This window comes from Streptosporangium sp. NPDC023963 (genome assembly GCF_040639135.1).
GTDB lineage: Bacteria > Actinomycetota > Actinomycetes > Streptosporangiales > Streptosporangiaceae > Streptosporangium.
Map to the genome: position 1 here is coordinate 56,530 of NZ_JBEZZK010000010.1, position 51,682 is coordinate 108,211.

Here is a 51,682-nt window from a genome sequence, read left to right on the forward strand (position 1 = left end):
CTCGACCCGCGACTACTATCGCGAGATGTCCCTGGCCAGGACCAGGATGGTCGAGCAGGGCTTCAACGTGCAGCTCTGGGCCAACGTCGAGGCCTTCGAGCCGACCGGCGAGGAGCGGTGCGCCGCGGGGTCCGACCGGGGACGCACCGACAAGGAGCGGCTCGACACGGCCGTGGCGCAGGTCGGACGCTACGTCTCCAAGATCGTCTCCTACATGTGGAGCGACTTCTACACCTGCGGCTCCCCGTCCCTCGCCGAGGAGATCGCCCGCGACCACGACCGGCCCATCGCGGCCGACGCGATCCGCATGCAGCGCGACATCCAGGACGGCGTGGAGATCCGCGGCTACAACATCCCCATGGGTTCCAAGGTCACGCTCACCTGGAAGGGCCAGAAGGAGCCCCACGTCGTCGACGTGGCCGGGGTGAACCTGACCGAGCCGCCGCCGGACCTGCCGGTGCGGATGAGCACGGCGTGGATCCCGTTCGACTGGTCCAAGGTGCCGGACGACACCTGGGTCCAGGTCTCGGTCGCGGGTGCCGACGGACGCGCCGCCACCGAGCCGCTGCACGTCCGCGTGCGGGTCTGACCGGTGTAACGTGCCTGCCATGGTGCCGCGCATTCCCGTCAGCGTGGACCTTGTCGTCCTCACGGTGCGCCGCCAGGTGCTGAGCGCGCTCGTCTGGCGGCGCGACAATCCGCCGTACGAGGGACGCTGGGCCCTGTCAGGCGGCTTCATCCAGCTCGACGAGGACCTGCCCGCGGCCGCGGCCCGGGTCCTCGCGGAACGGGCGGGCCTGCCGGGCGCCGCCGTGCACCTGGAGCAGCTCCAGACCTACGGCTACCCCGACCGCGACCCGCGCCAGCGCGTGCTGAGCGTGGCCTACCTCGGTCTCGCCCCGCACCTGCCGACCTCCACCGAGGCGCACATGAGCTGGCAGCCGGTCTCCGCGCTGCTGCGCGAGATGGCCTTCGACCACCGGCGCATCATGGTCGACGGGATCGAGCGGGCCCGCGCCAAGCTGGAGTACACCCCGCTGGGCGCGGCCTTCTGCCCGCCGGAGTTCACCGTCGCCGAGCTGCGCCGGGTCTACGAGATCGTCTGGGGCCGCCCTCTCGACCCGCGCAACTTCCACCGCAAGGTCACCAAGGCCGAGGGTTTCCTGGTGCCCACCGGCGGCACCACCACCCGCGACGGCGGCCGCCCCGCCAAGCTCTACCGCCGCGGCCCCGCCGTGGCGCTGCACCCCCCGATGCTCCGCTCCCTGAAGGAGTAGCCGGAGCCCCCGCCGTTGCCGAGTCCCGCTGTCGTGAGCCGTGGGGCCGCGCCGCCGATCAGAGGTCGTCTCAGAGGTCGTCGATCTCCGTCAGGTCGACGTCGACGTCGAACGGAACGCTGAGCTTCAGCCGGTCGTGGTGGATCCCCATGAGCGCGTAGGCCTTGGTCGCGGGGTCCAGCTCGTAGACGTAGACGACCGGGCGGTCGTCCTTCTCCTCGATCCGCCAGAAGTGGTCGATGCCCGCCTGGGCGTACAGGACGGGCTTGCGCTCCCGGTCGCGGACCTCCGACTCGGCGGAGACGACCTCGACGGCGAGGACGACGTCGGCCGGTTGGTAGGTGGTCTGCTTCATCCCCAGGTCGCCGGCGGCCCGGATCACCACGAGATCGGGCTCGGGGCGCTGGCGATTGCCGAGCGTCACCGTCATCTCCCTGCGAACGCGCAGGCCGGCCGGAAGGGCTCGGCGCAGCGTGGTCTCCAGGAGAAACATGATGAGTGAGTGGAAACGGGTCTGGGGGCTCACGAAGACGAGAGTGCCATCGATGAGTTCCGTGTGCGGAGGGATCCCTCGAAGTCGGTCGAGGTCCTCGGCCGAGAAGCCCTCTTTGGGGGGAAACACCCAACTGGGCAGCGGCTCCAGCTCGAGCGACTCCGTATCGTCCGCCTCGGCGTTCGGCGCCTCAGCGCTCGGCCTCTCGGCCAGCGGTGCGATGCTCATGTCGTCCTTCCGGTCGGGCACGCCTCTCACCTCCAGTGTTACAGGATGCCCCATCCGCCCGCTGCTCATAAGGTAAGGCCATGCCTCGTTTCCGCGCGATCCTGGACACGATGCCCGCCTACCGGGCGGGCAAGGCCGTGGTGTCCGCCGACGGCCGGTCCTACAAGCTCTCCTCGAACGAATCTCCCTACGAGCCGCTGCCCTCGGTGGTCGAGGCGGTCGCCAGGGCGGCGACCCAGATGCACCGTTATCCCGACCCGGCGGCCACGGAGCTGACCGGGGCGATCGCCGAGAGATACGGCGTCCCGGCCGAGCACGTCGCCCTCGGCGCGGGCTCGGTGACGGTGGCCCAGCAGCTCTTCGAGACCGTGAGCGAGCCGGGCACCGAGGTGATCTACGCCTGGCGCTCCTTCGAGGCGTACCCGCTCCTGGCCGACCTGGCCGGGGCGACCTCGGTGCGGGTCCCGCTGCTGGGGGAGACGCACCACCTGGAGGCGATGGCCGACGCGATCACCCCGCACACCCGCATGATCTTCGTCTGCAACCCGAACAACCCCACCGGCACGGTCGTCCACGCGGCCGAGCTGGAGGCCTTCCTCGACCGGGTGCCGGAGAGCGTGCTCGTCGTGCTCGACGAGGCCTACCGCGAGTACGTCAGGGACGCCGGGGTCACCGACGGGCTCACCGTCTACCGCGACCGGCCGAACGTGGCCGTGCTGCGGACCTTCTCCAAGGCGTACGGCCTGGCCGGGCTCCGGGTGGGTTACCTGATCGCCAACGAGCCGGTGGCGTCCGCCGTCCGCAAGACGATCGTGCCGTTCGCGGTCAACCACCTCGCCCAGGCCGCCGCGGTCGCCTCGCTGGCCGCCGAGGACGAGCTGATGGAGCGGGTCGACGCCGTGGTCAAGGAGCGCGACCGGGTCCGCGAGGCGCTGATCGCCCAGGGCTGGGAGGTGCCGGTGAGCGAGGCCAACTTCGTCTGGCTCCGGCTGGGGGAGCGCACGCTCGACTTCGCCGGGGCGTGCGCGACCGAGGGCGTCGCGGTGCGGCCCTTCGCCGGGGAGGGCGCCCGCGTCTCCATCGGCGACCCGGAGGCCAACGACACCTTCCTGGCCGCCGCGTCGGCCTTCCGGAGCGCCTGACCCGGCTGAACCGCCTGACCTGTCCGGCCCGGCCGCGGGCTACACGGCCGCGGGCTCCGGCTTCGCCTCCGGTGCGGGCTCTGGCTTCCCGCGTCGTTCGGTGGAGACCACCAGGGCCACGCCGATGACGATCACCACGCCGGCGGCGACCATCGAGCCGGTGACCGGCTCGCTCAGCACGAGGGCGCCCAGCACGACGGCCACGACCGGGTTGACGTAGGCGTAGGTGGAGATCAGCGAGATCGGCGCGTTGCCCAGCAGCCACACGTACGCCGTGAAGGCGACCAGCGACCCGATCACGATCAGGTAGGCCAGCGCGGTCCACGACCGCGCGGAGACGGCGGCGACGTCGAGGCGCTCGCCCATCACGGCGGCGGTGAGGGCGAGCCCGGCGCCGCCCGCCGCCATCTCCACGGCGCTCGCGGTGAAGGGGTTCGCGGGCATCGGGATGCGGGACGCCAGGAACGAGCCGGCCGCCCACGACAGCGACGCCAGCAGGATGATCACGATTCCGGCGCCGTCGGCTGCGTTGCTCCCGCCGCCCAGCGAGAGCACCGCCACGCCGCCGAACCCGATGAGCACCCCGACGAGCGTCAGCGCCCGCGGCCGGTCCCTGAACAGGACCCTGAAGATGACCAGCCAGAGCGGCGTCGAGGCCACCAGCAGCGCCGCCAGGCCGCTGGAGATGTGCTGCTCGGCCACGGCGACCATGCCGTTGCCGCCGTTCAGCAGCAGCAGGCCGACCAGGGCCGCCCCGCCCGCCTGCTTCCAGGTCATCCGGAAGGCGTCCCGGCCCTTCAGCAGGTACACCGCGACGCCGAGGACGAGCGCGGCCGTGACGAAGCGGACAGCCCCGCTGAGCAGCGGCGGGATCGTCTCGATCGTGATCATGATCGCCAGGTATGTGGAACCCCACACCACGTACACGATCGCCAGCGCCCCCCAGACGAGGAGCGCCTTGCGGCTGTCAGCACTGTCTTGACCCATAGCTCATGACAATAGCGGCTGAAACCGACAATCCGCTCGCGGGTTTCGGACCTCGGGATCCGGCGGGGCGGACCGGGACCGGCCGGGTTCGGCGACACCTTGGGCGACACCGCGTCCGGCCGGATCCGGCCGGACGCGTTCCGGGGGGTCGCGGCCCGGGGAGCCTCGCCGTACCGGACCGGGCGAGCCGTAACGGCCTGGCCGGAATGAACGGATCCTGTGAACAGGACCGGTGAACAGACCAAAATAAACAGGCCGGAATGAACAAACCGCGGTGAACACGCCGGGCCGGGCGGGCCGTGGTGAACAGCCCGCGATGAGACGCGCCGCGAGCCGGCGGGTCACGCCACGCCGGGACCGGCGCGCCGTGACCTGGGAGGTTCCGCCGTCCGGGTGCGGCGGAAGCCTCCAGGTCGGTGCGGGCCGCGCGCGGGGCTCAGCGGGTGCCGAGCTTCTCCACGATCAGCCGGTACAGCTGCCGGGGGCGCCCAGGTTGCGGCGTCCGGTTCGGCGGGAGCGGCCACGCGAGTCCCTCGTCTACCAGCGTGCGCAGCAACCGCCGTGCCGTGCGCGGGGTGACGCCGAGCATCTTGCCCGCGCCCTCCGCGTCCACCACCGTGTCCCCGCCCTCCAGCTTGGCCGCCAGCCGGGCCAGGACCTCCACGCCCTTCGGCTTCAGCGGTCCGGCGCCCTGAGGGGGCATCCTGGGCGCCGGGATCAGCGCCCTGCCCTCGCGGTCGACCGCGAAGCCCTGGGCCTGCTTGCCCGCCTGGGTGCGCGCCAGCGCGGCCCTGGCGTGCGACTCGGCGTCGTGGGTGGTGCGGCCCATGCCGACGCCCACCTCGACCGCCAGGCCCAGCTCGTCGCGGACCCGCGCGGCGAACGGCAGGACCCGGAAGCCCTCGGTGGCCGCGGCGACCGAACCGCGGGTCGCGGTGACCATGTAGCTGTGGTCGTCGACCGCGGTGACCGACGCGTTGATCCGGTTGGCCTCCTGCACCAGCAACCGGTGCAGGGACAGCCGGAGCTCGTCGCGCCAGTAGCGCGGCGCGGCCCGGCGGACCGGCTCGCGCAGCGTGGGCACCTCCACCAGGACCACGGTGAGCTGCGACTCCTCCAGCCTGTGGTGCGCGCCCAGCAGGGCCGCCGTGTGCAGCGCCGTGCGCACCGCGGCGGAGGTGGGGCGGATCCTGACCACGGGCACCCCCGCGGTCTGGAGGCGGTCGGCGACCGCGGGCAGGCAGGTGAGCGCCCCGCTCGTGCTGCCCTGGCGGGCGAGGCGTTCATGGAAGGCCGCGATCGTACCGGTGGCGCCCGGTTCGTCGCGGCTCTGCACATCCCCTGAGGGAAGGCTCAGATCGTTGTACGCCTCCTCGACCTCCGCTCTGCCCAGGACGTCGATGCTGACCCTGCGCGGGTCTATCCGCTCGTCCAGCGCGGCCCTCGCCAGCGCGGCGATCAGCGCGGCGCCGCCGAGCTGGACATACGTCGCGGGCATCGTCAGCACCCCCGATCGCCGGGCCAGGTCGTAGGGGACCGGGCTGGCGAACAGACATGCGTCGACCCCGGCTCCCAGCCGGGTGACCTTGTCGGCTGCTTCTTGCTCGTCACGGTATGCCGCCGCCACCAGGCGGCAGGGTAACGGGGCAGCCGCATGCCCCATCAACATCACCCGTTCGACGAGGTCATGGGGGCCCACCACACCGATAGTGAGGTCCGGTGTCATGGCACCCGGGCGTGACACTCGTGGCGCTTCTTCGGCCCGCTCGACCAATGTTCGTCCCATCATGCCGTCCGTTTGTTTTCGGCTCTCTTTTGGAACGATCGCTCGCGAGGGCCGTAATGTCACGCCCGATTTGCGGCCAATTCCGGAAGCAACTTCCGGGTTAAAGCCATGACTGGCATCGTTTACACAGGTCAGAGCGGTTTTTGAGCGTCTCAAACCTGCTGATTATGAAGCTGAAATCTCTCGCCGCACATCGGCCCCCAGGGACTGCATACGCTCGGCCAGATAAGAGTGCCCGCGGTCGATGAGATATCCGGATTCGATCACGGTCTCCCCCTCGGCGGCCAGGCCCGCGAGCACGAGCGCGATTCCGGAACGCAGATCGTGCGCGGTCACCTGTGTCCCGGTGAGCGGAGTGGCGCCGCGAACGACAGCACTGTTCTCTTTCACTTCAATATCGGCGCCCATCTTGTTCAGCTCTGAGGCCAGAGCGAAACGCCCATCGAAGATGCGTTCATGAATGTAACTGGCACCGTCGGCGAGACAGGCGACCGTCATGATCGGCGACTGCAGATCCGTGGCGAAACCGGGGTAGGTGTCGGTGATCACGTTGATCGGGCGCAGCGGGCGGTCCCTGCGTACGTGGAGCACCGCGCCGTGGTCGGCGAACTCCACTCCCATCTGCTCCAGCTTGTAGCGGACCACGCCGAGGTGGTCCAGGTCGGCGCCGACCAGGTTGACCTCGCCGCCGGTGACGGCGGCGGCCATGGCGAACACGCCCGCGTCGAGGCGGTCGGGCATCACGGTGTGCTCGACGGCCTGGAGCTCCTCCACGCCCTCCACGGTGATGAAGCCCGTGCCGCCGCCGCTGATCTTCGCGCCCATCCGGGTCAGCATCTCGATCACGTCGAGGACCTCGGGCTCCAGCGCCGCGTTCTCGATCACGGTGGTGCCGCGCCCGAGGGCGGCGGCCATGATCAGGTTCTCGGTGCCGGTGTGCGAGGGGGTGTCCAGGTACAGGGTGGCGCCGGTGAGGCCCGCCGACTTGACGTGGATGACCGAGTCGCCCTCGTCCACGAGCGCGCCCAGGCGCTTGTAGCCCAGGTAGTGGAAGTCGAGGTTGCGGCTGCCCAGGTTGCAGCCGCCCACGCCCTCGATGATCGCCTCACCGAGGCGGTGCAGCAGGGCGGGCACGAACAGCACGGAACCGCGGAAGCGGCGGGCGATCTCGGCGGGCAGGACCGGGCTGCTGAGCGTCGAGGCGTCGATCACCAGTGTGCGCTCCGCCTCGTGGAGCTCGACCGTGGCACCGACCGTCTCGGCCAGCTCGACCGCGCGGCGGACGTCCTCGATGATGGGGACGTTGCGCAGGACCGTCCGGCCTCTGGACGCCAGCAGCGCCGCGCCGATCATGGGAAGCACGGCGTTCTTGGCACCCTGGATGAAGGCGGTTCCACGAAGTGGGTTGCCACCGCGCACGCGGTAACGGACCATGCGTCATGCTCCTTGAAGTGGTTCGGGTGATTCATGTGGCGCGGGGCGGCAGCCGAGGTTTATCCGGCCAACAGTAGCCGTTGGATGCCCCTGAAACGGCCACTTCAGGGGGGAACTACCCCTCGGATCGCCGGTAATCATCGGCCCTCGCGGCGGCGGGCGCCGGCGGCCCGCCCGCCCGTGCTCCCCGGTGTCCCCGCGCCCCGTCGACCATGTCCCCCGCACCGCTCGCGGCCGTGCCGCGCAGAAGATCATCTCATGGTCCGCCGGCCGTGGGACATGGAGGGGCGCCGTCCTGGCGGGCGGGCGTCATCTGTCCTTCGCGCCGCCCGCGGCGGTGAGCGGTGAGGCGGCCGACAGGAGGTTGTCGGCCCTCTGGTCCACGAAGCGGGTGACGACCTGCTGGCCGTACCCGAACGCCATCGCCCAGACCAGGATCGCGGGCTGCGAGCCCAGCCCCGCGAAACCGGGCACGAAGCCCGAGTTCAGGATCAGCAGCCCGAGCACCGAGGTGGCCACCCCCGCGGGCGCCTTGAGAAGGTTCTGGACGACCGCCAGCGAGTAGCGGGTGGACAGCTCCGAGCGGGTCGACAGCGAGGCCGCGGTGGCCAGCGCCGCGCCCAGCATGCCGATCAGGGCCACGAGCGGCACGTCGCCGTGGCCGGGCTGCAGGCCGCCCGTCGGGCAGATCTGGGCGGGCATCAGCCCCTGGGTGCGGATCACCGACTGGTTGCCGCACATCGGGATGACGTTCGGCCAGATCGCGCCGATGACCACCACGCCCAGCACGATCAGGGTCAGCATGACCACCCCGCCGAGCAGCAGGTTGCGGAAGCTGCGGACCCGCCCGGTCTCCATGGCCTGCGCGGTGTACGCGGCCCGCAGCACCGACTGCATCAGCGGCCTGTCGTTCTCCCCCAGGTCCCCCGCCGCGAGCCTGGCCTGGAGGTGGACCAGCCGGGGGTCGTCGCCGGGCAGGTAGGCCCGGCCGATCGCCGCCACCTCCGGGCCCCGCCCGCACAGCTCCGCCGTCGGCAGCACGCCGTACAGCATCACGGTCGCGCTGTTGACGTTGGACCAGGCGCCCTCGACGGCCTGGCCGGTCAGCCAGCGCCGCACGCCGTGCCTGCTGCGCGCGTACGTCTCCGCGCGGGCCAGGTGCGTGCCGATGCCCTCGCCCACCGAGACCAGCTGGCCCGCCTCGTCGCGCATCGTGAGGGCCCGCTCGGCGTCGGCCCTGATCTCCTCGCTCCGGGTGGCCACGTACACCCGCCAGGTGCCGGGCCAGCGCAGCACGCCGGTGTCGCCGATCCGCTCGGGGGGCATCGCGGGGTCAAGCGACATCGTTCCTCCGGGGGGAGCGGCCTGGGACGGTCATGCCGGGGCACTGCCGACTGCCCCAGGCTTACCGCGACATGCCGATCAGGCGCTACGCCTATCCGGAAAACCGGGGCTCAGGCGCCGCGGCCCGCGATGTCGGTGCGGTGGTGCGAGCCGCGCATCCGGATGCGCTCCACGGCCTCGTAGGCCGCCGCCCGGGCCGCGGGGACGTCGGGCCCGGTGCCGACCACGCTGAGCACCCGGCCCCCGTTGGAGACGATCCGGTCGCCGTCGAGGGCGGTGCCCGAGTGCAGCACGTAGGCGTCCTCGACCGGGTCGGACAGCCCCTCGATCACGTCGCCCTTCACCGGCTCCGCCGGGTAGTTCTCCGCGGCGATCACCACGGTCACCGCGGCGCCGTCGCGGTAGGAGAGCGGCCCGAACCGGTCGAGCGTCCCGTTCGCGCAGGCGAGCAGCAGGCCCGCGAGGGGCGTCTCCAGCCGGTCGAGCACGACCTGGGTCTCCGGGTCGCCGAACCTGGCGTTGAACTCGATCACCTTCGGGCCCTTGGACGTGAGGGCCAGCCCCACGTACAGCACCCCCGTGTACGGTGTGCCGCGCCTGGCCAGCTCGGTCACGGTCGGCATGACGGTCTCGGCCATCACCTGGTCGGCGAGGTCGTCCGGCGCCCACGGCAGCGGGGTATAGGCGCCCATCCCGCCGGTGTTGGGGCCCTGGTCGTCGTCGTAGGCGCGCTTGTGGTCCTGGGCGGGCTGGAGCGGCACGGCGGTGGAGCCGTCGCAGAGCGCGAACAGCGACACCTCGGGGCCGTCGAGGAACTCCTCGATCACGACCCGCCCGCAGGCGGCGGCGTGCCGGAGCGCCTCGTCGCGGTCGCCGGTGACCACCACGCCCTTGCCGGCGGCCAGACCGTCGTCCTTGACCACGTACGGTGTGCCGAACTCGTCGAGCGCGGCGGCGACCTCCTCGGGCGTGACGCAGGTGTGCGACCGCCCGGTGGGAACGCCCGCCGCGACCATGACGTCCTTGGCGAAGGCCTTGGACCCCTCGATCAGCGCCGCCTCGCGCGAGGGCCCGAAGCAGGGGATCCCGGCCTCCCTGACGGCGTCGGCGACCCCGGCGACCAGGGGTGCCTCGGGGCCGATCACGACCAGGTCCGCCCCGAGCCTTCCGGCCAGCTCGGTGACCGAGGCAGGGTCGGTCGGCGCCACCGGGTGCAGGGTCGCGACCTGCGCGACACCCGCGTTTCCGGGAGCACAGTGAACCTCGGTGACCTGGGGGTCCGCCGCCAGCGACCGGCACAGGGCATGCTCACGCCCGCCGGATCCAATCACAAGAACGCGCACTCGTCAGAGCCTATCGTCCCCCCGGCGTCCCCCTCGGGCCCGCGCCCGCCACCCCCGGGTCCCGCGGTCACGGACGGCTTTCCGAGCCCGTGTCCGCCACGCTTCCCCCGCCCCCGCGAGCAGGAGGCCGGCACCTCGGGAGGCCCGGGGCGGACGCGGATCCGCGGAGTCGTCCACAGGCTGTGGACGACTCCGCGGATCCCGTACTCGGGGGGAGATGCCGTAAAGGGCGTGTGAATTTTGTCTGGTTGTGCATGATCAACACTTGAACCTGGGAGTAAGCTGAGAGACGTCCCCCCGATCGTGTTAACTTTTGGGTGGCTTTGCGTGTCTCTTGCTGATTGGAGGTGGTTCGGGATGTCCTCTGGCGATCCCAGCAGTACGTGCTCGCGCACTCCTGCTGTGCGCACCCTCGACCACCCCATCTCGGTGCCCGACCGGCGCCACACGCATCACCTCCCTCACCGGGGGTGACATCGCATCGCGTGTGGATCCCGCCAGGTTGGGCGGGAAAGGCTCGCCATGCGCTCCTCGCTTCTTTTTCCCCGTATCAAGCACACCCGCACGATCCGTGCCGCGCACGCGCCCGCCGTCTCGCTCCGTGAGCGGATGACCGGCGTCTGCGTCCCGCCGAGCGACTCGCTCGTCGAGTACGCCGCCTACGTCGGCGGCAAGAAGATCGACGCCCTGGGCATCCCCGACGCCCTGGAGATCGTCCGTGCCCACAACGCGGCCCACGACGCGGTCTCCGACGGGGGTTCCGGCAAGGGCTCCGGCGGGGGCAACGCCTTCGTCTGGGTCGGCCTGCACGAGCCCGACGCCCCCGAGGTCGAGTGGCTGGCGGAGGTCTTCGCCCTGCACCCGCTCGCCGTCGAGGACGCCGTCAAGGCTCACCAGCGGCCCAAGGTCGAGCGCTACGGCGACTCGATCTTCGTGGTCCTGAAGACCGTCGCCTACATCGACCACGACGTGCTGACCGCCACCAGCGAGATCATCGGCACCGGCGAGCTCATGGTGTTCGTCGGCCCCGACTTCGTGGTGACCGTGCGCCACGGCAGCCACTGCCCCCTCTCGGAGGTGCGCGCCCGCCTCGAGGACAAGCCCAAGCTCCTCAACCGGGGCCCCACCGGGGTGCTGCACGCGATCGCCGACCACGTCGTCGACAGGTACCTCAGCGTGGCCGACCGGATGCAGGCCGAGCTGGAGGACGTCGAGGCCATGGTCTTCGCCGACGTCAGCGCCCGCGACATCGGCCGGATCTACAACCTCAAGCGCGAGATGATCGAGATGAAGCGGTCCGTCATGCCGCTCCAGTCGCCGATGTCCACGCTGGCCCAGCGCCGGATGATCCCCTCCGAGATGCGCGAGTACTTCCGCGACGTCGTCGACCACCTCGCCCGCGTCTGCGAGCAGGTCGAGTCGTCCAACGAGCTCTGCAACTCCATACTGCAGGCGGCGCTCGCCCGCTCCAACGCGCTCGCCAACGAGGACATGCGGAAGATCTCCTCGTGGGTCGCCATCATGGCCGTCCCCACGATGATCGCCGGCATCTACGGGATGAACTTCGAGCACATGCCCGAGCTCGACTCCGTGTTCGGCTACCCGGTGGTGATCGGCGTGATGGTCGTCGCCTGCACGCTGCTCTACCGAGGCTTCCGCCGCAACGGCTGGATGTGACTCCCCCGCTCCGCACCCCGCTCCTCAGGCGCTCAGGGGGTGCGCGGGGGTGACCGGCCTGGGGACGCGCATGCCCCGTCCGGTCCACAGGGCGATCATCCGGTCGGGATAGTCGGTGACGATCGCGGCCGCCCCGAGGTCGAGCAGCTCCGCGGCCCGCTCCGGGTCGTTGACGGTCCACACCGCCATCGGCAGGTCGGCTTTCTCGGCCAGCCGGGCGAACTCCCGGTTGACCATCACGTGCTCGGGGGAGAGCGTGGTGCCCCCGGCCTCGGCCGCGGCGGCAGGGACGTCGCCGTCGAAGTCCTCCAGGCGGAGGCCGTCGAGCCAGACGCTGTCCATGGTGGCGCGCTCGATCAGGGCGTACCGCCGGGTCGCGGGGGCCAGCGAGCGGGCGATCCGCAGGACGCGCCAGTCGAAACTGAGGATCGCCGCCCGGTCGAGCCGGCGGTGGCGGTCGAGCTCGGCGACGACCATCTCGGTGAACTCGGCGGGGTCGGCGCTCAGGTCGGGCCGGGTCGGATCGGATTTCAGCTCCACGTGCACTCGCACCCCGTCGGCGCCGTACGCGTCCATCAGCCCCAGCACGGAGCCCAGGGTCGGCATCCGGGTGTTCGGCACCGGCACCTGGGTCGGGGCGAAACGGTCGCCGGGGTGGCGCGGCACCCGTACCCCGCACTCCAGCGTGCGCAGCTGTGCCAGCGTGAGCGCGCCGACGGGCCGGCCCACGTACGGGAAGGCGGGGTCGCCCGCGAAGGCGGGACGGACGTCGGCGCTGGTCACCGGGGAAACGGTGAGATCATGGGTGAGCACCAGCCGCCGGTCGGCCGTCAGCGCGACGTCGAGCTCCAGCGCGTCGACACCCAGTTCGAGGGCGTGGGCGAAGCCGGGCAGGGTGTTCTCGGGACGGAGCCCGCGGGCGCCGCGGTGACCGTGAATCTCGGCATGCACACAGGGACCTTATCCACCCCGAGCGCCGATCGTCCGGTACGGCTCGCCCCTCGGCGACGCCGGGCGCGGGCCGTACCGGTGAAAACCGCGGAAACCGTGGAAACTAGAGCATCGAGTGGATCTGGAGCGTCTCGGTACGGCCGGGGCCGACCCCGACGGCCGAGATCCTGGCGCCGCTCATCTCCTCCAGGGCCTTCACGTACGCCTGCGCGTTGGCGGGCAGGTCCTCGAAGCTCCGGGCACCGGTGATGTCCTCCTTCCAGCCGGGGAACTCCTCGTACACCGGCCTGGCGTGGTGGAAGTCGGTCTGGGTCATCGGGACCTCGTCGTGGCGGACGCCGTCGACCTCGTAGGCGACGCAGACGGGGATCCTGTCCAGGCCGGACAGCACGTCCAGCTTGGTGAGGAAGTAGTCGGTGACGCCGTTGATCCGGGTGGCGTAGCGGGCGATGACCGCGTCGAACCAGCCGCAGCGGCGGTTGCGGCCGGTGGTCACCCCGTACTCGCCGCCGGTGGTGCGCAGCCACTCGCCCATCTCGTCGTCGAGCTCGGTCGGGAACGGGCCGGAGCCGACGCGGGTGGTGTACGCCTTCAGGATGCCGATCACGCCGGTGAGCCGGGTCGGCGGGATGCCGGAACCGGAGCAGGCGCCGCCGCTCGTCGGGGAGGAGGAGGTGACGAAGGGGTAGGTGCCGTGGTCGATGTCGAGCAGGTTGCCCTGCCCGCCCTCGAGCAGCACGACCTTGTTCTCGTCCAGCGCCCTGTTGAGGATCAGCGAGGTGTCGGCGATGTGCGGCGTGAGGCGCTCGGCGTAGCCGAGATACTCCTCCAGGACCTTGCCCGCGTCGATCGCCCGGCGGTTGTAGATCTTGGTGAGGATCTGGTTCTTCTCGCCCAGCGCGACCTCGATCTTCTTCCGCAGGATGCCCGGGTCCAGCAGGTCCTGCACCCGCACGCCCATCCGGTAGATCTTGTCGCCGTACGCGGGACCGATGCCGCGCCCGGTCGTGCCGATCTTGGCCTTGCCGAGGTAGCGCTCGGTGACCTTGTCGAGGGCCTTGTGGTGGGGCATGATCAGGTGCGCGTTGGCGGAGATCAGCAGGCGCTCGGAGGAGACGCCGCGGGCCTCGAGCCCGTCGATCTCGCTCAGCAGCACGCCCGGGTCGATGACGACACCGTTGCCGATCACGGGGACGACGTTCGGGGAGAGCACTCCCGTGGGCAGCAGGTGCAGCGCGTACTTCTGGTCGCCGATGACGACCGTGTGGCCCGCGTTGTTGCCCCCCTGGTATCTGACGACGTAGTCGACCTGGTCTCCGAGCAGGTCGGTCGCCTTACCCTTGCCCTCATCGCCCCACTGGGCACCAACGAGAACGACAGCCGGCATCGTGAGTCTCCCACCACAAAAACGAAAACCCCTGACGCAATCGCGACAGGGGCTCTTGCGTGGAGAGAATACCCGACGGCGTCCGAAATGGGGATCTCCCACCTCGCGGAAGAGGGGTGCGGTGAGAGATCCCGGGGACGGGCCGGACGCTGACCGACGGCTCAGCGAGGCGGATCAGGGATGGGACCGGGGGCCGGAGACGGCCTGGTCAGCGGCTGGTCAGCTCCTCGGACGCCTCGGCGCTGGAGTCCTTCAGGAACTGGAAGCACCGCTCGGCCTCCTCCTTCTCCCCGATGCTCTGGGCGGCGCGGGCCAGCGCGTGCAGGCAGCGCAGGAACCCCTGGTTGGGAAGGTGCTGCCAGGGAATCGGGCCGTGCCCCTTCCAGCCCGCCCTGCGGAGCTGGTCCAGGCCGCGGTGGTAGCCGGTGCGGGCGAAGGCGTACGACGTCACGGCGTGTCCCGCCGCGAAGTACTCGTCCGCGAGTACGGCCCAGGCGGCCGGGTACGCGGGGAAGCGCGCGGCGACGTCGGATGCTTGGGCGCCGGATTCCAGTGCCTCCCGGGCCTCGGGCAGGTCCGGGAGCAGGGTGGGCGGCGGGCCGGCGAGGAGATTCTCGTGCGATTCCATAACGACAGTCCTACCCGGTGTACCCGCGTCAGGCCAAGATCGGCCCCCGGAGTCTTTCCGGAAGCCGATCTCGCGCGATCTCCGCCGTGGCGCTTTCGCGGACTTAGGAGATCTTGGTGCCCGCGGACTTCAGGTGCTGGGCCGCCTCGACGATGCGCGCCGCCATCGAGGTCTCGGCGGCCTTGCCGTAGGAGCGGGGGTCGTACACCTTCTTGTTGCCGACGTCGCCGTCGACCTTGAGCACGCCGTCGTAGTTCTTGAACATGTGCTCGACGATCGGGCGGGTGAAGGCGTACTGCGTGTCGGTGTCGATGTTCATCTTCACCACGCCGTAGGAGATGGCCTCGTGGATCTCCTCGAGCAGCGAGCCGGAGCCGCCGTGGAAGACCAGGTCGAACGGCTTCTCCGTGCCGTACTTGGCGCTGACCGCGTCCTGGATCTCCTTGAGCACGCTCGGGCGGAGCTTGACGTGGCCCGGCTTGTAGACGCCGTGCACGTTGCCGAAGGTCGCGGCGAGCATGTAGCGGCCCCGCTCACCCAGGCCCAGGGCCTCGGCGGTCGCGAGGGCGTCCTCGGTGGTGGTGTAGAGCTTCTCGTTGATCTCGCCGACGACGCCGTCCTCCTCGCCGCCGACGACGCCGATCTCCACCTCCAGGACGATCCGCGCGCGGGCCGTCTTCTCGATGAGCTCCCTGGCGATCTCCAGGTTCTCGTCCAGCGGCACGGCGGAGCCGTCCCACATGTGCGACTGGAAGAGGGGGTCCTCGCCCCTGGCCACCCGCTCGAGGGAGATGTCGAGCAGCGGGCGCACGAAACCGTCCAGCTTGTCCTTGGGACAGTGGTCGGTGTGCAGGGCGATGGTCACGGGGTAGTTGGCCGCGACGACGCGGGCGTACTCCGCCAGCGCCACCGAGCCGGTCACCATGTTCTTGACCGTGGTGCCCGAGAGGAAATCGGCACCGCCGGTCGACACCTGGACGATGCCGTCGCTCTCCGCCTCGGCGAACCCCCTGAGCGCCGCGTTCAGGGTCTGTGACGAGGTCACGTTGATGGCCGGGTAGGCGAAACCGCCTGCCTTGGCCCGGTCGAGCATCTCGGCGTAGACCTCTGGAGTAGCGATAGGCATCGTGTCATCTCCCTGGAGACGGCTGTGAACAGCTGGCGCGTGGCTATGAGGACATAGCCCGTGGGCCAGTATCCCGGGTTCATGCCCGGCCGGATAGCTCCAGTACCACTTCGATCCGTACCGATGTACCCCGGCCGTGTCTCCAACCTATCCCCGGCCCCTCCCCGGCCGGAGAGCCCGGGGGCGCGCGACCTGGGCGGGTGCGGACGATCTTCCGGATCCCCGTTCTTTCCGGCCGATCCGCCGGGACGGTCGTGAAATCTCCTCACGAACCGCTAACCTCCACAGTGTGGGACGCCACAGGTCTGACCCCATGGGTATCGCGCGCCTGGTCCTCGTCGGACTGGCGGTGCTGGCGCTCGTCGCCCTGATCGTGTTCGGAGCCCTCTCGCTGTTCGGCAGCCTGGGCTCCGGCACGGACACGGTCGCGTCGCCCGCCCCCTCGGCCGGCGTGTCGTCCGCCGCCGTCTCCCCGCCCCCCTCCGCCGCCCCCGAGCGCGTCCCGACGGTTCTCGTCGAGTGCATGCGGGAGCACTGCCCCACGGTCTTCCTGAAGGTCACCGGGGGCGACGTGCTCCTCGACCGGGAGCTGACCCGCGGCGAGCAGTTCCAGGCCTTCGATCCCAAGGTCGACGTCGTCCTGGCCGACTCCGCCGCCGTCCGCGTCCAGGTGAACGGGGCCGTCCGCTCCCCGGGCAAGGCGGGGGAGCGCCAGGAGTTCACGGTCTCCCGCAAGTAGCCCCGGCTCTCCCGCCGGCTCCGGATCCCCCGCGCGGAAAGTCCTCCGGCCCCCGTACGCGGCTCCAGAGCAGGCCGGAGCAGACCGGGCCGGGTCAGGCTTGGCCGGGCGGCTTGGCCGGGTCAGGCTTGGCCGGGCAGGCCGGGCAGGCCGGGCAGGCCGGGTAGACCGGGCCGGGCCGGGGGCCGGAGGGCGTGGTTCTAGGCCAGGCCGAGGTCGGCCAGGTCGTAGGCGGTCCGGTACGGCAGTCCCGCCCCGGCGATCGCCGCGGCGGCCCCCCGGTCCACGATCGTGGCGACCGCCACGACCTCGGCGCCCGCCTCGCGCAGCGCCTCCACCGCGGTCAGCGGGGATCCGCCGGTGGTGGAGGTGTCCTCGACCACCAGCACCCGCCGCCCCGACACGTCCGGTCCCTCGATCCGGCGCTGCATGCCGTGGGTCTTCTGCGCCTTGCGGACCACGAACGTGTCGAGCCTCCCGCCGCGCGCGGCCGCCGCGTGCATCATGGCGGTCGCCACCGGGTCGGCGCCCAGCGTCAGGCCGCCGACCGCCTCGTAGTCGAGGTCCTCGGTCATGTCCAGCATGACCCGCCCCACCAGCGGCGCCGCCTGCCCGTCAAGGGTCACCCTGCGCATGTCCACGTAGAAGTCGGCCTCCATGCCCGAGGACAGCACGACCTTGCCGTGCACCACGGCCTTGCCCTTGATCTCCGCCAGCAGGTTCTCGCGATCGCTCATGGCACAAGGTTAGGGCGATCCCGGAACCCGTCCGATCGGACCCCGCCGGGAAACCGGGCCGCCGTAACGCGAGTTTCGGGCCGGAGGTGGCAAAAGTGCGATCCGGGTTTACTCGCGGCGCGTACTGCGGGATTATCCGGCAGGCAACTCCAGGTAATGGTGAGGTCACAATGAGTGTGAAAACATCTCAAGGCGACGCTGAACTGTTGGCTGCCACCAGGAACGGCGACGTGGCCGCCTACCGGGTGCTCCATCAGCGGCACGCCCCCGCGGCGCATGCCCTGGCCCGCCTGCTCCTGCCGGGCGCGGCCGACGTCGAGGGCGTCGTGGAGAGGACGTTCGCCGATGTCCGCCACGTGATCGCCCAGGGACACGGCCCTGAACAGGCGTTCCGCGCCTACCTGCTCACCGCCCTCCGCCGTACCGCCGACGCCCGTCCCGCCGACGTCCGTCCCGGTACGACCGGTACGGGGAGCGGCCCGGCGGCCGCCGGGCCGGAAGCCGGCAGGAACGCGGCGGGGGAGACCGGTGAGCGGGCGCAGGGGGAGGCCGATGGAAGGACGCGGGGGGAGACCGACGAGAGCGCGGACGGAGATGACGGGGAGGCCGGCGAGCGGGCGCAGGGGGAGACCGGCGAAAAGGCGGAGGAGGAGGCCGACGACAGCGCGGACGCAGAGGACACAGAGGACGGAGAGGACGGAGAGGACGGAGAGAGCGCAGGGGACGCAGGGGACGCGGAGACCGGCGAGCGGGCGCGGGGGGAGATCGACGAGCGGGCGGACGGAGAGTCCCCTTCCGGCCCGCGCGCGTTTCTGGTCGATCCGTCGGTGGCGGGCCTGGAACGCTCGCCGGTGGCCAGGGCGTTCCTCTCCCTGCCCGAACGGTGGCAGTTCGTCCTGTGGCACGCCGAGGTCGAGAGGCTCAGGGTCGAGGACGTCGGGCTCCTGCTGGGCCTGACGGTCAACGGCGCGGCCGCGCTCGCCCACCGGGCGCGGGAGGGGGCGCGCCAGGCGTGCCTGCGCATTCACCTGGCCGATACGTCCGCCCCCGAGTGCAGGCCCGTGCTGGCCAGGCTGGGGCCCTACACCCGCGGCGGCCTGCCCAGGGAACAGGGCAAGATCATCGACAGGCATCTGGACGGTTGTTCCGGCTGCCGCGCGGTGCTCACGGAGCTGACCGGCATCGGCCAGGGCATCCGCTCGGTGATCGGACCGCTCGTCGCCGGTCCCGCGTTCCCCGCCTACCTGACGGCACTCGCCAGGATGGGCGCCACGGCGGGTGGCGGGCTGGCCGGTCGATGGCACCGGGCTCCCCGGTCCGTACGGCGCGCCGTCGCGACCGGCGCGATGGCGACCGCGGTCGCGGTGGCCGCGGCCCTCGTGCTGGTGTCGGCCGAGGGGCCCGCCCCCGGGCCGAGCACGGCCTCCGAGCCGATCGTCATGGCCCCCGCGCCCGACTCCTCCGCCCCGCGGGAGTCCTCGGACGGGCCGGACACCTCCGGCTCGCCCGTACCGTCACTCTCCGGGCGGACGGCGGGTCCCGGCCGCGAGCCCGCCGGGACCGGGACGACGTCCGGATCCGGTGGGGCGAGTGCCGGTGCGGCACCCGGCGTCGAACTCGGGGAAACGGGAGCCGGGAGCGGTGACCCGGCGGAGACACCGGCGGAGACATTGACGGGGACGCCGACGGGGACGGCAGGAGCGGGGCAGGACGGCCGGACGGGTTCCTGGCTCGCCCCCCGCCTGGTGGCCAAGATCGACGCGCTCGGCGCCCTGGTCAGGTCCGAGGCCGGGATCGTCGTGGTACGTCTCCGCAACGCGGGCCGAGGGCAGAGCGAGGAGGTCGTCGCCGACGTCGGCCTGCCGCGGGGCGTGACGCTGCCGTCCGGGTCCCGCAGGGGAAACGCCGTCGGCGGCGTCACGCCGGTCGGCACGGTCGACGGCTGGTCCTGCCGGGCGAGGAGCCGGGGCGCCCGCTGCGTCCGCGGCCCGCTGCCGGCGGGCCGGGCCACGGCGGTCTTCCTGAGGGTCCTGGTGTCGGGCGACGCGCCCTACGGGGCGGTGCCCTCGGTCACGGTCTCCACCGCGGGGACGCGGGTGGCGGCCAGGTCGCGCGGCGGGGTACGGGCGACGGGCGCCCCGGCCCGGTTCGCCACCGACGGCCGGGTGGCCGTCTCCGCGATCGGCAACACCCTGATGAGCTGCGCGCCCTCGGAGCCCGCGTGCGAGGCCGCCCACTCGCGGCGGGGCGGCAGGCGCGACAACAACAGCTGGGAGATGCGTCCCCTCGACCGGGACGGGGATCCGTCGACGAGCAGTTCGAGCGCCGCCCGGCTCGTCCTGCCGGCGGCGAGCAAGGTGGTCTGGGCGGGACTCTACTGGTCGGCGAGCGCGCCCCCCAGCGGGCGGATCAAGCTCAAGGTGCCGGGCGAGAAGCGGTACCGGCAGGTCAGGGCCACGCAGGTGGTGGAGCGGGAGCTGCCCGCGGGGCGCGGTTACCAGGCGTTCGCCGACGTGACGCGTCTGCTGGGCACGGTCCGCGGGACGTACTGGGTGGCCGACGCCTCCGTGCGGTCCGGGGTGGCGCGCCATGCCGGATGGAGCCTGGTGATCATCGTGGCCGACCCGCGCCGGCCGTACAGCCAGGCCGTCGTCGTGGACACCGCGACGGTGCTGGACGGGGGGCGCCGCTCGGCGCGGATGCCGCTCGGAGGGCTCACCCCCTCCGGTTCCGGCGCCCCCGCGAGGCTGGCCCTGGTGACCTGGGAGGGTGACGCGGGCGTCATGGGTGATCGGGTGAGGATCGGCGGACGGCCCCTGCGGCCCGCGGGTGGGGAGCGGGACCCGCGCAACCCCTTCGACGGGTCCGCCGCCGGGGCGCGGGGCACCGGCACGACCTTCGGTACGGACGTGGACCGCTTCCGGACGCCCCTCGGCCGCGACCCGGTGCTGGAGCTCAGCACGCACCAGGACGTCCTGCTGTTCGGCGCGGCGGCGGTGAGCGTGCAGACCGCCTTCTGACGGCGTGCGCGGACCGTGGGTGCCGGGGCCGCGCGGTGTCGGGGCCGTGCGATGTCGGCGGTGACAGTGGGGGCACCGCGGGGACACAGGGGGGACACAGCGGGGGCACCGCGGGGACACAGGGGGGACACACGGGGCGGGGCGGCGGAAAACCGAGCGAGTGGCACCTCGCAGGGGGGATCCACGAACGGGACAAACTGGTACGGTCGGCGTGAACGATCCAGCGTATGGTCGAGCGCGGGTGGAATCGTCGGGATTCACCCTCGGATGGTCAGCTGCTTGATTACCCTGAGGAAGGGCCGTCTGTCCGGTCTCTTAGGGGTTCTTTCAGGCTTGTCTGAACCGAAGGATCGGGCCACGTAGGAAGGGCGGTGTCGTGTGGATCGTTGCGCGCTGTTCGTGGACGCCGGCTACCTGCTGGCCGACGGCGCGATGGCGGTGCACGGTACCCGCCACCGCGAGTCCGTCTCCTGGGATTACCCGGGGCTGCTCCAGCTGCTCAACAAGCTGTCGAGAGAGCGCACCGGCCTGCCGCTGTTGCGCTGCTACTGGTACGAGGCGACCGTGGAGGGCCGCCGCACCCCGGAGCACGACACGCTGGCCGACATCCCCGGCCTCAAGCTCCGCCTGTCGCGCATCCGTCCCGGCCGCCGCGAGGGCGTCGACGCCCAGGTCCACCGCGACCTGATGACCCTGGCCCGCAACGGCGCGGTCTGCGACGCGGTCGTGGTCAGCGGTGACGAGGACCTGGCGCAGGTCGTCTGCGACGCCCAGGACCTCGGCATCCGGGTCACCGTGGTCCACATCAGCGCCGACGGCAGCTGGGCCGTCTCCCGCACGCTGCGCCAGGAGTGCGACGACCTGATCGAGATCGGCGCCGGTCATCTGCGCCCCCACGTCAGCCTGCTCAGCGGCGAGACGCCCGCCCTGGTGGCCAACGGCCACCAGCACGGCTCCGGCAACGGCCAGTCCGCCACCTCCCGCGGCGCCGGCGGCGGCAACGGCGCCCCGGCCACCAGTCCCATCCCCGCGGTCCAGACCTCCCGCGCGGCCCACGCCCAGCCCGCGCTGCCCTCCACCTACCCGAGCTACACCCAGGAGTCGCCGATCACCCCGGTCACTCCCGCCGCACCGCCGTCCCCACCGCCCTCGCCCTCCTCCGCGCCCTCGCACGCGGCCGCCGGCAACCACACCGGCCCGCTGCCGGCCGCGCCTCAGTACTCGCTGGGCAACACCGGCGGCATGCCGAGTTACCAGTCTCCGCAGATGGGCGCCTACACCGGTCCCCAGCCGGCCCCGGTTCCCCCGCAGAGCTCCGGAACCGGCGCCGCGACGACTCTCTCCGACGCGGTACAGGCCGCCCACAAGGAAGGCCACGACTTCGGCGAGTCCGTGGCCAAGGACGCGCCCGCCCTGTGGCTGGAGGCGGTCCTCGCCCGCAAGCCCCGGATGCCCTCGGACCTGGAGGCACGCCTGCTCCAGGGCTCCTCCCTGCCGATCGACTTCCTCCTGCACGACGAGGTCCGCCACGCCCTGCGCCGCGGCTTCTGGGACGCCCTGGAGCGCGCCCGCCGCTGAGACGCGCACAACGCTCAGAAACGCGAGACGCGCACAGCGCTCAGGAACGGGAACGCGTACAGCGCTCAGGAACGTGGACGCGAGACGCGTACAGCGCTCAGGAACGCACCGTGGGAACGCCCGTCAGGTAAGGGCGTCGAAGCCCGCGCGAAGGTGGTCGAGGCGGTTGGACAGGTCGGCCACCGGCCCGGCGAGGGCGGGGTCGCCGCTCTTGCGGGCCAGCTCGGCGACCCGGCCGAGCTCCTCCTCGACGGCGGTGAGGCGCCTGGACAGCTCGGGCAGCACGGCTGCCTGGTCGGACGTCTCACCGGACGGCAGCTCCGCGCCGAGGCGCTCGCGGAGCATGGTGGCCTGCTCGGCCAGCCTGCGGTTCATGTTGTAGAGCTCCACGAACACCGCGACCTTGGCCCGGAGCACCCACGGGTCGAAGGGCTTGGTGAGGTAGTCGACGGCGCCCGCCGCGTAGCTGCGGAAGGCGTAGTCGGGCGCGCTGTCGACCACGGTCAGGAAGATGATCGGGATGTTGCGGGTGCGCTCGCGGCGCTTGATGTGGGCCGCCGTCTCGAACCCGTCCATGCCCGGCATCCGGACGTCGAGCAGGATCAGGGCGAACTCCGTGCCGAGCAGGGCCTTCAGCGCCTCCTCCCCCGACTTCGCCCGGACGGGTATCAGATCGAGCGAGCTGAGAATGGCCTCGAGCGCGATCAGGTTCTCCTCCCGGTCGTCGACCAGGAGAATCTTGGCTCTGTCCGGCATCGATCACACGCCTTCGTTGGAGTCGCCGTCCGGCTTGCCCCGGGTCAGCCAGCCGCGCAACCTCTCCAGGAGGCGGTCGACGTCCACGGGCTTGGGCACGTAGTCGGAGGCGCCGGACGCGATGCTTTTCTCCCGGTCACCTCGCATGACCTTAGCGGTTAGCGCGATGATCGGCAGATCCGCGAACTGGGGCATCCGGCGGATCGCGGAGGTGGTGGCCCAGCCGTCCATCTCCGGCATCATGATGTCCATCAGGACGAGGGCCACGTCCTCGTTGCGCTCGAGCTGCTCGATGCCCTCGCGGCCGTTCTCCGCGTAGATCACCGTGGAGCCGTAGCGTTCGAGCACGCTGGTCAGCGCGAACACGTTGCGGATGTCGTCGTCCACGATCAGGATCTTCGCCCCGGTCAGCGGGTCGTCGCCCTTCCACGGCTTGCCCTCGCCCTGCGGGAACTGCGGCAGGGGCATGTCGTCGTTGAACGTCAGCTCCGGCAGGTCGTCCGGCTCCTCCAGCACGCCGACGAGCGCCGGGTTGCGGGGGGAGGAGCTGGGGGTGCTCGCCCCGCCGTCGCGCGAGGCCAGCGGTCCGCCGTACGACGGGGGCAGGTAGAGGGTGAAGGTGCTGCCCTCGCCGACCTCGCTGATCACGTGGATCTCGCCGCCGAGCAGGCGGGCGATCTCGCGGCAGATGGACAGGCCCAGGCCCGTGCCGCCGTACTTGCGGCTGGTGGTCCCGTCGGCCTGGCGGAACGCCTCGAAGATGACTTCCAGCTTGTCGGAGGCGATCCCGATGCCGGTGTCGACCACCTCGAAGGCGAGGATGCCGTCGGCGCCGCGCAGGGTGTCGTCCACGAAGGAGACGGCGCGCCTGGCGTGGATCACGCGCAGCCGCACCTCTCCCTTGGGGGTGAACTTGATCGCGTTGGAGAGCAGGTTGCGCAGCACCTGCTGCAGGCGCTGCTCGTCGGTGCGGAGCTCCTGCGGGATCGAGGGATCGACCTCGACGGTGAACGACAGGCCCTTGTCCTGGGCCAGCGGCGCGAAGGTGGCCTCGAAGTAGTCGACGAGCTTGGGCAGGGAGATCTGCTGGGGGTGGATGTCCATCCGGCCCGCCTCGACCTTCGACAGGTCGAGGATGTCGTTGATCAGCTGCAGCAGGGCCGAGCCGGCGCCGTGGATGGTCCTGGCGAACTCCACCTGCTGGGCGGTGAGGTTGCCGTCGGCGTTCTCGGTGAGCAGCTTGGCCAGCACGAGGAGGCTGTTCAGCGGGGTGCGCAGCTCGTGGGACATGTTGGCGAGGAACTCGGACTTGTAGCGGGAGGAGACCGCGAGCTGCTCGGCGCGCTCCTCCAGCGTGCGGCGGGCCTGCTCGATCTGGAAGTTCTGGATCTCGATGGCCCGGTTCTGCTTGGCCAGCAGCGCGGCCTTGTCCTCCAGCTCGGCGTTGGAGCGGCGCAGCTCCTCCTGCTGGCGCTGGAGCTCGTCGGAACGCTCCCGCAGCTCGGTGGTGAGGCGCTGTGACTCGGTCAGCAGGTCCTCGGTCCTGGAGTTGGCGATGATCGTGTTCATCGTGACGCCGATGGTCTCGACGAGCTGGTTCAGGAAGTCGTGGTGGATCTCGCTGAACTCGCTGAACGAGGCCAGCTCCAGCACGCCGAGCACCTGCGTCTCGAACAGGACCGGCAGCACGACGATCTGCGCGGGCGTGGAGGTGCTCAGGCCGGTGTCGACGGTCAGGTAGCGGGCGGGCACGTTGCCGAGGATGATCCCCCTGCCCTCCATCGCGGCCTGGCCCACGATGCCCTCGCCGGTCGCGAACCGCTGCCTGGGGCCGTTGCCGGAGCGGGCGCCGTACCCGGCGATGAGGTGCAGGTCGCGGTCACCGGTGGGTTCGGCGAGGTAGAAGGCGCCGTAGTGGGCCGACACCAGCGGGGTCAGCTCGCTCATGATGAGCTTGGCGACCTCCATCAGGTCGCGGTGGCCCTGCATCAGGCGGGAGATCCTCGCCAGGTTGGACTTCAGCCAGTCCTGCTCCTGGTTGGCGGTGGTGGTGTCGCGCAGCACCGCCACCATCATGTTGATGTTGTCCTTCAGCTCGCCGATCTCGCCCTCGGCGTCGACGGTGATGGAGCGGGTCAGGTCGCCGGTGGCCACCGCGGTGGTGACCTCGGCGATGGCGCGCACCTGGGTGGTCAGGCGGGCGGCGAGCTCGTTGACGTTCTCGGTGAGGCGCTTCCAGATGCCCTCGGCGCCCTCGACGCGGGCCTGGCCGCCGAGCTTGCCCTCGGAGCCGACCTCGCGGGCGACGCGGGTGACCTCCGCACCGAAGGACGACAGCTGGTCGACCATGGTGTTGATCGTGGTCTTCAGCGCGAGGATCTCGCCTTGGGCGTTCACGTCGATCTTGCGGGTCAGGTTGCCGGACGCGACCGCGGTGGTGACCTCGGCGATGTTGCGGACCTGGTAGGTGAGGTTGTTGGCCATGGAGTTGACGTTGTCGGTGAGGTCCTTCCAGACCCCGGAGACGCCGCGTACGCGGGCCTGGCCGCCGAGCTGGCCCTCGGTGCCGACCTCGCGGGCCACCCGGGTGACCTCGTCGGCGAACATCGACAGCTGGTCCACCATGGTGTTCAGGGTGTCCTTGAGCTGGAGGATCTCGCCCTGCGCGTCCGCGGTGATCTTCTTGGACAGGTTGCCCTGGGCGACGGCGGTGGACACCGCGGCGATCTGGCGGACCTGGGTGGTCAGGTTGTTCGCCATCACGTTGACGTTGTCGGTGAGGTCCTTCCAGGTGCCGGAGACACCGGGCACCTGCGCCTGGCCGCCGAGCTGGCCCTCGGAGCCGACCTCGCGGGCCACGCGGCTCACCTCGGAGGCGAACGACGACAGCTGGTCGACCATGGTGTTGATCGTGGTCTTCAGCGCGAGGATCTCGCCCTGCGCGTTCACGTCGATCTTGCGGGTCAGGTCTCCGTTGGCGACCGCGGTGGTGACCTCAGCGATGTTGCGGACCTGGTAGGTGAGGTTGTTGGCCATGGAGTTGACGTTGTCGGTGAGGTCCTTCCAGACCCCGGAGACGCCGCGTACGCGGGCCTGGCCGCCGAGCTGGCCCTCGGTGCCGACCTCGCGGGCGACGCGGGTGACCTCGTCGGCGAACATCGACAGCTGGTCCACCATGGTGTTCAGGGTGTCCTTGAGCTGGAGGATCTCGCCCTGCGCGTCCGCGGTGATCTTCTTGGACAGGTCACCCTGCGCCACCGCCGTGGAGACCGCCGCGATGGCGCGGACCTGGGTGGTCAGGTTGCCCGCCATCACGTTGACGTTGTCGGTGAGGTCCTTCCAGACCCCCGAGACGCCGCGCACCTGCGCCTGGCCGCCGAGCTGGCCCTCGGTGCCGACCTCGCGGGCCACCCGGGTGACCTCCTCGGCGAACGCCAGCAGCTGGTCGACCATGGTGTTGACGGTGTTCTTCAGCTCGAACATCTCGCCGACCGCGTCGACGGTGACCTTGCGGCTCAGGTCGCCTCGCGCGACCCCGGTGGTCACCGCGGCGATGTCGCGGACCTGCGCGGAGACGCGGCTGGACATGGTGTTGACGGCCTCGGTGAGGTCGCGCCAGCTTCCCGACATGCCGCGCACGTTCGCCCGGCCGCCCAGGCGGCCCTCGGTGCCGACCTCCCTGGCCACCCGCGTCACCTCGGACGTGAACAGCGACAGCTGGTCGACCATGCCGTTGATCGCCTTGCCGAGGCGGCGCACCTCGCCCCTGGCACCGCGGTCGAGATCGATCCGGCGGGACAGATCACCCTTGGCGACCGCGTCGATCACGTCCGCGGCCCCGCTGACCGGGCCCACCAGCGCGTCGATCAGCGTGTTGACCGAATCGACGCTCTCGGCCCATGAGCCCACGCCGGGACCGGGGGTGAGGCGCTCGCCGAAGCGGCCCTCCTTCACCACCTCCCGGCGAACCCGGTGCAGCTCGTTGGCCAGGTGCTCGCGGCGATCGGCCACCTCGTTGAGCAGCAGGCGGATCTCGCTGAGGATTCCCGGCGGGGCGTGCGGCACCCGGCGGCGGAAGTCACCGTCGCGCCAGGTGATGAGCGTCTGCAAGATCGGTCGCAGATCCGATTCGCTGTAACGTCGCTCCTCGACGTCGGGCACGGTGTTGACCGTGGTCATATGACCTCCTTGACTCCCGGGGGCGCAGCCGTGAGTCACCCCAGTCTGTCACGGTGCGCAATGTGTAGTCCCACCTTCGATTCACCCCATGTCAACGGGAAGTGTGGTAGTCACGGAACAGTGACCAGTGCTCCACGCGCCGTCCTGGCGGCGACCTTCGCCCCAGGACACACGGCCGTTCCTGCCGCCAGGCGGTTCACCATCGAGGTGATGACCGCCTGGGCCGCCGCGTCCGTTCTGGCGGTCGCAGAGCGGCTGGCGGCCGACCTGTCGTCGCAGGTGACCGATGCCTCTTTTGAGATCGTCTGGAGCCATCTGGGCGACGGGCTGCAGATCGAGGTGCGCCAGAGACAGGCTCCCGACGCGAGCCCCGGCGCCCCGTCCGTACCGGTGGAGGAATGGGGTGTCACCTTCGCCGGTCAGCAGCGCACGCACTGGGCCAGGATCCGGCTGCCCGGCTCCTCCGGGCGGCCGTCCTCGGAGTGGACCGCCGAAGAGCCCAGCCGCGGGCCGATATGGATGGGTTTTCTCGCCGACGCCAGCGACCTGCTGGCGGGCACGCTCGACCCTGACATGGTGCCCGCGATCATCTCGCAGATCGTGGTGCCACGGCTGGCCACCTGGTGTGCCGTCTACACCTGGAGCAACGGCGGCGGCCCGCAGCGTCCAGCCTACCTCTGGCACACCGACGAGCGGCGCATCGACGGGCTCCGGGAGGAGCTCGCCAGCGTCCAGATCCCGCAGGCCGGCGGATCCATGCAGCTCGCCGACTCGCAGGTGCTGGTCATCCCGCTCCTCGCGCGCGGGCGCACGCTGGGCGCGATGTGCCTGGGGCGGCCCGACCGGTTCGCCGAGGACGTCTTCCAGTACGCCGAGGACATCGGCCGCCGCGCCGCGCTCGCCCTGGACAACGCCCTGCTGTACGCCACCCAGGCGGCGGCCAACCGGGCCCTGCAGCGCAGCCTGCTCCCTCCCGACGAGCCCGGCGAGATCCCCGGCCTGGACCCCGCGGTGGTCTACGAGCCCGCGGGGGAGACCAACGAGGTCGGCGGGGACTTCTACGATCTCTTCGCGGCCGGCGACGGCTCCTGGCGGTTCGCGGTGGGCGACGTCTGCGGGACCGGCCCCGAGGCCGCCGCGGTCACCGGCCTGGCCCGCCACACCCTGCGCCTGCTCTCGCGGGAGGGGTACGGGGTGGCCGCCGTCCTCGACCGCCTCAACCAGGCCATCCTGGAAGAGGGCGAGCGCGCCCGCTTCCTGACGCTGCTGCACGGGGAGATCAAGCCCGTGCCGACCGGTCTGGACGTGGCGATGGTCTCCGCGGGGCACCCGGAGGCGCTGCGGCTGCGGCCCAGCGGCGTCGTGGAGGCCGTGGTGACCTCGCAGTCGCTGCTGGGCGTCTTCCCCGAGGCGACCTTCAAGGCGGAGCTCGTCCACCTCGACCCCGGTGACGTGCTTCTCGCGGTGACCGACGGGGTCACCGAGCGTCGCAGGGACGGGCGGCTGCTCGACGACGACGGGGGGCTGGCCAAACTGCTGGCCGAGTGCGCGGGGCTGTCGGCGCGGGCGGTCGCCGAGCGGATCCGCCGCGCGGTCCAGGACTTCGCCCCCGAGCCGAGCGCCGACGACATGGCGATCGTGGTCCTGCGAGCCCGCTGACGATCTCGCCCGTGATCCGGGCGGGATCGCCCGCACGACCTCGGGACCGTACGGGCGAGACCGTCGCCCCTCACCGGGTGATGCGGGTCAGACGTCGGTGCTCACGTGCTTTCTGGCGAAGTCCAGCTGGGCCGACATCTGCGCGATCCGCTCGGAGACGACCAGGGAGCCGTGGCCCGCGTCGTAGCGGTACACCCGGTGCTCGTGGTCGCGCTCGGCGAGCCGGGCCACGTACGCCTCGATCTGCCCGATCGGGCAGCGCGGGTCGTTCTCCCCGGCGAGGATCAGCAGCGGGGCCTCGACCTGGTCGACGTAGGTGATCGGCGAGCTGTTCACGTACCGCTCGGGCTGCTCCTCGGGCGAGCCGCCGAGCAGCGCGCGGTGGTAGGAGCGGAGCGCCTCCGTCTCCTCCTCGTAGGTGGCGACGTGGTCGGCGATCGGCACCGTGGCGATGCCCGCCGCCCACATCTTGGGCTGGGTGCCCAGGCCGAGCAGCGTGAGGTAGCCACCCCAGGAGGCGCCGGACAGCACCAGCCGGTCGGGGTCGCAGACGCCGCGGTCGACCATCGTGTCCCTGACGGCGGCCACGTCGGCCAGCTCGATGTGCCCGACGTCGCCGTGCAGGGCGTTCCGCCAGGCCGAGCCGTATCCGGTGGAGCCCCGGTAGTTGACCCGTACGACCGCGAAGCCGAGATCCACCCAGGCGGCCACCTGCGGCACGAAGGAGTCGTCGTCCTGGGCGGTGGGCCCGCCGTGCAGCATGAAGACCGTGGGGAAGGGGCCCGAGCCGCGCTCGGGGCGGGAGACCAGGGCGTGGATGCGGCCGCCCGGCCCCTCCACGTCCACGTCCTCGACCGGCACCGACGGGGGTGAGGTGGGGCCGCCGTGGTTCATCACCACGTGGCCGCTGGTCGACCGGATCAGCGGCGGGTGGGCCCCGCTGGACCAGGAGTACTCGACGGAGCCGTCGGGGCGGGGCGCGGCGGCGTCGATCACGCCGTGCTGGGTCTCGATCGGGAAGAGGCCGCCGCCGGGAAGGTCGTAGCGGGTCAGGTAGGTGCGCCCCCGGTTGCCGCGCACGACGAGCAGCGAGCGGCCGTCGTCGTACCAGTCGGCGGTGATCTCGCCCGGGTCGCGCAGCCAGATCTCCCGCTGGTCGCCGGTCTCGGGGTCCCAGACGAGGGGCTCGCGGCGGCCCCTGCGCTCGTGCAGGGTGAGCAGGCGGCGGTCCCCGGACAGCGGGGCGAAGCGCAGGCCGACGACCCCCTTGCCGGGGCCGTCGTGCAGGTCGCCGACGACCTCGCCGTTGCGCCGGAGCACGCGCAGCCCGGGGTGCCGGGCGTCGCCGTGCTCGCTGTGGCTGATCGCGATCAGCGAGCCGTCCAGGGAGACCGCGGAGACGGCGGCCGCCTCGGTGTGCTCGTAGATCGTCCGCGCGGGCTCGCCCGGCCGTACGAGCTGGATGGTGAAGCCCTCTCCCGGCCTGGCCATGCCGATGACCGCGTCGCCCGTCGCCGAGAGCCCGAGCCCGGCGGGGAAACCGGGGGCGAGGTCGACCGGCTGGTCGGGACCGCCGTAGAAGGGCTGGCGCATCCACCGGCCCCACTCGTCGCCGTCGGTGTCGTCGAACCACCAGATCCACTGCCCGGTGGGATCGATCGCGCCGTGCGAGGTGCCCTTGGGACGTGAGGTCGCCTGACGGGCGGAGCCGCCCGCGCGGTCCCAGGCGTAGACCTCCCACGCCCCCGAGGCGTTGCTGCGGTAGACGGACCGGCTGGGAGCCTGGCACGCCCACACGGGCAACGTCGCGCGCGGCGCACGGAACCTGGCCTGCCAGCGCTCCTCCGCCTTCATATGGCGCTTCCCTCCGTCAAGGCGTCAGCTTCACGCGTCCAGGCGCGGGCTCGCCGGATTGCGGTCCAGTATGTCGTCTTCACCGGCTAATTGCTTGAGTAATGTCGGGGAATTTCGGACTAAAAGTCACATCAGTAACAGGTGCCCCGAAGGGGGCTGTCAAGCACACAGCTTGCTCAGAGGCGGTGCTTAAAGATAGACATGCGGAAAGAAGCCTCCACGAGGCACATTTCTGGGAGTTCGGCGATCTTTCTTCGCATAACTTCCGTGTCCGTATGCCAGGCGCTGGGCCCCATTCCCACGACCGCCTCGACCGCGTCATGCCCCAGGGCCATCTCGAACGCGAGAGTGCTCCGGCCGGTCTCGACGAAGTGCTCGTTCAGGCTCTCCGCCACACGCCGCTCCTTCGAGTCGTCCACCGACAGGAGCCCCAGCCGCTCCACCAGTGGCGATAGGTGCCGCGAGGTCGGTGTGACCACTACGAGCTCACCGTCCCCCTTGAGCACTCGTGCGAACTCTGCCCCATTTCTGGGGGCGAACACATTGAGGAGCACATCTATCGTGTCATCTCCCAGCGGCAGCGGTCTCCACACGTCGGCCACCACCGCCCCCAGCCGGGGATGGGCCCGCGCGGCCCGTCTGATCGCGTGTTTGGAGACGTCCAGCGCCACCCCGGCCGCCTCCGGCAGCCCGTCGAGCGCCCGTGCGAGATAGTGGCCCGTCCCGGCACCGGCGTCGGCCACCACCTTCGCGCCGGTACGGCAGGCGCCGGCGACCGCCTCCGCCAGCGGGGCGTAGTGCCCGGCGGCGAGGAACGCGTCCCTGGCCGCCACCATGGCGGCGCTGTCGGCCGTTCCCGGAATCCGGGAGCCCGTCAGCAGGCTGACGTATCCCTGCCTGGCCACGTCGAAGCCGTGCCCCAGGGCGCACCGCAGGACCCGCTCCCCGAGCTCCAGGGAGCCGCGGCAGACCGGGCAGGCGAGGTGTTCGACGACATCGTCCAGCATCTCCCCATCATCTCGCGTCCCGCCGAAGCCGGATCGTCCCGGCGGACGCGGAACCGCGGGGCCTGCAGGGGCCTGCAGGGGTCTGCGGGGATCTGCAGGGGTCTGCGGGGGCCTCGTGGGTCTTCGGGGGACGGCGGGTCAGGCGGTCTGCTGGATCTGCTGGAGGAAGGCCGCGTTGGAGGGGGTCTCGCTGAGTCTGCCGGTGAGGAGTTCCAGGGCCTGCTGCCGCTCCAGGCCGCCCAGCGTGCGGCGCAGCCGCCAGGTGAGCTGCCGCTCCTGAGGGTCGAGGAGGATCTCCTCGCGGCGGGTGCCGGAGGCGTCGAGGTCGACGGCGGGATAGAGGCGCTTGTCGGCGAGGGCGCGGCTGAGGCGCAGTTCCATGTTGCCGGTGCCCTTGAACTCCTCGAAGAGGCTGTCGTCCATCCGCGAGCCGGTCTCGACAAGCGCGGTGGCGAGGATGGTGAGCGAGCCGCCGTCGCGCAGGTTTCGGGCGGCGCCGAAGAAGCGGCGCGGGGGGAGCAGGGCCGTGGCGTCGATGCCTCCGGCGAGGGTGCGCCCGCCGCCGGGGGCGAGGTTGTTGTACGCGCGGGCGAGCCGGGTGAGGGAGTCGAGCAGGAGGACGACGTCGTGCCCGGCCTCGGCGAGGCGCTTGGCGCGCTCGACGGCGAGCTCGGCGACGGCGGTGTGGTCGCGGTCGGGGCGGTCGAACGTGGACGCGGCGACCTCGCCGTGGATGGACTCGCGCATCTCGGTGACCTCCTCGGGGCGCTCGCCGACGAGCACGACCATGAGGTGGCAGTCCGGGTGGTTGGCGGTGATCGCGGCGGCCAGGTCCTGCAGGACCATCGTCTTGCCCGCCTTGGGCGGGGCGACGATCAGCCCGCGCTGGCCCTTGCCGACCGGCGTGAACAGGTCGACGACCCTGCCGGTCAGCGACCCGGTCTCCAGGCGGAGCCGGTCGCGCGGGTGGATCGGGGTCATGTCCGCGAAGTCGGGCCGGTGCCGCCAGGCGGCGGCGCCGTTCACGCTCTCCACCCCCTCCAGCCTCTCGTACGGGGCGCGTGCGGTGGCCACGACGTGGTCGCCGGGGCGCAGGCCGTACTCGGAGATCTGGGAGGGGGGAACGCGGACGTCGCGCGGGGACGGCAGGTAGCCGCCGGTCCTGAGGTATCCGATCCGGTCGCGGACGTCGAGCAGCCCGGTCACGGTCTCGGCGGGGGCGCCGCGTCCGGGGGGCCGCCCGGCCGTGGCCGCGCCGTTCCTGCGGGGGGTCTTCCCGGTGGTGCCCGCGTCGCCTCCACGGGGGCGCGGCACCTTCTTGGCGGTGATGTTCTCGACGGTGGGTTCTTTGAAAACGGGTTCGGCGGTCATGAATGACCTTTCACAGGGGATCGGAAGATGGGGACCGCACGCCTGAGACAGGGGCGGTGCCGAGAGAAAAAAGCGAGAAACGGGGGCGGATCATCGCACGCGGCCTAGCCAGCGGTGCGTCACGCCCGGTATCACGGTAGCACCGTCGCCCCATCCCGAACAGGAGAGCGGATGCTACATCAACCCATAACGGTCGCCGGGGTCGAGGTGTTCCCGCTGTGCGACGCGGTGGGACCGATGGGCGACGCGATCCGGCGGCCGATGCCGCAGATGTTCCCCGGTGGCCGCCACGGCGAGTCGGACGAGTGGATCCTGCACTTCCACTGCTACCTGCTGCGCGACGCGGCGGGCCGTACGGTGCTGGTCGACACCGGCGTCGGCCCCCGCGACTCGCCCGCGGCGAGCTGGGCGCCGGTGCCCGGCGTCCTGGGCGCGGAGCTGGCCCGGGTGGGGACGGCCCTCGAGGAGGTGGACGCGGTGGTCATCACGCACCTGCACAGCGACCACGCGAGCGGCGCGGTGGTCGCGGGGGCACCGGTCTTCGCCAACGCCCGGCACGTCCTGCAGCGCGCCGAGATCGACGCGGCGGGCGAGGCGGTCCTCGATCACGTCGTCCGGCCGCTGGGCGAGCGGGTGCAGGCGGTGGACGGCGGGGCGGAGGTGCTGCCCGGCATCCGGGTGCTGCTCACCCCCGGGCACACCCCGGGCCACCAGGTCGTGCAGGTCGGCGATCTGGTGCTGACCGGCGACGTGGTGCTGCATCCGGTGCAGCTGGAGGACCCGCGGGTGCCCTACCTCTACGACGCCGACCCCGAGCTGGCCGCCGCCACGCGCGTGGAACTGCTCGACCGGGTCAGGGCGGAGGGCGGGATCATCGGCACCGCCCACTTCGCCGAGCCCTTCACCAGGATCGTCTGAGCGAGGGCCCTCACAGGGTTCGGTTGACCCCGGGTCTTTCGCGACGATCGTCAGGAGCTCGCCTGGGCGGCGGCGGCCGGGAGCGGGCGGCGCCGCGCCTTGCCCCGGTAGCGGACGACCTGGACGGCGCCCAGTGCCCAGATCGGGTACTGGGTGGCGAACGCCCACCGGAAGGAGTCCAGGCCGGTGTCGCCCAGGAGGTCGAGGGTGACGCCGATCAGGGCGATCACCACCACGGACGCGACGAAGCCGCCGCCGTTCACGATGCCGGTGGCCGCGCCGATCCGGGTGGCCGGGTTGAAGGTCCTGGCGTAGTCGAAGCCGATCATCGACCCGGGGCCGTTCGCCGCCAGCACCACCACGAGCGCCACCAGCAGCCACAACGGCGCCCGTCCCGGCCAGGCCAGCACGGCGGTCCACGCCCCGGCGGTGGTGCCGATCACGATGAGCACCATCCGGGAGCGGTGGAAGGGGAACCGCCCGGCGAGATAGCCGAGCAGCGGCCCGCACACCATGCCGCACAGGGTCAGCGTGGTCAGCAGCACGCCCGCCGTCGCGGGCGCCAGTCCCTGGCCCTGGACCAGGAACGGATACCCCCACAGCAGCAGGAACGCCGCGGCCGAGCACTGGGTGGCCGCGTGGGTCCACATGCCCAGCCGGGTGCCCGGCTCGGCCCAGGCGGCCTTCAGGCTCGGTGGCTCCCCCGTACGCTCGGGGCGGGGGTCGCGCAGCACCGTGACCAGCAGGAACACGGAGACCACGCCCAGGGCGGCGGCGCCCAGGAAGGTCGGCGTCCAGCCGTACGTGTGCAGGGAGTGGATGAGGGGGACCGCGGAGGCGATCGCGCCGAGCTGGCCGAGCAGGCCGGTGAGCTGGACCATCAGCGGGTTGCGGCGGGCGGGGAAGGACAGGCCGACCAGCCTGATCACGCTGATGAACGTCATCGCGTCCCCGCACCCGATCAGCGCCCGCCCGGCGATCCCCGGAAGCAGCCCTCCGGCCAGGGCGAAGACGAGCTCGCCGCAGGCCATCACCGCGGCACCCAGGACCAGCATGCGCTTGGACCCGAGCCGGTCGACCAGCATCCCGACGGGCACCTGCATGCCCGCGTAGACCAGCAGCTGGCACATGGCCAGGACCGAGAGTCCCGCCGCGCCGACGTCGAGCCTCGCCGCGGCCTCGATGCCCGCCACGCCCAGCGACTGCCGGTGGAAGACGGCGATGACGTAGGCCACCACGCCCGTGGCCCAGAAGAGAATCGCCATGGACCGTGGTGTCATGGGGGAAATATTACTTTTTGCGTGTTTTAGGAATGCGATCGGGTCCGCCGAGGTGCGCGGAGATCAGCGGCGCGGGTAGCGGATGAGCAGGCTGGCGTGGACGTCCCGGTCACCGAGGACGGCGTACGCGTGCGGGACGTCCGACCGCCAGGAGATGTGCTCGCCGGGACCGGCCCGCAGGGGAGCCTCGACCGGTCCGGCGCTGAGCGTTCCGGCGAAGACGGTGACGTGCTCGGTGACACCCTCGTGGTGGGCGGGGGAGACCTGCGTCGTCCCCGCCCGGAGCACCACCCGGTAGAGCTCGTAGGTGACCTCCTCGTCCTCGAAGACCTGGAGCAGCGTCCCCTCGACGGCCGTGCCGTGGACGACGGGGATCGCCCGGGTCCGCCCGCCGGTCCCGCTCCCGCTCGCGTCCACCGGCGGCGGGGTGCCGACGGCCATCGCCAGGGGGACGCCGAGCTCGGCGGTGATCGCCCAGAGGGTCTCCAGGGTGGGGTTGCGGGTGCCGTTCTCCAGGCCGGAGAGCGTGGCCTTGCCGACACCGGCGGCGCGGGCGAGGGCGGACAGGGAGATGCCGCGCTCCTCGCGCAGCCGGCGGATCCGCCGCCCGATGTCGGGCGTGCCGCCGTCCACGGCGGGTTCGCCGGCCGCGCGGACGTCCGCGGCGGGCCGGCCGGGCGCGCCGGTGTTCGCTGAGAGCCGGTCGAGCGCGTCGGTGTCCGCCTCGGTGTCCGCCGAGGGCGCGCCGGCCGCACCGGCGGTCGTGGCGGGCCGGTGGGGCGTGCCGGTGTCCCCGGCGGGCCTGGGGCTTTGTGCTCCGGAGTCCATGGGGTTATCGTGCAGCATGAGGGCCGTTCCGTTTACGGAACGGTCGGCGTCATCCCCCCAAGGATCGAACATGACACGCATGCTTCAACCCGTGCTGGCCGGGGTGGTGACCACGGTGGTCGGTTTCGCCAGCTCCTTCGCCGTGGTCCTGGCAGGGCTCAGGGCGGTGGGCGCCGACGAGCGGCAGGCGGCGTCGGGGCTCCTCGCCCTCTGCGTGGCCAACGGCGTGGTGGCCGTCTGGCTGGGCCTGCGGCAGCGCATCCCGATCGTCGTGGCCTGGTCCACCCCGGGGGCGGCGCTGCTGGTCGCGACCGGGACCGTGGAGGGCGGTTTTCCCGTCGCGGTCGGGGCGTTCGCGGTCTCGGGACTCCTCCTCACCGCCGCCGGTCTCTTCCCCGTCCTGGGCCGGTGGATCGCGGCCATCCCCACGCCGATCGCCGGTGCCATGCTCGCCGGGGTCCTGCTCGACCTGTGTGTCGCGCCGGTCAGGGCGCTCGCCGAGATACCTGTGACGGCGGGTCCCGTCGTGCTCACCTGGGCGCTGCTGAGCAGGTTCGCCCGCAGGTGGGCGATCCCGGTGGCCCTCCTCGTCGCCGTCGTCACCATCGCGCTGACCGGTCCCGGGCTGGGCGCGGTGGACCTGCGGCCGGTGCTGGAGGTGACCGCCCCGTCCTGGAGCGCCCAGGCGATGGTCGGCATCGCGCTCCCGCTGTTCCTGGTCACCATGGCCTCGCAGAACGTGCCGGGCATGGCGGTCCTCGCCGGGTACGGCTACCGTCCCCCGCTGCGCGGGATCCTCGTCTCCACCGGCCTGGCGAGCGCGCTGGGTGCCCCGCTGGGCGGCCACGCGGTGAACCTGGCGGCGATCAGCGCCGCCCTGTCCGCCGGACCCGACGCCGACCCCGATCCGGCCCGCCGGTGGATCGCCTCGGTCTCCTCGGGCGTCTCGATGATCGTCCTCGGGATCGGCTCGGGGCTGGCCACCGCGCTCGTGCTGCTCTCCCCGCCGCTGCTCGTCGAGGCCGTCGCCGGCCTCGCCCTGCTCGGCGCGCTCGCCTCGGCCGTCGTCTCGGCCGTCGCCGACCCCGAGGGCAGGGAGGCCGCGGTCGTCACCTTCGTGGTCACCGCGTCGGGACTGACGATCCTGGGCGTGGGCGCCGCTTTCTGGGGGCTCGTCGCGGGCGGGCTCATGACACTCCTGAACCGTCGCGGGAAACCTCCTCGAACCCCGGCCGGCGAGGCACCGGTGGACGAGACCGCGCCGGATCGGGACCGGGACCCGGATCCCGATCCGGACGCGGGCGAGGCAGGTCCGGACATGCCTCAGCCGGTGCGGCCCGCGGGGCGCACCGGCTGAGAGAGGATGTGACTAGCGGTGGTCGGAGCGTCCGTGGCGACCGGCCACGAGCTGGTCGGTGGAGGACTGACGGGGCACCTCGACCCGGGGGTGGGGCGCGGTGTCCTCGACGCGGTCGTCGACGCCGTCGCGGTCGCGGTCGCGGTCGACCACGGGGGCCGTGGCCGGGGCCGTGGCGGTCGCGGGGGCCGCGGTCGCGGGGGCCTCCTCGAGCTTGCGCTCCAGCTCCCGCTTCTCCTCCTCCAGGCGGGTGACGCGGTCACGCGCCTCCATCCGCGAGGCGCGGAGGCTGCGACGCTTCGTGGCCGAGCGCCGCATACCGGAGAACATCATCCCCAGGCCGAGCAGGAAGACCGCTCCGGTGGCCACGCCCGCGAAGAAGAGCTCCAGCTGGGTGAACTGGAACAGGCGGTCGAACACGGTGAACGAAGCGGTGGTGGTCGATGCTGCGGTCTCGTCCCAGGAGACCGCGATCACGGTCGCACCCGCGAGTACGATCAAGAGAAGTCCCAGCACTATCATGTGGCTACCACCTCAGGCTTTGGCTGTTGTGACAGCCACTGCTGCCCTCGGCGAGCGGGATTATTCATCGGATCCCGATGGTTGCCAGGGAATGTGAAGGACGAGCTGCCGCGAAACGCCACGAACATCGACGTCGTCGTCATCGGCGCGGGGCAGGCGGGGCTCTCCAGCGCCTACTTCCTGCGCCGGGCCGGGCTGGACTTCACGGTGCTCGACCGCTCCCCCCGGCCCGGTGGCGCGTGGCAGTTCCGCTGGCCCTCCCTCACCCTCGGCGCCACCCACCACGTGCACGACCTGCCGGGGCTGCCGATGGGCCCCGTCGACACGACCCGGCCCTCGGCCGAGGTCGTCTCCGAATACTTCGCCGCCTACGAGCGGGCCTTCGAGCTGCCGGTACGCCGCCCGGTCGAGGTGCGGGCCGTCCGGGAGGGCGCGGAAGGGCGGCTGCTGGTGGAGACCGGGGCCGGTGACTGGTCGGCACGCGCGCTGATCAACGCCACCGGCACCTGGGACCGCCCGTTCTGGCCCCGCTATCCGGGCCAGGAGACGTTCCGGGGGCGCCAGCTCCACACCGCCGACTACGTGAGCCGCGAGGAGTTCGCGGGCATGCGCGTGGTGGTGGTCGGCGCCGGGGCCTCGGGCGTCCAGCTCCTGATGGAGATCGCGGAGGTCGCCACGACCACCTGGGTCACCCGGCGTCCTCCCGCCTTCGTGAGGGGGCCGCTCAACGAGAACCTCGGCCGCGAGGCCGTCGCCCGGGTCGACGCCCGCGTCCGAGCCGGGCTCGTACCGGGCAGCGTGGTCGGGGCCACCGGCTACCCGGTGACCCCCCAGGTGGAGGCGGCCATGGCGGCGGGTGTCCTGGACCGGCTGCCGATGTTCGACAGGATCACCCCTGAGGGCGTGGCCTGGGACGCCGGGCCGGACGGGCCCGCCCGCCTGGTCGGGGCGGACGTGATCCTCTGGGCGACCGGGTTCCGGCCCGTCGTCGGACACCTGGCCCCGCTGCGCCTGCGCGAGCCCGGCGGCGGCATCCGGGTCGAGGACACCCGGGCCCTCCTCGACCCCCGGGTTCTCCTGGTCGGCTACGGCCCCTCCGCCAGCACCGTCGGCGCCAACCGCGCCGGCCGTACCGCCGTGCGGCACGTCCGCCGCCTTCTCGCGGCACCCGCCACTTCCGGGCGGCCGGTCCCCTCCGCGGCGGCGTAGGGACCACGGCCGGCGAGGGGGCGTCACGGGGGATGCCATCGAGGCGGAAATGCGGATCTCCCGGAGATTCCGGGCCTGTCGCGGCAGGTTTAAGGTTGACGCCCATGGACCGTACCCGCCTGTATCGCAACGGCGTCCTGGAGGCCGAGGGCTTTCCCATCGACGACATCTCCGAACATGTGGAGGACGAGTCCGCCGTCGTCTGGTTCGACCTCTGCTCGCCCACGAAGGCGGACCTGGCGAAGATCAGCGAGGAGCTCGGTCTCCACCCCCTGGCCGTCGAGGACGCGCTGCACAGCCACCAGCGTCCCAAACTCGACACCTACGACAGCCACCTGTTCATCACCGCCTACGCGGCGAGACTGGTGGACAAGGGGATCGACTTCATCGAGGTCTCGATCTTCGCGACCAAGAACGCCCTGGTCACCGTACGGGAGAACCCCGAGTTCGACATCGACGAGGTGATCAGGCGCTGGGACGCCAACGCCGCCATGGTCAGGTTCGGGGTGCCGTACCTGCTGCACGGCCTGCTCGACCACATCGTGGACGGCTACTTCGAGGTGCTGCAGGGGGTGGACGACCGGGTCGAGGAGCTGGAGGACGATCTCTTCCAGGACAACCCCGGTGACATGCCGCACATCCAGCGCCGGACCTACGACATGCACAAGAAGCTGGTGCGCTTCCGGCGGCTGGCGGTGCCGACGCGCGAGGTCGTGGGCAGCCTGCTGCGCAGGGAGGACGTCCTGGATCCCAAGCTGGTCCCGTACTACCAGGACATCTACGACCACACCCTGCGCACCGCGGAGTGGAGCGAGTCGCTGCAGGACCTGGTGAGCAACGTCCGCGAGGCCCACATGAACCAGCAGGGGTTCCGGCTCAACGACATCATGAAGAAGATCACCAGCTGGGCGGCCATCATCGCGGTGCCCACGATGATCACCGGTTTCTACGGGCAGAACGTGCCCTACCCCGGTTTCGCCCAGTCGATCGGGTTCTGGACGTCCACGATCCTGATCGTCGTGGGCACGGTGCTGCTCTACCGGGCGTTCAAGAAGCGCAACTGGCTCTGACGTGACAGCCGTCCCCCACCGGGTCACCTGACCGGCCGGGAGACCGCCCGCCGTAGCCTGGCCTCAGGGAGAACGGCCGGGTCCGGCCCGGCATCCGGCAGGGATCGGCGATCGGTGGGGGACGAGCTGCATGGCACGCGGACGGCTGCGCGTCTACCTGGGGGCCGCCCCCGGGGTGGGCAAGACCTTCGCGATGCTGGCCGAGGGGCGTGAGCGCGGGGAGCGCGGCACCGACGTGGTGGTCGGGCTGGTGGAGACGCACGGGCGCGAGCGCGTCGAGAGGCTGCTGGAGGGGATGGAGATCGTCCCGCGGGTGGCGGCGGAGCACCGCGGGGCCGTGTTCGGCGAGCTGGACGTGGACGCCGTCATCGCGCGGAGGCCGGAGGTCGTCCTGGTCGACGAGCTGGCCCACACCAACGTGCCGGGCTCGCGCAACGCCAAGCGCTGGCAGGACGTGGAGGAGGTCCTGGAGGCCGGGATCGACGTGGTCTCCACCCTCAACGTCCAGCACCTGGAGTCGCTCGGGGACGCGGTCGAGGAGATCACCGGGGTGGTCCGGCGCGAGACGGTGCCCGACGAGGTGGTGCGGCGGGCCGGGCAGGTGGAGCTGGTGGACATGGCCCCGGAGGCGTTGCGCCACCGGATGGCGCGCGGCGACGTGTACGCGCCGGAGAGAGTGGACGCGGCACTGTCGACGTACTTCCGGCCGGGCAACCTGACAGCGCTGCGCGAGCTGGCGCTGCTGTGGGTGGCGGGAGAGGTTGGCGACGGGCTCGGCCGCCACCGCGCCGAGCACCGCGTCGCCGGGGCGCGGGAGACCCGTGAGCGGGTGGTGGTGGCGCTGGCGGGGGGCCCGGAGGGGGAGACCCTGGTGCGCCGGGCGGCGCGGATCGCGGCGAGGTCCCCGCGGGCGGACCTGCTGGCGGTGCACGTGACGATGGCCGACGGCCTGGCGAACGCCGATCCGGCGCGCCTGGCCAGGCAGCGTGCGCTGGTGGAGAGCCTGGGCGGCGGCTACCACCAGGTGGTGGGCGACGACGTGCCGCGGGCGCTGCTGGACTTCTCCCGGCGGGTGAACGCCACGCAGCTGGTGCTGGGGGTCTCCCGGCGCGGACGGCTCGCGCGGACCCTCTCCCGCGGGGTCGGGGTGACCACGGCCGCGTCCTCGGGGACCGTCGACGTCCACATGATCACCCACGAGGAGGCGGGGAGGTCCGGCGGCCGCGGCCCGTCGCGCGCCGCGCTCACCCGCTCCCGCAGGCTCGCCGGTTGGGGGACCGCGCTGCTCGGGCTCCCCCTGCTCACCGCCGTCCTCCTGGGCCTCAGCCACGCGACGTTGCCGAGCGTGATACTGCTGTTCCTGCTGATGGTGGTCTGCGTCGCGCTGACCGGCGGCATGTGGCCCGCGATCACCGCCGCGGTGGCCGGATTCGCGCTCCTCAACTGGTACTTCACGCCGCCCTTCCACTCGCTGGCCGTGACGCGACCGGAGAACCTGCTCGCCCTGGTCGTCTACGTGCTGGTCGCGATCATGGTGAGCGCGGTCGTCGACCTGGCGGCCCGCCGCGCCAGGGAGGCCGCCCTCGCGGGCGCGGAGGCCGAGGTGCTGGCGACTCTCGCCGGATACGTGCTCCGGGGCGAGGCGGCGCTGCCGTCCCTGCTCTCCCGGCTCAGGGAGATCTTCGGACTGGCCTCCGTCACCCTGCTGGAACGCCGGCCCGACGGCCCGTCCGGTCCATCTGGTCCATCTGGTCCATCTGGTCCATCTGGTCCATCCGGTCCATCCGGTCCATCTGGTCCGTCCGGCTCCTCCGGTCCGGACGGTTCGGGGACTTCGGACGGTCCGGGCGGCTCGGACGGCCTCGATGGTTCGGGCGGCTCGGGCGGCTCGGGCGGCTCGGACGGCTGGCGGATCGTGGCGACCGGGGGCGGGGAGCCGTCCACCCGTCCCGGCGTCGCCGACACCGACGTGGTCGTCGACGACGACCTGGTACTGGCCGTACGCGGGTGGCTGCCCGGCACGTCCGGCCGCAGGGTGCTGGAGGCGTTCGCCGCCGAGGCGGCGGTGGCGCTGCGCCACCGCCGCCTCGCCGAGCAGGCGGGGCGGCTGCGCCCGCTCGCCGAGGCCGACAGGATGCGCACCGCGCTGCTCGCCGCGGTCAGCCACGACCTGCGCACCCCGCTCGCCTCGGCCAGGGCCGCCGTGGAGGGCCTGCGCGCCACCGACGTCGACTGGTCGCCGGACGACAGGGAGGAACTGCTCGCCACGGCCGACGAGTCCCTGGCCAAGCTGGACCGCCTGGTCGTCAACCTGCTCGACATGAGCCGCCTGCAGGCCGGGGCGCTCGGGCTGACGCTCCAGCCGACGGCGCTCGAGGAGATCGTCCCCCGGGTCGTCGACGAACTGGGCCCGCCGCACGACCGGGTGCTGAACCGCCTGCCCGAGGATCTCCCCGAGATCGCCGCCGACCCCGCGCTGCTCGAACGCGTACTGGTCAACCTCGTCTCCAACGCCGTCCGCTACAGCCCGCCGGGCGTCGCCGTGCTGGTCGGGGCGAGCGCGGACGGCGACGACGGCGGACACGTGGAGATCAGGGTCGTCGACCGGGGGCCGGGGATCCCCGAGGAGTCGCGCGACCGGGTCTTCATGCCCTTCCAGCGGCTCGGCGACCGGGACAACGCCACCGGCGTCGGTCTCGGCCTCGCGCTCTCCCGGGGGCTGGCGGAGGCCATGGGCGGCACCCTCGTACCGGACGAGACACCGGGCGGGGGCCTCACCATGGTCCTGACCCTGCCCGTCTTCCCGCGGCACCGGGCCGCGCCCGCACCTGTGGAGGACCTGTGACGCGCATCCTCGTCGTCGACGACGAGCCCCAGCTCCTGCGGGCGCTGCGGATCAACCTGGCCGCCCGCGGGTACGAGGTGGCCGTGGCCGGCGACGGCGCCGCCGCCCTGCGCCAGGCCGCCGACCGGCACCCCGACCTGGTCGTGCTCGACCTCGGCCTGCCCGACATGGACGGGGTGGAGGTCATCCACGGGCTGCGCGGCTGGACCACCGTCCCGATCATCGTGCTGTCCGGCAGGGCCGAGGGCCGCGACAAGGTGGAGGCCCTCGACGCGGGCGCCGACGACTACGTCATCAAGCCGTTCGGCGTCGACGAACTGCTCGCCAGGATCCGCGCGGTGTCGCGTCGCGCCTCGGTCACCGAGGAGGAACCGGCCCGGTTCGTGATCGGCGGGCACGAGGTGGACCTGGCGGGCAAGACCGTCTCCGGCGGCGTGCGGCTGACCCCCACCGAGTGGCGCCTGCTGGAGATCCTGGTCCGCAACCCCGGCAAGCTGATCACCCAGCGCCGCCTGCTGAACGACGTCTGGGGCGCCGCCTACGGCAAGGAGACCAACTACCTCCGCCAGTACATGGCCCAGATGCGCAAGAAACTGGAGCGCGACCCCGCCCGCCCGGTCCACCTGCTCACCGAACCGGGCATGGGCTACCGCTTCCAGCCCTGACCGCCTCCAGCCCCGACCGGCCGCCCTCCGGGTACGGTCTCAACCAGCGGACACCCCCGTGTCAACCAGGGGATTACCGGGAATCGGTCAAGCACGAGCCTGTAGACCCTTCTGGAGGCATGGGTGAGCACGCGGGGGGTGGTCACCGTAATGCTCGGCGCCGCGGTGCTCTTCTCACTGTCGACGCACGACGACACGCGCGCGAGGGCCGCGCCGGCCCGGGTCGCGCCGCTGGACAACCCGGACGGTATGGGCCCCGGGCTGGCGCCCGTCAGGTCGACCGGAGACCGGGGCGTCGCCGTCAGGCTGATCGGGAAACTCCGGGTCGCGCCGATGGGTTCCAAGGCCGGCTACAGCCGGGCCAGGTTCGGCGAGAACTGGGCCGACACCGCCAGAGGAGTGCCGTACGCGCGCAACGGCTGCCGTACCCGCGACGACCTGCTGGCCCGCGACGGCGAGGACGTGCGCTACCGCCGCGGATCCGACTGCGTGGTCGTCTCCATGAAGTTGCGCGATCCCTACACCGGCCGGATCGTCCGCTGGACCAAGAAGCGTTCCGACGAGATCCAGGTCGACCACGTGGTCCCGCTGTCCTACGAGTGGCGGATGGGGGCCTCCCGCTGGCCGCTGTCCAAGCGGAAGCGCATCGCCAACGACCCGCTCAACCTCCTCCCGGTGTACGGCGACGCCAACGAGGCCAAGGGCGGCTCGGGACCGGCGTCCTGGCTCCCTCCCGTACGCGGGGTCCGCTGCGCCTACGTCGTCCGCTTCGCCCAGGTGGCCCTGAAGTACAACCTGCCGGTCACCCGCGCGGACAAGACCGTCATGCTCGCCCAGTGCCGGTGACACCCGCGCGGCCGCCCGGAGACGAGGGCCGTACGGAGGCCGGGCGGGGGGACCCGTTCTGAAGCGGGCGCGCTGAGAAGCGGGGCCGGTCGGAAGCGGGTGCGCTGAGAAGCGGGTGCCGCTCAGAAGCGGCGGAGCAGGGCCTGCTTGGCGGTGGTGAACTCCTCGTCGGTGAGAATGCCGTCCTTGTGCAGGTCACCGAGTTCGCGCAGGCGGCGCAGGAGCGAGTCCGGGTCGTCGCCGCCGGCGGATGCCGCAGGTGCGGTGGCCTCGATCGCCGGGGGCTCCGCGGCGGCGGACAGCCGGGCGTCCGAGGGGTGCGGCAGCCTGGCGACGATCGCGGCGACGAGCAGCGCCGTCGTGCGGGTCTCCTTGTCGAAGCCCCACAGGACGAGACAGTGCGGGTCGTGCTTGGGAGCGAGCTTGTGCGGTGCCGAGCCCTTCACGTGGAAGCGGAGGTAGCCGTTCTCCAGGCCCGAGGTCGGGAACCACTCCACGCCGTTCAGGTCCTTCAGCGCGATCCGCTGGGGGCCGGCCGACTTCTTGCCCTCCTCCGTCGACCAGCTCCATTCGAGGCGGATCGACTCGCCGTCGAACGTCGCCGTGCCGTCGCCCGCCGGAACCACCACGGGCAGGGCGGGGCCCGGCATGAGATAGCGCTCCGAGGGACCGTCCGGCACCTGCTCGATCACCAGCGCGTTGCGCACCTCGTCGACGAAGTACTCGGCGGCGCCGGTGCGGTCGGCGTCCACGACCAGCTGGTACGGGTCGGCGGCGTCGGCGATCCGCCCCCCTGCCGCCTGGTTGAACGGGTCGGCGCCCTCGCGCAGCCGTAGCCGCAGCCTGCCGCCCTTCTTGCCGGGCTCGTAGGCGATGCCGGCCACCGCCTCCAGCGGCACCCGCACCTCGCCCAGCAACTGCCGCAGTTTCTTCACGCTCCGGTCGCGACCGGGGACGATCCGCAGCATCTCACCGTCGAACGTCCAGGTTCCGTCACGCACCATGACCTCCGCCATACGGCGATCGTATGGCGAGGCGGTCACATGACGCGCATGATCGAACGTTCGGCCGTCCGGGACGGCGCGGCGCGCACGGCCCGGCTTCCGATCGGACGTCGTGGTCTTCTATTCTTCGAAGTCGACCAGGCCACCTTCGGAGCCGCTCCACAACCGTCTTCCCAGCCGGTCGCCGACCGCCTCCGGAGCCGATCACCAGCAGGCGAAGGAACTCCCGTGACCTCTCCGGCCCTGACCATCGACGAGCTGACCGCCCGGCGAGACGGTGCCCAGCGTGACTACGACGCGCTCGTCCGGCGCGGTCTGTCCCTCGACCTGACACGGGGCAAGCCGTCGGCGCGGCAGCTCGACCTCTCCGAGGCGTTGCTGGACCTGCCCGCCGGCCACACCGCCGCGGACGGCACCGACTGCCGCAACTACGGCGGGCTCCAGGGCCTGGCCGAGCTCAGGGAGATCTTCAGCGGCCCGCTGCAGGTGCCCGCCGCCCAGCTCGTCGCCGCGGACAACTCCAGCCTCTCGCTGATGCACGACTCGATCGTCCACGCCCTGCTCGGGACGCTGCCCGGAGCCGAGCGCCGCTGGGCCGACGAGCCGCGGATCGCGTTCCTGTGCCCGGTTCCCGGGTACGACCGCCACTTCGCCCTGTGCGAGCGGTTCGGCATCGAGCTGATCCCGGTGCCGATGGACGCCGAAGGGCCGGACATGGACGTCGTGGAGCGTCTCGTGCTCGACGACCCCCAGGTCAAGGGCATCTGGTGCGTGCCCAAGTACAGCAACCCCGGCGGTGTCTCCTACGGTGACGAGACGGTGCGGCGCCTGGCCGCCATGCCGGCCGCCGCCCCGGACTTCCGGATCTTCTGGGACAACGCCTACGCCGTGCACCACCTGACCGACACGCCCGCGGAGATCGCCGACGTCCTGGCGCTGTGCGCGGAGAACGGCAACCCCGACCGCGTCTTCGTCTTCGGTTCCACCTCGAAGATCACCTTCGCCGGTTCCGGCGTCTCCTTCTTCGGGTCGTCCCCGGCCAACGTGGCCTGGCTGCTCGGGAACACCGCCAAGCGCACCATCGGCCCCGACAAGCTCAACCACCTCCGCCACGTGGAGTTCCTGCGCGACGAGAACGGCCTGGCCGAGCACATGCGCCGCCACCGGGAGCTGCTCCGCCCGAAGTTCGACGCGGTCGAGACGATCCTCACGAAGGAACTGGGCGGCAGCGGCCTGGCGACCTGGTCCAACCCCGCGGGCGGCTACTTCGTCAGCCTCGACGTGCTGGAGGGCTGCGCGCGCGAGGTGGTGCGGCGGGCGGGAGAGGCGGGCATCGCCCTCACCCCCGCGGGCGCCACCCACCCGTACGCGACGGATCCCCGTGACAGCACCATCCGCATCGCCCCCACCTACCCCGAGCTCGACGAGCTGGAACTGGCCATCTCCGGCCTTGCCGTCTGCGTGCGCCTCGTCGCCACCGAGAAGCTCCTGGAGGGGGCCCGCTAGGCACATCCCGCCGGTACCCCGACGGGCCCCCGCCAGAGTTTTCGGCAGGCGCCCGCCGAGGTCGGCCGGGGGTCTGCCGGGGTGTCCGCCAGGCGCCCGCCGGACCGTCGTCGAAGGCCCCGCGCGTCCCTCCGGCCGGTTCCCCGCGCCGGGGGGACGTTCCGCGTTTCCCGTCTCACGCTTCGTGTCCGGCCGTCAAGGAGGTGTCAGGGTAGGGCCGCGGAGTGTCAGGGTCCCGTCCGGAACCGTCCGATCCGCCCCTCGCCGACCTAGCGTCCCCTGTGTCCGGCCATCCGGCCGGGCCGCGAAAGCAGGAGGAAGCATGGGCGTCTCGCACGCGAGGGAAACCCCGCTGCCGCTACCCGTCCGCCGGGGTCCAGGGACCCCTCCCACCGGTTTCCCCGAGTCCACCGGTTTCCCCGGGCGAAGGGTGACCGCGTCCGGCGAGATCGCCGGCGCCCCGTGGTCGGCGACCACGCGCGTCACGGCCACGGGAGAGGTCACGGTCGGCGGGGTGTCCCTCACCGAGATCGCTCACCGGTTCGGCACCCCCGTCTACGTGATCGACGAGACGGACGTGCGGCTGCGCTGCCGCGCCTACCGGGCCGCGCTCCCGGGCGCCGAGATCGCGTACGCGGCCAAGGCGTTCCTCTGCCGCGCGATGGCCGACTGGATGCGGGCCGAGGGGATGAGCCTCGACGTCTGCTCGGGAGGCGAGCTGGCGGTCGCCAGGTCCGTCGGGTTCCCCGCGAGGCGGATCATCATGCACGGCAACGCGAAGACGCCCGCCGAGCTGCGCAGGGCGGTGGACGAGGGCGTCGGCAGGATCGTGGTGGACAACGTCGCCGAGATCAACAGGCTCGCCGCGCTCGTCCCGATCGACCGTCGTCAGAAGGTGCTGGTCCGGGTGACGCCCGACATCGAGGCGGGCGCCCACCCCAAGATCCGTACCGCGGGCGAGGACCAGAAGTTCGGCCTGTCCATCCTGAGCGGTGCCGCCGGGGACGCCGTGGCCAGGGTCCTGCACCAGCCCCGGCTGGAACTGGCCGGGCTCCACTGCCACCTGGGCTCGCAGATCGACGACGTCGAGCCGTACGAGCGGGCGGCCAGGGTCCTGATCGGCGAGATGGCCCGGATCCGCGACACCCACCGGGTGATCCTGCCCGAGCTCGACCTGGGCGGCGGGCACGGCATCGCCTACCTGCCGGGTACGGGAGGACTCGACCTGAGGCGTCTCGCGAACGCGGTCGTCACCGCGATCACGGAGCGGGCCGCCGGGTTCGGCCTGCCGGTGCCCCGGCTCATCGTGGAGCCCGGCCGGGCGATCGCCGGTACCGCCGGGACCACGCTCTACCGTGTCGTCGCGGTCAAGCGCGGAGGCTCGCGGACGTTCGTCGCCGTCGACGGCGGGATGAGCGACAACCCCCGTCCCGCCCTGTACGGAGCGCGCTACACCGTACGGCTCGCCGGGCGCGTCTCCCGCGAGGGGCCGCGCTCGTTCACGGTCGTCGGCCACCACTGCGAGACGGGCGACACGATCGCGGAGGACGTCCCGCTCCCCGCCGACCTGCGCCCGGGTGACCTCATCGCGCTGGCGGCCACCGGGGCCTACCACCACTCGATGGCCTCGACCTACAACCTCATGGGCCGGCCCCCGGTCGTCGCCGTACGCGACGGCCGGGCGAGGCTGCTCGTCCGCAGGGAGATGGAGCAGGACCTGATGCGCCGCGACGTGGGCCTGTAGGAGGCCGGCCCACGCAGACCCGCGGCGGGTGAGGAATGGCGCAAATGAACGTAGGGAAAGGGTGAAGAAAACACATCGACATTGGCCTGCGGGCATTTCCCGGGCTTCCATGGAGGGGCAGAGACCGGCCCCCTCGGCGAATGTCTGCTCCGCGACGAATGTCTGTCTTATGAAGGAGTGGTGGCGATGTTCGGGACCGAGCCGGCGGGATTCTCGCTCGCCGGAGGATTCGTCACCGTCGTCGCCGCCACCGCGGCCGCCTCGCTGCTCCTCGCGCCGGCGGAGGCCGCCGGCCGCGTGCTGATCATGGTGATCGCCGTGTGCGCCCACGCCGCCTGCGGGGTCCGCGCCGGGGTCGCGCTGGCGACGGCCGTCATGGCGTGGTTCTTCGGTACCGGCTTCCTGGTCAACGGTGCCGGGGAGCTCAGCTTCGGCAGGCCGGACCTGCTCCGCCTCGGCCTGCTCGTCGCCGTCGCGCTGGGTGTGAACGCGTGCGCCGCCGCGTACCGGGCGGTCGCCGCCAGGCGCAGGCTCCGCGTCCCGCTGGCCGGAGAAGACCCCTCACGGCTGGTCCTCGTCCGGAACTGACGCGCCCCGCGCCCCGGGGGCCGCGCGATCGGCGGACGTCCTCCGCACGGTTCCCCTGCCGTGCCCGGCCGGTGCCGGGCACGGCGTTCTCCGCTGTTCGGTGAGGCTCCGCGAGGGCTCAGGTCGGCGGTGTCTCGTCCGGCGGTGTCTCGTTGGTGAACTTGTCGCAGTTGGCGGGGTACGCGGGAGGCCCGAGAGGCGTTCCCGGAGCGAAGAAGCCTCCCGTCACCGGAACCGGGCGGCCCAGCAGGCATTTCGTCCAGGAGACCTGACCGGCCGAGTTCTGAACCGTGAGGTGGAGGTACGGAAGGGCGCCGTCCTGAAGGACCGTCGCCGCGACGTCCACCACATCGGTGGGATGGCCGGGGACCGTCGAAAGGTCGTGCCAGCGTGGAGTCGTTCGCGGGTCGCGGATCCGCGCCGTCCCGTCGCTCCGAACCGACGCGGTGATCGGTTCGAGAAGCAGGTACGCCACGGACACGGCGGATGTCGGCGCCGCGGGACCCGCGGGCCCCGCGGGTCCCGCCGGGCCGGGTGCGCCGGGCGTGCCCGCGGCTCCCGTGGCGCCGGTCGGTCCCACCGGTCCGGCGGCGCCCGGTTCGCCCGCGGGGCCGACGGGCCCCGCCGCGCCCTCTGGACCCGCGGGCCCGGGGGCACCGGTGGCTCCCGCGGGTCCAGCAGGTCCTTCCGGTCCGATCGGTCCGATCGGTCCGATCGGCCCGGCGGGTCCAGCAGGTCCTTCCGCCCCCGCCGGTCCCTCCGGTCCGATCGGGCCTGCCGGTCCCGTGGGTCCGACGGCTCCAGCCGGTCCTTCCGGCCCGATCGGTCCCGTGAGTCCGTCGGCTCCGGCCGGGCCGATGGGGCCTGCCGGGCCCATCGGCCCGGCCGGGCCGATCGCGCCCGTCGCGCCCATGGGCCCCAGCGCGCCCGCGGGACCCGGCGCACCCGGTGCGCCGGGGGCGCCGGTGTCACCCTTCGCTCCCGTGGCTCCCGCCGGTCCGGCCGGTCCGGCCACTCCCGCGGCGCCCACCGGGCCTGCCGGTCCTTCGGGTCCCATCGGTCCCATCGGTCCCATCGGCGCGAGCGAGCCGTCCGGAAGGCTCGCCTCAACCGGGTTCGCCGGGTTCGCCGAGCCAGCAGGGTTCGCCGGGCCAGCAGGCTTCGCCGGGTTCGCCGGATTCGCTGCCTCCGACGGCAGTCCGAGGTTCGACGGTTTCCTTCCGCTGTCGCGGCCTTCCCTGTTCTTTCCGCCGGCACGGCTGTGCTTGCCGGGACGGTCACGGTCACACGCGCAGTGCTTCCCCTGGCACTTGCAGTCTTCCCGCTTGAGGGGTCTCATCAGGAACATGCGCGCGTCGTCCATCGGGCTGGTCGCCCTCCGAACCGGAACGGTCTCGCCACCCGCGTCCTGCGTGTTGAGGGGAATGATGCCTGTGGTGTCGGTTATGGCATTGGCCGGCGTCTGGCAGGAAAGCGCCAGGACGGCACCGATTGCTGTTGTTGTTACAGACCAGTTTCGAGCACGTTTGCCGGAATCAATGATTTGAGCCCGTCTTCTACCGCTAGAAGTCATCGCATTCCATGTCTTTTATGATTCCAGGGAATCGGATTTCTTGAACCGCGACGGTGGCGGCAAGCAGGAGTTACCCGATGATCGACACGGCAAAGCGCAACCCTCGTTAACAAGGTTTAAACGGATTCGTCAACGGCGAGGATGTGTCCAGGTTGTTGAGCTTGAAAACCGTGTTCTCCAGAGATTTCCTGTCCTGTAGGCAATGACCGGAATTTAGGGTTCTCAGGAGTCGCGAGAATTATGGTGTGATTCACCGGCTGTGGCCCGCGACAGGGTCTGTGCGGTTTTCGCCAACGATTTTCCGATTCGGATCCGGCCTCCGCCGCTGCTTTCCACGCCGTGGGGGGCGGCCGGGCTCACGGCCGCCCGAGTGGTCTTCCCGTGAACTGCTTTCCGTGACTGAGGGAAAGAACCACGCGAGCCCCTTCGCCTCGACGGCTCCGGCACCGTGAGCCCCCGACCCGCTCACGCTGCCCCGGGAAGCTCTCATACGTGAGGCCGGACCAGGCGCGACGCGGAGAGCGCGGCCCTCACGCAGGTCCGACACACGAACTGGAGACCGTCACGGTGGGCTGGAGCGCTCCGCCGTTGGCGAAGGTGACGCTCCACCGGTTGCCGATCACCGACTCGGAGGCGATCACGTCGACCCCCAGGGCGCTGCCACTCCACTCTCCGGCGACGACGAGCGTGCCCGCCGGGCATACGCCGCCGAGAACGGTCACCGTTGTGTCAGCGGGAACGAGAGTCGGCGTCCCCGCGGCGACCTGCCTGGTGGCCGGGAGGCTCGGCCCCGCGGGTCCTGCCGGTCCTGTCGCCCCGTCTGCTCCCGCGGGTCCCGCCGGCCCGGCGGGTCCAGCGGGTCCAGCAGGTCCAGTCGGTCCGGCGGGACCCGGCGCTCCGTCGGCGCCCGCGGGTCCGGTCACCCCGGCGACTCCGGTCAGGCCGATGGGTCCTACCGCGCCGTCCGCGCCGGCCGGTCCCGTCGCGCCGTCTGCTCCCGCGGGTCCCGCCGGTCCCGCCGGTG

The 51,682-nt window shown here is 71.8% G+C and carries 40 protein-coding genes (1 of these 40 cut by a window edge); 18 read left to right on the top strand and 22 right to left on the bottom strand.

Annotated elements, in window-relative coordinates; all coding sequences use genetic code 11:
- Together AB0F88_RS27085 and AB0F88_RS27090 are read left to right on the top strand one after the other, a co-directional pair.
- Positions 1 to 589, top strand: partial view of a DUF4434 domain-containing protein gene (locus AB0F88_RS27085; RefSeq protein WP_362689758.1) — the 3' portion only. The gene continues 1,256 nt to the left of window position 1, outside the view; only the last 589 of its 1,845 coding nucleotides appear in the window; its start codon lies off the left edge, out of view; it ends in the stop codon at positions 587 to 589.
- Positions 590 to 608: 19 nt separating this feature from the next.
- Positions 609 to 1,277 (top strand): NUDIX domain-containing protein, encoded by a 669-nt coding sequence (locus AB0F88_RS27090; protein WP_362689761.1) that lies wholly within the window; start codon positions 609 to 611, stop codon positions 1,275 to 1,277.
- Between the two features lie 70 nt (positions 1,278 to 1,347).
- Here AB0F88_RS27090 and AB0F88_RS27095 read toward each other — a convergent pair whose 3' ends face one another.
- Positions 1,348 to 2,019 (bottom strand): Uma2 family endonuclease, encoded by a 672-nt coding sequence (locus AB0F88_RS27095; protein ID WP_362689764.1) that lies wholly within the window; start codon positions 2,017 to 2,019, stop codon positions 1,348 to 1,350.
- A 59-nt stretch (positions 2,020 to 2,078) separates the two neighbouring features.
- Between AB0F88_RS27095 and hisC the strand changes: the two genes are divergently transcribed.
- On the top strand, positions 2,079 to 3,140 hold the full coding sequence (hisC, locus tag AB0F88_RS27100; RefSeq protein ID WP_362689767.1) for a histidinol-phosphate transaminase: 1,062 nt from the start codon (positions 2,079 to 2,081) through the stop codon (positions 3,138 to 3,140).
- Between the two features lie 39 nt (positions 3,141 to 3,179).
- Here hisC and AB0F88_RS27105 read toward each other — a convergent pair whose 3' ends face one another.
- The 5 genes from AB0F88_RS27105 to purD all read right to left on the bottom strand — a co-directional run bounded on the left by AB0F88_RS27105 (position 3,180) and on the right by purD (position 10,034).
- A complete protein-coding gene (locus AB0F88_RS27105) occupies positions 3,180 to 4,127 on the bottom strand; it encodes an EamA family transporter (protein ID WP_362689770.1) in 948 nt (315 codons plus the stop codon).
- Positions 4,128 to 4,563: 436 nt separating this feature from the next.
- Positions 4,564 to 5,853 carry a GTP cyclohydrolase IIa gene (locus AB0F88_RS27110; protein WP_344746819.1) on the bottom strand — a complete coding sequence of 430 codons (1,290 nt, stop codon included), beginning with the start codon at positions 5,851 to 5,853 and terminating at the stop codon, positions 4,564 to 4,566.
- Positions 5,854 to 6,078: 225 nt separating this feature from the next.
- Positions 6,079 to 7,347 carry a UDP-N-acetylglucosamine 1-carboxyvinyltransferase gene (murA, locus tag AB0F88_RS27115; protein ID WP_362689773.1) on the bottom strand — a complete coding sequence of 423 codons (1,269 nt, stop codon included), beginning with the start codon at positions 7,345 to 7,347 and terminating at the stop codon, positions 6,079 to 6,081.
- 309 nt (positions 7,348 to 7,656) lie between these two features.
- Complete coding sequence (locus AB0F88_RS27120) at positions 7,657 to 8,691, bottom strand: hypothetical protein (RefSeq protein ID WP_362689776.1); 1,035 nt, start codon at positions 8,689 to 8,691, stop codon at positions 7,657 to 7,659.
- Between the two features lie 110 nt (positions 8,692 to 8,801).
- A complete protein-coding gene (purD, locus tag AB0F88_RS27125) occupies positions 8,802 to 10,034 on the bottom strand; it encodes a phosphoribosylamine--glycine ligase (RefSeq protein ID WP_362689779.1) in 1,233 nt (410 codons plus the stop codon).
- A 522-nt stretch (positions 10,035 to 10,556) separates the two neighbouring features.
- Between purD and corA the strand changes: the two genes are divergently transcribed.
- Positions 10,557 to 11,711 (top strand): magnesium/cobalt transporter CorA, encoded by a 1,155-nt coding sequence (corA, locus tag AB0F88_RS27130; RefSeq protein ID WP_362689782.1) that lies wholly within the window; start codon positions 10,557 to 10,559, stop codon positions 11,709 to 11,711.
- A gap of 24 nt (positions 11,712 to 11,735) precedes the next feature.
- On the opposite strand, the gene AB0F88_RS27135 is transcribed toward corA, so the two are convergent.
- From AB0F88_RS27135 to fbaA, 4 genes are all read right to left on the bottom strand, one after another.
- Entirely contained in the window at positions 11,736 to 12,662 is a 927-nt protein-coding gene (locus AB0F88_RS27135) for a glycerophosphodiester phosphodiesterase family protein (RefSeq protein ID WP_362689785.1), read from the bottom strand.
- Positions 12,663 to 12,765: 103 nt separating this feature from the next.
- On the bottom strand, positions 12,766 to 14,049 hold the full coding sequence (locus AB0F88_RS27140) for an adenylosuccinate synthase (protein ID WP_362689788.1): 1,284 nt from the start codon (positions 14,047 to 14,049) through the stop codon (positions 12,766 to 12,768).
- Positions 14,050 to 14,257: 208 nt separating this feature from the next.
- Positions 14,258 to 14,677: a DUF3151 domain-containing protein gene (locus AB0F88_RS27145; protein ID WP_362689791.1), complete on the bottom strand. Its 420-nt coding sequence runs from the start codon at positions 14,675 to 14,677 to the stop codon at positions 14,258 to 14,260.
- A gap of 103 nt (positions 14,678 to 14,780) precedes the next feature.
- Entirely contained in the window at positions 14,781 to 15,803 is a 1,023-nt protein-coding gene (gene fbaA / locus AB0F88_RS27150) for a class II fructose-bisphosphate aldolase (RefSeq protein ID WP_362689794.1), read from the bottom strand.
- A 313-nt stretch (positions 15,804 to 16,116) separates the two neighbouring features.
- Here fbaA and AB0F88_RS27155 point away from each other — a divergent pair, with 313 nt between their 5' ends.
- Positions 16,117 to 16,542 (top strand): hypothetical protein, encoded by a 426-nt coding sequence (locus tag AB0F88_RS27155; RefSeq protein WP_362689797.1) that lies wholly within the window; start codon positions 16,117 to 16,119, stop codon positions 16,540 to 16,542.
- A 200-nt stretch (positions 16,543 to 16,742) separates the two neighbouring features.
- Here AB0F88_RS27155 and pyrE read toward each other — a convergent pair whose 3' ends face one another.
- Positions 16,743 to 17,279, bottom strand: coding sequence for an orotate phosphoribosyltransferase (gene pyrE, locus AB0F88_RS27160; protein WP_362689800.1), 537 nt, complete (start codon positions 17,277 to 17,279; stop codon positions 16,743 to 16,745).
- Positions 17,280 to 17,485: 206 nt separating this feature from the next.
- Here pyrE and AB0F88_RS27165 point away from each other — a divergent pair, with 206 nt between their 5' ends.
- Together AB0F88_RS27165 and AB0F88_RS27170 are read left to right on the top strand one after the other, a co-directional pair.
- Positions 17,486 to 20,299: a zf-HC2 domain-containing protein gene (locus AB0F88_RS27165; RefSeq protein ID WP_362689803.1), complete on the top strand. Its 2,814-nt coding sequence runs from the start codon at positions 17,486 to 17,488 to the stop codon at positions 20,297 to 20,299.
- Positions 20,300 to 20,677: 378 nt separating this feature from the next.
- Entirely contained in the window at positions 20,678 to 21,877 is a 1,200-nt protein-coding gene (locus AB0F88_RS27170) for an NYN domain-containing protein (protein WP_362689806.1), read from the top strand.
- Between the two features lie 123 nt (positions 21,878 to 22,000).
- On the opposite strand, the gene AB0F88_RS27175 is transcribed toward AB0F88_RS27170, so the two are convergent.
- Together AB0F88_RS27175 and AB0F88_RS27180 are read right to left on the bottom strand one after the other, a co-directional pair.
- Positions 22,001 to 22,633, bottom strand: a complete 633-nt coding sequence (locus tag AB0F88_RS27175) for a response regulator (protein ID WP_362689809.1) — start codon at positions 22,631 to 22,633, stop codon at positions 22,001 to 22,003.
- Between the two features lie 3 nt (positions 22,634 to 22,636).
- Positions 22,637 to 26,812 (bottom strand): HAMP domain-containing protein, encoded by a 4,176-nt coding sequence (locus AB0F88_RS27180; protein ID WP_362689812.1) that lies wholly within the window; start codon positions 26,810 to 26,812, stop codon positions 22,637 to 22,639.
- Positions 26,813 to 26,932: 120 nt separating this feature from the next.
- Between AB0F88_RS27180 and AB0F88_RS27185 the strand changes: the two genes are divergently transcribed.
- Positions 26,933 to 28,471 (top strand): PP2C family protein-serine/threonine phosphatase, encoded by a 1,539-nt coding sequence (locus AB0F88_RS27185; protein ID WP_362689815.1) that lies wholly within the window; start codon positions 26,933 to 26,935, stop codon positions 28,469 to 28,471.
- Positions 28,472 to 28,558: 87 nt separating this feature from the next.
- Here the strand turns inward: AB0F88_RS27185 and AB0F88_RS27190 are convergent, their stop codons facing one another.
- From AB0F88_RS27190 to rho, 3 genes are all read right to left on the bottom strand, one after another.
- Positions 28,559 to 30,325 carry a prolyl oligopeptidase family serine peptidase gene (locus AB0F88_RS27190; RefSeq protein WP_362689818.1) on the bottom strand — a complete coding sequence of 589 codons (1,767 nt, stop codon included), beginning with the start codon at positions 30,323 to 30,325 and terminating at the stop codon, positions 28,559 to 28,561.
- Between the two features lie 176 nt (positions 30,326 to 30,501).
- Positions 30,502 to 31,332, bottom strand: coding sequence for a putative RNA methyltransferase (locus tag AB0F88_RS27195; RefSeq protein WP_362689821.1), 831 nt, complete (start codon positions 31,330 to 31,332; stop codon positions 30,502 to 30,504).
- A 138-nt stretch (positions 31,333 to 31,470) separates the two neighbouring features.
- A complete protein-coding gene (gene rho / locus AB0F88_RS27200; RefSeq protein WP_362689824.1) occupies positions 31,471 to 32,703 on the bottom strand; it encodes a transcription termination factor Rho in 1,233 nt (410 codons plus the stop codon).
- A gap of 171 nt (positions 32,704 to 32,874) precedes the next feature.
- Between rho and AB0F88_RS27205 the strand changes: the two genes are divergently transcribed.
- Positions 32,875 to 33,621, top strand: a complete 747-nt coding sequence (locus AB0F88_RS27205) for an MBL fold metallo-hydrolase (RefSeq protein WP_362689827.1) — start codon at positions 32,875 to 32,877, stop codon at positions 33,619 to 33,621.
- 50 nt (positions 33,622 to 33,671) lie between these two features.
- Here the strand turns inward: AB0F88_RS27205 and AB0F88_RS27210 are convergent, their stop codons facing one another.
- Together AB0F88_RS27210 and AB0F88_RS27215 are read right to left on the bottom strand one after the other, a co-directional pair.
- Positions 33,672 to 34,901 carry an MFS transporter gene (locus tag AB0F88_RS27210; RefSeq protein WP_362689830.1) on the bottom strand — a complete coding sequence of 410 codons (1,230 nt, stop codon included), beginning with the start codon at positions 34,899 to 34,901 and terminating at the stop codon, positions 33,672 to 33,674.
- Positions 34,902 to 34,964: 63 nt separating this feature from the next.
- Positions 34,965 to 35,729, bottom strand: coding sequence for a helix-turn-helix domain-containing protein (locus AB0F88_RS27215; RefSeq protein WP_362689833.1), 765 nt, complete (start codon positions 35,727 to 35,729; stop codon positions 34,965 to 34,967).
- Between the two features lie 70 nt (positions 35,730 to 35,799).
- Here AB0F88_RS27215 and AB0F88_RS27220 point away from each other — a divergent pair, with 70 nt between their 5' ends.
- Positions 35,800 to 37,086: a benzoate/H(+) symporter BenE family transporter gene (locus AB0F88_RS27220; protein WP_362689836.1), complete on the top strand. Its 1,287-nt coding sequence runs from the start codon at positions 35,800 to 35,802 to the stop codon at positions 37,084 to 37,086.
- A gap of 12 nt (positions 37,087 to 37,098) precedes the next feature.
- Here AB0F88_RS27220 and AB0F88_RS27225 read toward each other — a convergent pair whose 3' ends face one another.
- Complete coding sequence (locus AB0F88_RS27225) at positions 37,099 to 37,587, bottom strand: hypothetical protein (protein ID WP_362689839.1); 489 nt, start codon at positions 37,585 to 37,587, stop codon at positions 37,099 to 37,101.
- Between the two features lie 114 nt (positions 37,588 to 37,701).
- On the opposite strand from AB0F88_RS27225, the gene AB0F88_RS27230 reads away from it, so the two are divergent.
- From AB0F88_RS27230 to AB0F88_RS27250, 5 genes are all read left to right on the top strand, one after another.
- Positions 37,702 to 38,817 (top strand): FAD-dependent oxidoreductase, encoded by a 1,116-nt coding sequence (locus AB0F88_RS27230; RefSeq protein WP_362689842.1) that lies wholly within the window; start codon positions 37,702 to 37,704, stop codon positions 38,815 to 38,817.
- Between the two features lie 104 nt (positions 38,818 to 38,921).
- The gene (locus AB0F88_RS27235; protein WP_362689844.1) at positions 38,922 to 39,887 is read left to right on the top strand and encodes a magnesium transporter CorA family protein; all 966 of its coding nucleotides are present in this window, start codon (positions 38,922 to 38,924) and stop codon (positions 39,885 to 39,887) included.
- A gap of 130 nt (positions 39,888 to 40,017) precedes the next feature.
- Positions 40,018 to 42,732: a DUF4118 domain-containing protein gene (locus AB0F88_RS27240; protein ID WP_362689847.1), complete on the top strand. Its 2,715-nt coding sequence runs from the start codon at positions 40,018 to 40,020 to the stop codon at positions 42,730 to 42,732.
- Positions 42,729 to 43,397 (top strand): response regulator, encoded by a 669-nt coding sequence (locus AB0F88_RS27245; RefSeq protein ID WP_362689850.1) that lies wholly within the window; start codon positions 42,729 to 42,731, stop codon positions 43,395 to 43,397. The genes AB0F88_RS27240 and AB0F88_RS27245 overlap by 4 nt, the downstream gene beginning before the upstream one ends.
- Positions 43,398 to 43,520: 123 nt before the next feature.
- Positions 43,521 to 44,243, top strand: coding sequence for an HNH endonuclease family protein (locus AB0F88_RS27250; protein WP_362689853.1), 723 nt, complete (start codon positions 43,521 to 43,523; stop codon positions 44,241 to 44,243).
- A gap of 122 nt (positions 44,244 to 44,365) precedes the next feature.
- Here AB0F88_RS27250 and AB0F88_RS27255 read toward each other — a convergent pair whose 3' ends face one another.
- A complete protein-coding gene (locus tag AB0F88_RS27255) occupies positions 44,366 to 45,259 on the bottom strand; it encodes a DUF4429 domain-containing protein (protein ID WP_362689856.1) in 894 nt (297 codons plus the stop codon).
- Between the two features lie 216 nt (positions 45,260 to 45,475).
- Between AB0F88_RS27255 and AB0F88_RS27260 the strand changes: the two genes are divergently transcribed.
- The 3 genes from AB0F88_RS27260 to AB0F88_RS27270 all read left to right on the top strand — a co-directional run bounded on the left by AB0F88_RS27260 (position 45,476) and on the right by AB0F88_RS27270 (position 49,085).
- Positions 45,476 to 46,753 carry an aminotransferase class I/II-fold pyridoxal phosphate-dependent enzyme gene (locus AB0F88_RS27260; RefSeq protein WP_362689859.1) on the top strand — a complete coding sequence of 426 codons (1,278 nt, stop codon included), beginning with the start codon at positions 45,476 to 45,478 and terminating at the stop codon, positions 46,751 to 46,753.
- A 322-nt stretch (positions 46,754 to 47,075) separates the two neighbouring features.
- Positions 47,076 to 48,497, top strand: coding sequence for a diaminopimelate decarboxylase (lysA, locus tag AB0F88_RS27265; protein WP_362689862.1), 1,422 nt, complete (start codon positions 47,076 to 47,078; stop codon positions 48,495 to 48,497).
- A gap of 186 nt (positions 48,498 to 48,683) precedes the next feature.
- The gene (locus AB0F88_RS27270) at positions 48,684 to 49,085 is read left to right on the top strand and encodes a hypothetical protein (protein ID WP_362689865.1); all 402 of its coding nucleotides are present in this window, start codon (positions 48,684 to 48,686) and stop codon (positions 49,083 to 49,085) included.
- A 118-nt stretch (positions 49,086 to 49,203) separates the two neighbouring features.
- Here AB0F88_RS27270 and AB0F88_RS27275 read toward each other — a convergent pair whose 3' ends face one another.
- A complete protein-coding gene (locus AB0F88_RS27275; RefSeq protein ID WP_362689868.1) occupies positions 49,204 to 49,560 on the bottom strand; it encodes a hypothetical protein in 357 nt (118 codons plus the stop codon).
- Between the two features lie 1,628 nt (positions 49,561 to 51,188).
- Positions 51,189 to 51,380, bottom strand: coding sequence for a hypothetical protein (locus tag AB0F88_RS27280; RefSeq protein ID WP_362689871.1), 192 nt, complete (start codon positions 51,378 to 51,380; stop codon positions 51,189 to 51,191).
- Positions 51,381 to 51,682: the final 302 nt, after the last annotated feature.

Excerpts from the sequence above, each read along its gene's own strand:
- AB0F88_RS27120 (WP_362689776.1), bottom strand. The coding sequence starts at position 8,691 with ATGTCGCTTGACCCCGCGATGCCCCCCGAGCGGATCGGCGACACCGGC.
- AB0F88_RS27240 (WP_362689847.1), top strand. The coding sequence starts at position 40,018 with ATGGCACGCGGACGGCTGCGCGTCTACCTGGGGGCCGCCCCCGGGGTG.
- AB0F88_RS27105 (WP_362689770.1), bottom strand. The coding sequence starts at position 4,127 with ATGGGTCAAGACAGTGCTGACAGCCGCAAGGCGCTCCTCGTCTGGGGG.
- pyrE (WP_362689800.1), bottom strand. The coding sequence starts at position 17,279 with ATGAGCGATCGCGAGAACCTGCTGGCGGAGATCAAGGGCAAGGCCGTG.
- AB0F88_RS27180 (WP_362689812.1), bottom strand. The coding sequence starts at position 26,812 with ATGACCACGGTCAACACCGTGCCCGACGTCGAGGAGCGACGTTACAGC.
- AB0F88_RS27155 (WP_362689797.1), top strand. The coding sequence starts at position 16,117 with ATGGGTATCGCGCGCCTGGTCCTCGTCGGACTGGCGGTGCTGGCGCTC.
- AB0F88_RS27215 (WP_362689833.1), bottom strand. The coding sequence starts at position 35,729 with ATGGACTCCGGAGCACAAAGCCCCAGGCCCGCCGGGGACACCGGCACG.
- AB0F88_RS27195 (WP_362689821.1), bottom strand. The coding sequence starts at position 31,332 with ATGCTGGACGATGTCGTCGAACACCTCGCCTGCCCGGTCTGCCGCGGC.
- AB0F88_RS27220 (WP_362689836.1), top strand. The coding sequence starts at position 35,800 with ATGACACGCATGCTTCAACCCGTGCTGGCCGGGGTGGTGACCACGGTG.
- AB0F88_RS27255 (WP_362689856.1), bottom strand. The coding sequence starts at position 45,259 with ATGGCGGAGGTCATGGTGCGTGACGGAACCTGGACGTTCGACGGTGAG.
- rho (WP_362689824.1), bottom strand. The coding sequence starts at position 32,703 with ATGACCGCCGAACCCGTTTTCAAAGAACCCACCGTCGAGAACATCACC.
- AB0F88_RS27210 (WP_362689830.1), bottom strand. The coding sequence starts at position 34,901 with ATGACACCACGGTCCATGGCGATTCTCTTCTGGGCCACGGGCGTGGTG.
- AB0F88_RS27190 (WP_362689818.1), bottom strand. The coding sequence starts at position 30,325 with ATGAAGGCGGAGGAGCGCTGGCAGGCCAGGTTCCGTGCGCCGCGCGCG.
- AB0F88_RS27110 (WP_344746819.1), bottom strand. The coding sequence starts at position 5,853 with ATGACACCGGACCTCACTATCGGTGTGGTGGGCCCCCATGACCTCGTC.
- murA (WP_362689773.1), bottom strand. The coding sequence starts at position 7,347 with ATGGTCCGTTACCGCGTGCGCGGTGGCAACCCACTTCGTGGAACCGCC.
- fbaA (WP_362689794.1), bottom strand. The coding sequence starts at position 15,803 with ATGCCTATCGCTACTCCAGAGGTCTACGCCGAGATGCTCGACCGGGCC.
- AB0F88_RS27270 (WP_362689865.1), top strand. The coding sequence starts at position 48,684 with ATGTTCGGGACCGAGCCGGCGGGATTCTCGCTCGCCGGAGGATTCGTC.
- AB0F88_RS27235 (WP_362689844.1), top strand. The coding sequence starts at position 38,922 with ATGGACCGTACCCGCCTGTATCGCAACGGCGTCCTGGAGGCCGAGGGC.
- lysA (WP_362689862.1), top strand. The coding sequence starts at position 47,076 with ATGGGCGTCTCGCACGCGAGGGAAACCCCGCTGCCGCTACCCGTCCGC.
- AB0F88_RS27175 (WP_362689809.1), bottom strand. The coding sequence starts at position 22,633 with ATGCCGGACAGAGCCAAGATTCTCCTGGTCGACGACCGGGAGGAGAAC.
- corA (WP_362689782.1), top strand. The coding sequence starts at position 10,557 with ATGCGCTCCTCGCTTCTTTTTCCCCGTATCAAGCACACCCGCACGATC.
- AB0F88_RS27090 (WP_362689761.1), top strand. The coding sequence starts at position 609 with ATGGTGCCGCGCATTCCCGTCAGCGTGGACCTTGTCGTCCTCACGGTG.
- AB0F88_RS27205 (WP_362689827.1), top strand. The coding sequence starts at position 32,875 with ATGCTACATCAACCCATAACGGTCGCCGGGGTCGAGGTGTTCCCGCTG.
- AB0F88_RS27140 (WP_362689788.1), bottom strand. The coding sequence starts at position 14,049 with ATGCCGGCTGTCGTTCTCGTTGGTGCCCAGTGGGGCGATGAGGGCAAG.
- hisC (WP_362689767.1), top strand. The coding sequence starts at position 2,079 with ATGCCTCGTTTCCGCGCGATCCTGGACACGATGCCCGCCTACCGGGCG.
- AB0F88_RS27145 (WP_362689791.1), bottom strand. The coding sequence starts at position 14,677 with ATGGAATCGCACGAGAATCTCCTCGCCGGCCCGCCGCCCACCCTGCTC.